At 29.7% G+C, this 46,257-nt stretch carries 50 protein-coding genes and 1 rRNA gene (1 of these 51 only partly in view); 49 read left to right on the forward strand and 2 right to left on the reverse strand.

Going from position 1 to position 46,257, the window contains the following annotated elements; all coding sequences use genetic code 11:
• The 26 genes from C7N44_RS06850 to trxA all read left to right on the forward strand — a co-directional run.
• Positions 1-551: the 3' portion of an amino acid ABC transporter permease gene (locus tag C7N44_RS06850; RefSeq protein ID WP_105957169.1), read on the forward strand. 88 nt of this gene lie to the left of the window's left edge; 551 of the gene's 639 nt are visible here — the last part of the coding sequence; its start codon lies beyond the left edge, outside the window; the stop codon is at positions 549-551.
• A gap of 12 nt (positions 552-563) precedes the next feature.
• Positions 564-1,190: an amino acid ABC transporter ATP-binding protein gene (locus tag C7N44_RS06855; RefSeq protein WP_105957170.1), complete on the forward strand. Its 627-nt coding sequence runs from the start codon at positions 564-566 to the stop codon at positions 1,188-1,190.
• A 15-nt stretch (positions 1,191-1,205) separates the two neighbouring features.
• Complete coding sequence (locus C7N44_RS06860) at positions 1,206-2,078, forward strand: amino acid ABC transporter substrate-binding protein (protein ID WP_105957171.1); 873 nt, start codon at positions 1,206-1,208, stop codon at positions 2,076-2,078.
• A gap of 3 nt (positions 2,079-2,081) precedes the next feature.
• On the forward strand, positions 2,082-3,341 hold the full coding sequence (gene yfmF / locus C7N44_RS06865; RefSeq protein WP_105957172.1) for an EF-P 5-aminopentanol modification-associated protein YfmF: 1,260 nt from the start codon (positions 2,082-2,084) through the stop codon (positions 3,339-3,341).
• 2 nt (positions 3,342-3,343) lie between these two features.
• Entirely contained in the window at positions 3,344-4,621 is a 1,278-nt protein-coding gene (gene yfmH / locus C7N44_RS06870; protein WP_105957173.1) for an EF-P 5-aminopentanol modification-associated protein YfmH, read from the forward strand.
• A 77-nt stretch (positions 4,622-4,698) separates the two neighbouring features.
• A complete protein-coding gene (locus C7N44_RS06875; RefSeq protein ID WP_105957174.1) occupies positions 4,699-5,562 on the forward strand; it encodes a helix-turn-helix domain-containing protein in 864 nt (287 codons plus the stop codon).
• Positions 5,563-5,617: 55 nt separating this feature from the next.
• On the forward strand, positions 5,618-6,199 hold the full coding sequence (gene pgsA / locus C7N44_RS06880) for a CDP-diacylglycerol--glycerol-3-phosphate 3-phosphatidyltransferase (RefSeq protein WP_105957175.1): 582 nt from the start codon (positions 5,618-5,620) through the stop codon (positions 6,197-6,199).
• 50 nt (positions 6,200-6,249) lie between these two features.
• Positions 6,250-6,720 (forward strand): nicotinamide-nucleotide amidohydrolase family protein, encoded by a 471-nt coding sequence (locus C7N44_RS06885; RefSeq protein WP_105957176.1) that lies wholly within the window; start codon positions 6,250-6,252, stop codon positions 6,718-6,720.
• Positions 6,721-6,821: 101 nt separating this feature from the next.
• On the forward strand, positions 6,822-7,877 hold the full coding sequence (gene recA, locus C7N44_RS06890; RefSeq protein ID WP_105957177.1) for a recombinase RecA: 1,056 nt from the start codon (positions 6,822-6,824) through the stop codon (positions 7,875-7,877).
• Positions 7,878-8,072: 195 nt separating this feature from the next.
• Positions 8,073-9,638 (forward strand): ribonuclease Y, encoded by a 1,566-nt coding sequence (gene rny / locus C7N44_RS06895; RefSeq protein WP_105957178.1) that lies wholly within the window; start codon positions 8,073-8,075, stop codon positions 9,636-9,638.
• A 79-nt stretch (positions 9,639-9,717) separates the two neighbouring features.
• On the forward strand, positions 9,718-10,521 hold the full coding sequence (locus tag C7N44_RS06900; RefSeq protein WP_105957179.1) for a TIGR00282 family metallophosphoesterase: 804 nt from the start codon (positions 9,718-9,720) through the stop codon (positions 10,519-10,521).
• 24 nt (positions 10,522-10,545) lie between these two features.
• Positions 10,546-13,161, forward strand: a complete 2,616-nt coding sequence (mutS, locus tag C7N44_RS06905; protein ID WP_105957180.1) for a DNA mismatch repair protein MutS — start codon at positions 10,546-10,548, stop codon at positions 13,159-13,161.
• 17 nt (positions 13,162-13,178) lie between these two features.
• Positions 13,179-15,119 (forward strand): DNA mismatch repair endonuclease MutL, encoded by a 1,941-nt coding sequence (mutL, locus tag C7N44_RS06910; RefSeq protein ID WP_105957181.1) that lies wholly within the window; start codon positions 13,179-13,181, stop codon positions 15,117-15,119.
• A gap of 23 nt (positions 15,120-15,142) precedes the next feature.
• Entirely contained in the window at positions 15,143-15,757 is a 615-nt protein-coding gene (gene ruvA / locus C7N44_RS06915) for a Holliday junction branch migration protein RuvA (protein WP_105957182.1), read from the forward strand.
• A gap of 16 nt (positions 15,758-15,773) precedes the next feature.
• Entirely contained in the window at positions 15,774-16,781 is a 1,008-nt protein-coding gene (ruvB, locus tag C7N44_RS06920; RefSeq protein ID WP_105957183.1) for a Holliday junction branch migration DNA helicase RuvB, read from the forward strand.
• Between the two features lie 78 nt (positions 16,782-16,859).
• The gene (yajC, locus tag C7N44_RS06925) at positions 16,860-17,195 is read left to right on the forward strand and encodes a preprotein translocase subunit YajC (protein WP_105957184.1); all 336 of its coding nucleotides are present in this window, start codon (positions 16,860-16,862) and stop codon (positions 17,193-17,195) included.
• A gap of 135 nt (positions 17,196-17,330) precedes the next feature.
• Complete coding sequence (locus C7N44_RS06930; RefSeq protein ID WP_105957185.1) at positions 17,331-18,311, forward strand: DHH family phosphoesterase; 981 nt, start codon at positions 17,331-17,333, stop codon at positions 18,309-18,311.
• Positions 18,311-19,672: a DEAD/DEAH box helicase gene (locus C7N44_RS06935; protein ID WP_105957186.1), complete on the forward strand. Its 1,362-nt coding sequence runs from the start codon at positions 18,311-18,313 to the stop codon at positions 19,670-19,672. The genes C7N44_RS06930 and C7N44_RS06935 overlap by 1 nt, the downstream gene beginning before the upstream one ends.
• A 267-nt stretch (positions 19,673-19,939) precedes the next feature.
• The gene (gene alaS, locus C7N44_RS06940; protein WP_105957187.1) at positions 19,940-22,582 is read left to right on the forward strand and encodes an alanine--tRNA ligase; all 2,643 of its coding nucleotides are present in this window, start codon (positions 19,940-19,942) and stop codon (positions 22,580-22,582) included.
• Between the two features lie 66 nt (positions 22,583-22,648).
• The gene (locus C7N44_RS06945; protein WP_105957188.1) at positions 22,649-22,918 is read left to right on the forward strand and encodes an IreB family regulatory phosphoprotein; all 270 of its coding nucleotides are present in this window, start codon (positions 22,649-22,651) and stop codon (positions 22,916-22,918) included.
• Positions 22,919-22,921: 3 nt separating this feature from the next.
• Positions 22,922-23,356, forward strand: a complete 435-nt coding sequence (gene ruvX / locus C7N44_RS06950; protein WP_105957189.1) for a Holliday junction resolvase RuvX — start codon at positions 22,922-22,924, stop codon at positions 23,354-23,356.
• A 15-nt stretch (positions 23,357-23,371) separates the two neighbouring features.
• Complete coding sequence (locus tag C7N44_RS06955; protein WP_105957190.1) at positions 23,372-23,674, forward strand: DUF1292 domain-containing protein; 303 nt, start codon at positions 23,372-23,374, stop codon at positions 23,672-23,674.
• 112 nt (positions 23,675-23,786) lie between these two features.
• Positions 23,787-24,038, forward strand: coding sequence for a cell division protein ZapA (locus C7N44_RS06960; protein WP_105957191.1), 252 nt, complete (start codon positions 23,787-23,789; stop codon positions 24,036-24,038).
• The gene (locus C7N44_RS06965) at positions 24,038-24,523 is read left to right on the forward strand and encodes a CvpA family protein (protein ID WP_105957192.1); all 486 of its coding nucleotides are present in this window, start codon (positions 24,038-24,040) and stop codon (positions 24,521-24,523) included. Before C7N44_RS06960 ends, C7N44_RS06965 begins: the two co-directional genes overlap by 1 nt.
• A gap of 17 nt (positions 24,524-24,540) precedes the next feature.
• Complete coding sequence (locus C7N44_RS06970) at positions 24,541-26,895, forward strand: endonuclease MutS2 (protein ID WP_105957193.1); 2,355 nt, start codon at positions 24,541-24,543, stop codon at positions 26,893-26,895.
• 82 nt (positions 26,896-26,977) lie between these two features.
• Entirely contained in the window at positions 26,978-27,289 is a 312-nt protein-coding gene (gene trxA / locus C7N44_RS06975) for a thioredoxin (RefSeq protein WP_105957194.1), read from the forward strand.
• A gap of 42 nt (positions 27,290-27,331) precedes the next feature.
• On the opposite strand, the gene C7N44_RS06980 is transcribed toward trxA, so the two are convergent.
• On the reverse strand, positions 27,332-27,820 hold the full coding sequence (locus tag C7N44_RS06980; RefSeq protein ID WP_105957195.1) for a YslB family protein: 489 nt from the start codon (positions 27,818-27,820) through the stop codon (positions 27,332-27,334).
• Positions 27,821-27,996: 176 nt separating this feature from the next.
• Here C7N44_RS06980 and racE point away from each other — a divergent pair, with 176 nt between their 5' ends.
• The 21 genes from racE to C7N44_RS08190 all read left to right on the forward strand — a co-directional run bounded on the left by racE (position 27,997) and on the right by C7N44_RS08190 (position 43,638).
• Entirely contained in the window at positions 27,997-28,806 is an 810-nt protein-coding gene (gene racE, locus C7N44_RS06985) for a glutamate racemase (protein ID WP_225362963.1), read from the forward strand.
• A complete protein-coding gene (locus C7N44_RS06990) occupies positions 28,803-29,402 on the forward strand; it encodes an XTP/dITP diphosphatase (RefSeq protein ID WP_404799044.1) in 600 nt (199 codons plus the stop codon). The genes racE and C7N44_RS06990 overlap by 4 nt, the downstream gene beginning before the upstream one ends.
• Positions 29,403-29,475: 73 nt before the next feature.
• Positions 29,476-29,853: a DUF948 domain-containing protein gene (locus C7N44_RS06995; RefSeq protein WP_105957197.1), complete on the forward strand. Its 378-nt coding sequence runs from the start codon at positions 29,476-29,478 to the stop codon at positions 29,851-29,853.
• A gap of 14 nt (positions 29,854-29,867) precedes the next feature.
• Positions 29,868-30,296, forward strand: coding sequence for a hypothetical protein (locus tag C7N44_RS07000; protein WP_105957198.1), 429 nt, complete (start codon positions 29,868-29,870; stop codon positions 30,294-30,296).
• Between the two features lie 147 nt (positions 30,297-30,443).
• Complete coding sequence (gene ccpA / locus C7N44_RS07005) at positions 30,444-31,445, forward strand: catabolite control protein A (protein ID WP_105957199.1); 1,002 nt, start codon at positions 30,444-30,446, stop codon at positions 31,443-31,445.
• A gap of 90 nt (positions 31,446-31,535) precedes the next feature.
• On the forward strand, positions 31,536-32,270 hold the full coding sequence (locus C7N44_RS07010) for a YebC/PmpR family DNA-binding transcriptional regulator (protein WP_105957200.1): 735 nt from the start codon (positions 31,536-31,538) through the stop codon (positions 32,268-32,270).
• A 103-nt stretch (positions 32,271-32,373) separates the two neighbouring features.
• Entirely contained in the window at positions 32,374-33,234 is an 861-nt protein-coding gene (comGA, locus tag C7N44_RS07015; protein WP_157945064.1) for a competence type IV pilus ATPase ComGA, read from the forward strand.
• Positions 33,235-33,238: 4 nt separating this feature from the next.
• Entirely contained in the window at positions 33,239-34,216 is a 978-nt protein-coding gene (locus C7N44_RS07020; RefSeq protein ID WP_167387296.1) for a type II secretion system F family protein, read from the forward strand.
• Positions 34,217-34,218: 2 nt separating this feature from the next.
• On the forward strand, positions 34,219-34,530 hold the full coding sequence (comGC, locus tag C7N44_RS07025) for a competence type IV pilus major pilin ComGC (RefSeq protein WP_105957203.1): 312 nt from the start codon (positions 34,219-34,221) through the stop codon (positions 34,528-34,530).
• Entirely contained in the window at positions 34,499-34,957 is a 459-nt protein-coding gene (locus tag C7N44_RS07030; RefSeq protein WP_105957204.1) for a prepilin-type N-terminal cleavage/methylation domain-containing protein, read from the forward strand. Before comGC ends, C7N44_RS07030 begins: the two co-directional genes overlap by 32 nt.
• Positions 34,950-35,123: a type II secretion system protein gene (locus tag C7N44_RS08035; protein ID WP_157945065.1), complete on the forward strand. Its 174-nt coding sequence runs from the start codon at positions 34,950-34,952 to the stop codon at positions 35,121-35,123. The genes C7N44_RS07030 and C7N44_RS08035 overlap by 8 nt, the downstream gene beginning before the upstream one ends.
• A complete protein-coding gene (locus C7N44_RS07035; protein WP_105957220.1) occupies positions 35,104-35,535 on the forward strand; it encodes a ComGF family competence protein in 432 nt (143 codons plus the stop codon). The genes C7N44_RS08035 and C7N44_RS07035 overlap by 20 nt, the downstream gene beginning before the upstream one ends.
• Positions 35,522-35,662: a hypothetical protein gene (locus C7N44_RS08040; protein WP_157945066.1), complete on the forward strand. Its 141-nt coding sequence runs from the start codon at positions 35,522-35,524 to the stop codon at positions 35,660-35,662. Before C7N44_RS07035 ends, C7N44_RS08040 begins: the two co-directional genes overlap by 14 nt.
• A 114-nt stretch (positions 35,663-35,776) precedes the next feature.
• Entirely contained in the window at positions 35,777-36,772 is a 996-nt protein-coding gene (locus C7N44_RS07040) for a class I SAM-dependent methyltransferase (RefSeq protein ID WP_191983102.1), read from the forward strand.
• 21 nt (positions 36,773-36,793) lie between these two features.
• On the forward strand, positions 36,794-37,984 hold the full coding sequence (locus tag C7N44_RS07045; protein ID WP_105957205.1) for an acetate/propionate family kinase: 1,191 nt from the start codon (positions 36,794-36,796) through the stop codon (positions 37,982-37,984).
• Between the two features lie 198 nt (positions 37,985-38,182).
• A complete protein-coding gene (locus C7N44_RS07050; RefSeq protein ID WP_105957206.1) occupies positions 38,183-39,565 on the forward strand; it encodes an amino acid permease in 1,383 nt (460 codons plus the stop codon).
• Between the two features lie 95 nt (positions 39,566-39,660).
• Positions 39,661-40,269: a metallophosphoesterase family protein gene (locus C7N44_RS07055; RefSeq protein ID WP_105957207.1), complete on the forward strand. Its 609-nt coding sequence runs from the start codon at positions 39,661-39,663 to the stop codon at positions 40,267-40,269.
• Between the two features lie 16 nt (positions 40,270-40,285).
• The gene (locus C7N44_RS07060) at positions 40,286-41,677 is read left to right on the forward strand and encodes a bifunctional metallophosphatase/5'-nucleotidase (protein ID WP_105957208.1); all 1,392 of its coding nucleotides are present in this window, start codon (positions 40,286-40,288) and stop codon (positions 41,675-41,677) included.
• Between the two features lie 11 nt (positions 41,678-41,688).
• Complete coding sequence (locus C7N44_RS07065) at positions 41,689-42,237, forward strand: YutD family protein (RefSeq protein WP_105957209.1); 549 nt, start codon at positions 41,689-41,691, stop codon at positions 42,235-42,237.
• 2 nt (positions 42,238-42,239) lie between these two features.
• Positions 42,240-43,013 (forward strand): TIGR01457 family HAD-type hydrolase, encoded by a 774-nt coding sequence (locus C7N44_RS07070; protein ID WP_105957210.1) that lies wholly within the window; start codon positions 42,240-42,242, stop codon positions 43,011-43,013.
• A 1-nt stretch (position 43,014) separates the two neighbouring features.
• Positions 43,015-43,638 carry a TIGR01906 family membrane protein gene (locus tag C7N44_RS08190; RefSeq protein WP_157945067.1) on the forward strand — a complete coding sequence of 208 codons (624 nt, stop codon included), beginning with the start codon at positions 43,015-43,017 and terminating at the stop codon, positions 43,636-43,638.
• Positions 43,639-43,673: 35 nt separating this feature from the next.
• On the opposite strand, the gene C7N44_RS07080 is transcribed toward C7N44_RS08190, so the two are convergent.
• Positions 43,674-44,312 (reverse strand): VTT domain-containing protein, encoded by a 639-nt coding sequence (locus C7N44_RS07080; RefSeq protein WP_105957212.1) that lies wholly within the window; start codon positions 44,310-44,312, stop codon positions 43,674-43,676.
• A gap of 156 nt (positions 44,313-44,468) precedes the next feature.
• Here C7N44_RS07080 and C7N44_RS07085 point away from each other — a divergent pair, with 156 nt between their 5' ends.
• Together C7N44_RS07085 and C7N44_RS07090 are read left to right on the forward strand one after the other, a co-directional pair.
• Positions 44,469-45,056, forward strand: a complete 588-nt coding sequence (locus C7N44_RS07085) for a peptidylprolyl isomerase (RefSeq protein WP_105957222.1) — start codon at positions 44,469-44,471, stop codon at positions 45,054-45,056.
• A gap of 479 nt (positions 45,057-45,535) precedes the next feature.
• Positions 45,536-46,257: ribosomal RNA gene (locus C7N44_RS07090) — 16S ribosomal RNA — on the forward strand; the annotation flags it as partial.

The raw sequence follows: 46,257 nt of genomic DNA on the forward strand, positions 1-46,257 counted from the left end.
TTCCACTTGGAATTTTAGTCTCTTTAGCTTTAACAGGAAAACATTTTATAAAAGCTATTTTTGAATTTTATGTATGGATAATGAGGGGAACGCCATTATTATTACAATTAATTTTTATTTTTTATGGTCTACCTATTATAGGAATTGTTTTTCCACGTTTTGAAGCAGCATTAATTGCATTTTCATTAAATTATGCAGCATATTTTGCTGAAATATTTCGCGGTGGTTTTCAATCAATTCCTCAAAATCAATTTGAAAGTGCAAAAATGTTGCGCTTATCTAATTGGCAAACATTACGTAAAATTATAATTCCACAAGTTTTTAAAATTGTTTTACCATCAATTGGAAATGAAGTTATTAACTTAGTTAAAGATTCTTCTTTAGTTTATGTAATTGGAATTGGTGACCTACTTCAAGCTGGTAATATTGCTACTGCAAGGGATGTAACCTTATTACCGCTAATCTTAGTAGCTGTATTTTACTTAATTTTAACTGCATTGTTAACTTTAATTTTAAAAAAATTAGAAAAACGTTTTAATTACTGGAAATAGGGGGCGATTTTAATGTTTAAAATAGAGAATTTAAATAAAAGCTTTCAAAATAAACAAATAATTAAAAATATGAATTTGTCGGTTAATAGTAATGAAATCTTAGGAATAGTTGGACCTTCAGGAGCTGGTAAAACCACATTACTAAGATGCATTACAGGTTTAGAACCTTTTGACTCAGGTGATTTTTATATTGATGATAAAAAAATCGATCCTAGTGATAGTTCTGAAGCACTTATTGGGGTTGTTTTCCAAGATTATGGACTATTTCCAAATTTAACGGTTATCGATAATATAACTTTAGCTCCACAATTGGTTTTAAAAAAATCAAAAGAAGCTGCAGAAAGTGAAGCTCATAAATTAATTGATCAATTAAATTTGGGTGGTAAAGAAACACTATATCCATATCAATTATCAGGCGGTCAAAAGCAACGTGTGGCAATTGTTAGAACTTTGGCAATGCATCCTAAAATTATTTGCTATGATGAACCAACTTCGGCCTTAGATCCTAAGTTAAGCAAGGAAGTTGGAAATATCATTTTAAGCTTGAAAAAGAAAAATATTACTCAATTAGTTGTGACTCATGATATTCAATTTGCTAATCAAATTTCTGACAAAATAAAAGAAGTAAAACCAATTTAAGAGGTGAAAGCACTTATGAATAAAAAGGTTTATAGCATTCTAATATTTTTTTTATCTTTTTTATGTATTATGACACTAACAGGATGTCAGTCTTTAACTCAAAGGGCAAATAATCAAGACAATTGGTCTAAAATAAAGAAAGATAAGAAAGTTACAATTGGACTTGATGTGACATTTGTTCCAATGGGTTATGAAAACAAAAGTGGTCAAATTACAGGCTTTGATGTTGACTTGGCTAAAGCGGTGTTTAAAAAATATGATATTAAGCCTATTTTTCAACAAATTGATTGGTCAATGAATGTTACTGAATTGCGCAATGGAACTATTGATTTAATTTGGAATGGATTTTCTGAGAATCCAGAAAGAAAGAAAAACGTTGCATTTACTAAGCCATATTTATCTAATGAACAAGAATTAGTTACCTTAAAGTCTTCACATATCAATAATTTTAATGATATGCATGGTAAAATATTAGGTGCTCAAAGTGGATCTTCAGGGTTAAACGATATAAATAACAACCCTAAGGTTTTAAAAAATAAAATTAAAAATAAATATCCTATTTTATATAATTCCTTTACTAATGCTTTTATAGATTTAACCCATGGAAGAATTGATGGGTTGTTAATAGACAGTAATTATGCGAATTATTACATTGCTCATCAACATGATCCTTCAATGTATAAAATATCTACTGGAAAATTTCCAGATGAAGAATTTTCTGTTGGATTACGTAAAGGTGATAAAACAATGAAAAATAAAATTAATAAGGGTCTTAGTGAACTAGCAAAAAATGGTGAATTGGAAAAAATTTGTCGTAAGTGGTTTGGCAAAAAATATAAATCACCATTGTTAAAATTAGAACAACAATCACGACAAAAGGAAGGTTAAATATTGCAAAAATATATTTCAAATGGATTTAGTTTAAATACTATTCATGAAGATAAATTTAAAACAATCACAATTACTTGTGATTTAATCGAGCCCTTGAATATCAATGATTTTGCAAAAAGGGCATTGTTAGCTGAGCTTTTTGAAACTAACAATGCAGATTATCCAACGCAGACTAAATTGGCTCGTCAATTATCTAAAATGTATGGTGCTAGCTTTGGTACTAATCTATTAAGATATGGGAATCTATCAATTATTAGAATAAATTTGAGCATTCCTAACCCTAAATTTATTCCTGGAAATCATGCCTTATTACTAAGGGATGCAATTAATTTTTTGAATTCAATATTAATGCGTCCTTTAGTATCTAATAATGCTTTTGATAATGATACTTTTAATTTGCAAAAATCAAATATGCAAAAATATATTTCTTCTATTACTGACGATAAACAATATTATTCATCAGTTAAACTTAAAGAATATTATTATCAAAATGATAATCGAGGAAAGTTTTTATTTGGTGATGTTAGTCAATACGATAAAATTAACTCTTCCGATGAATATCAATATTATAAAAGTGTTATAAAACAAGATAATCTTAGAATTTCAGTATTAGGTGATTTTGATGATGAAACATTAATGTCTTACATTAATCAGATTAATATATCCAATCGTGATAAGATTTACAAAATAGATTATTATAAACATGCTGAATCTGAAGTGAAATGTATTACTGAAGATACAAATGCTACGCAAAGTAATCTTAATATGGCATATAATTTTCCAGTTTACTATGATTCTGATGATTTTTTTGCTGCATTATTATTTAATGCTATATTTGGTGGTAGTTCTCAATCTAAACTTTTTAAAAATGTTAGGGAAAAATACAGCTTAGCATATTACGCTAACAGCATGTTTAACTCTTTAAACGGTGTTATGATGATTAATTCTGGCATTGATGCTAGTAATGCTAAAAAGGTTCAATCCATAATTAACGAACAATTAAAGGCTATTCAAAATAAAAATATTAATGTTGACATTTTAAAAAGCGTTAAAGCCGAAATGATCAGTTCTAAAAAAGCTATTTTAGATAATCCTAGACAAAGCTTAGAACAAGAATTTGCTAACTCATTGTTAAATAGAAAACTTAGTTTTGAACAGTGGTGTGAAAATATTGATTCAGTTAGTATTGATGAAATTGCTAAGGTTGCCCAAAAAGTTGATTTACAAACTGTTTTCTTATTGAAGGGAGATAATAAATAAAAATGATAGAATTTAAATATCCTCAATATAATGAAAATGTTTATAAAGAACAATTAAAAAATGGCCTTACAGTCGTTATTGAACCTAAAAAAGGTTTTCAAAAAACTTATGCTTCTTTAACTGTAAAATATGGTTCAATTGATAATACTTTTATTAGTTATGATGATGAAAAGAAAGAGATGCCAGCTGGAATTGCCCATTTTTTAGAACATAAAATGTTTGATAAAGATGGCTATGATGCGATGGATATTTTTTCTAAATATGGTGCTAGCTCTAATGCTTTCACTAGTTTTAATCGTACTAGCTATTTGTTTTCTTGTACCAATTACATTAAGGAAAATTTGAATACATTGCTTGATTTTGTTCAAGAGCCTTATTTTAATGATAAAAAAGTTGATAAAGAAAAAGGTATTATTGCTCAAGAAATAAAAATGTATAATAATGATCCCAATGCGTCGTTATATTTCAATACAATTCAAAATATGTATCCTGATAGCCATTTGAATGTTGACATTGCTGGGACTGTAAAATCTATCAAAAAAATTACCTCTGATGATTTATATACTGCTCATAAGACTTTTTATCAACCGTCTAATATGCAGTTAAATATTGTTGGTAATGTTAATCCTGAAAAAGTGTTGAAAATAGTTATGGAAAATCAGAAAAAACATAATTTTTTACCTGCACAAAAAATTAAAAGAATTCAACCTTTATCTAAAAGAATTAATTATTTTAATCAAAGAAAAATGGATGTCTTTGGTACTAAAGTTGCTGTTGGTATTAAAGGTGATTCAGAATTGGGGAAAGATATTAAGTATGAGTTATCAATTTCATTACTTTTAGAAATATTGTTTTCTGAAGATTCTGATAATTACGCTTATTTATATAATAATGGTATTATTGATGACTCGTTTGGCTTTGACTTTGATTGTAATAAAAATTTTAATTTTGCTATTATTGCTGGAGATACTGAATATCCAAATGATTTTATAATGAATATCAAAAAGATTTTAATAAATGCAATTAGTAACTTAGATAACTATATTGACGAATTAGAACTAATAAAACGTGAAGAAATTGGTCAACATATTTTGATTATGAATTCTATTGAAGCAACGGCCAATAATTTAGGCGATAGTGATAATAATTTTGTGAATTTATTTGATGAAGTAAATTTGATTAATAATATTACGATTGATAATTTAAAAGAATATGGTTCTAAATTTATATTAGATGAGAATATTATTTCTAATGTAATTTTTCCATATTCTGACAAATAATTATTTTAATGCCTAATTATTGGTTATGTTATGATATACTAAAATTATGAAAAATATATTTAAGTGGAGTAATTTCTATGGCAAAAGATGAAAACAAAGAAGTAGAAATCGGTAAATCACTACATGATGCACGTGTTGCAAAAGGTATGTCATTAGACGATGTGCAAAAGATTACCAAAATTCAGGCTCATTATTTAGAAGCAATTGAAAATGAAGAATTTTCAGAATTACCAGGAGACTTTTATGTTAGAGCTTTCATTAAACAATATGCTGATACTGTAGGTATTGATGGAATGGAATTACTTAGTGAACATGATGATAGTTTACCTGATACTCAGACTGAAGAATATAGTCAGAAAGTTTCAGAGGATACTTTATCCAAACGTTCTAATCGTCAAAATAAAGAAGAAAGAATAAATTCTTTTAGAAAATTCATTCCAATCATCGGAACTATTATTATTGTATTAATTGTTGTTTTTGTTATATGGGGGATTGTTGCTAAAACTAACAAATCTTCTGATACTAATATTAATAATAATAGTTCTGTATCAGTTAGTGGTTCTTCTGAAAACGTTAAATCATCAAATGATAACCATAATAAAAAACACAGTAAAAAAGTTACTTCTAAAAAGGATGTTAACAATACTACTATTAAAAAATTAAACTCAACTGAATATGAAGTTAGTGGAAGTAAAAACAATACGATTAAATTAGATGCAAGCAATCGTGCTTGGTCATCTATTTCAACTAATGGTAAGTCACTATTTTCAGGATCTCAAGAAGCTGGTAATAGAAAGGCTGTGAAATTACCTAATGGTACAAAAGATGTTTCTATGTCATTAGGGAATGTACCATCAACTAAGATTTTTATTAACAATAAGTTACTAAATCTTGATAAAAGTGTACCTATGACTACTGTTTTAACTATAAAATTTAAATAAAAAGGGCTTAATAGCCCTTTTTTTAATCTTACATATTAAAAAGGAGATTTATATTTTGAATTTACCGAATAAATTAACATTGATTAGAATTATCATGATTCCTATTTTTATTTTATTATTGGCATTTCCCTTAAACTTAGGAACTACTATTTTACTTGGTACAACAGTTCCTGTCGTTAGGATTATGGGTGCAATTATATTTGCAGTGGCATGTATTACTGACTTTTTGGATGGTCAAATTGCTCGTAAAAATCATTTAGTTACTAATTTTGGAAAATTTGCTGATCCTCTAGCTGATAAAATGATTGTAATGTCAGCTTTTATTATTTTAGTATCATATGGTTTAGTTCCTTCATGGGTAGCTGCAATCATCGTATGTCGTGAGTTGGCAGTTACTGGATTAAGGCTAATAGCTGTTGAAAATGATGGGAAAGTAATTTCTGCAGCTTGGCCTGGTAAGATTAAAACCGCAAGTCAAATGATTTCAATTATTCTTCTATTAATGAATGACTTCATTGTATTACCATTTAATCTTGGTTTAGGAACAATCATATTGTATATCTGCTTGTTCTTCACAGTTTATTCGGGAATTGAATATTTTGTAAGAAGTAAAGACTTATTTGCTGATTCTTTTTAAACAAATATATTACTATATTACGTATTTTAATATTGAAAGGTCGAATAATAATGAATATTGATGCTTCAATTATTAAGAACTTTATTAACGATGATATATCTATTACTGCTGCAGAGAGTTTAACTGCAGGCCTGTTTCAATCTACTTTAGGTAATATTTCAGGGGTCTCTGCAATTTTTCCTGGTGGCTTTGTAACTTATTCAAATTCTGCTAAAGAGTTACTATTAGATATTCCAGAAAATATTATCAGCGATAATGGAGTTGTTTCTGAGCAAACTGCAATTTTGATGGCTAAGCAAGCTAAGAAAAAAATGATTACTAATGTCGGAGTTTCTTTTACAGGAGTAGCAGGTCCAGACTCTTTAGAAAACAATCCGGCTGGTACGGTTTTTATAGGAATGGATTACTTAAATCGTTTACCTTATTCTAAAGAGTTTCATTTCAATGGAAATCGTAATGATGTAAGGGCTAAGTCAGTTATTGCTGCTCTTAAAATGCTTGCCGATGAGTATAATAAATAGTGCGAACATTTGTTCATTTTTACTTGCTTTTTGTATTATAGATTAGTATAGTGTAAATATTGAATATTTAGGAATAAAGTATTTTTAAAGGAGGTCATTGAATGGCTGATGAACGTAAAGCCGCTCTAGATGGTGCCTTAAAGCGAATTGAAAAGGAATTCGGTAAAGGTTCTATTATGAGAATGGGAGATCGTGGTGACACTAGAATTTCAACAATTCCAACTGGTTCGCTTGCATTGGACAATGCACTTGGAGTAGGTGGATTTCCTCGTGGAAGAATTGTTGAGATTTATGGACCTGAAAGTTCTGGTAAAACAACACTTGCGTTACAAGCGGTTGCTGAAGTGCAAAAGCAAGGCGGAACTGCTGCTTATATTGATGCTGAAAACGCATTAGATCCAGTTTATGCTACTAATTTAGGCGTTAATATTGATGAATTGTTGTTATCACAACCTGATACTGGTGAACAAGGACTTCAAATTTGTGATGCCCTAGTTTCTAGTGGTGCTGTTGATATAGTAGTAGTTGATTCTGTTGCTGCATTAGTACCACGTGCAGAAATTGAAGGTGAAATGGGTGATGCCCATGTTGGATTGCAAGCTCGTTTAATGTCACAAGCTCTTAGGAAACTATCTGGATCTATTAATAAAACTAAAACTATTGCTCTATTTATTAATCAAATTAGAGAAAAAGTTGGAGTTATGTTTGGTAATCCTGAAACAACTCCTGGTGGTCGTGCTTTGAAATTTTATTCAACGATTCGATTAGATATCAGAAGAGCAGAACAAATTAAAAATGGTACTGATGTTATAGGTAATCGTACCAAAATTAAGGTTGCTAAAAACAAGGTAGCTCCTCCATTCAAACGTGTTGAAGTTGATATTATGTATGGGGAAGGTATTTCTCAAACTGGTGAATTAGTAGATATGGCCGTTGACCAAGATATTATTAATAAATCAGGTTCTTGGTATTCATACGGAGATGAACGTATTGGACAAGGTAGAGAAAATGCTAAGCAATACTTAGTTGATAATCCTGACAAAATGAGTGAAATTAACAAAAAAGTTCGTGTTGCTTATGGTATGGATGAAGATGACTCCAAAGAAGAATCTGATGACAATAAATCCAAAGATAGTAAGCAAACTGAAAATAAATAGTTAATAAAAATAGAGTTATTTAGTTATTAATGCTAAATAACTCTATTTTTTAGCTTAATATCGATGTTTATTAAAGTAGATATATTGACACTTTTATCAGTAAAATTTAAAATATAGTAGTACTTAAATAATTTAATTACACTTAAAATATAGTTTAATTCATTTTTTGATGGTTTGGAGGTGTAACTTAATTCTATGAATTATATATTAATTGATATAATCCTCGTAATCATCGCTGTTGTTTTGGGTACCTTTATTGGTATGTTTTTACACAAAAACATAGTTGAGAAAAAGTTGGCTATTGCTCATAAAAGTGCTAAAGACATCTTAGATAATGCTGAAAGACAAGCAAAAACATCTTCTAAAGAAAAAATTCTTGAAGCTAAAGAAAAAAGTAATCAGTATCGTTCTAATATTGAAAAAGAAATTAAGCAAAGACGTTTAGAAGTACAAAGACAAGAAAATCGCTTAATTCAACGAGAAGATGCTTTGGATAGAAAAGATGATGCTTTCGATAAAAGGGAAGATTCTCTCAATAAAAGAGATGAAAAACTTAACGCTAATCAAAAGAAGTTGGAGCAAAGACAGCAGGAAGCCAATAACTTGGTTGAACAACGTCAAACTGAATTGGAAAAAATATCTGCACTTTCTCAAGATGAAGCCAAGGGCTTAATTATTAAAGAAACTAGCGACAAATTAGCAGATGAGAGGGCTAAGATGGTTAAAGATAGTTATAATGAAGCCCAAAAAGAAGCAACTACCAATGCTAAAAATCTTGTGATTGAAGCAATACAACAAAGTGCTGCTGATATTGTGTCTGAGACTACTGTTTCAGTAGTTACTCTACCAAGTGATGATATGAAAGGTCGTATTATTGGTAGAGAAGGTCGTAATATTCGTACTTTTGAAACCCTTACGGGGATCGATTTAGTAATTGATGATACTCCAGAAGCTGTTGTATTAAGTGGATTTGATCCAATTAGACGTGAAGTTGCTAAAATGGCATTAGAAAAATTAATTAAAGATGGTCGTATTCATCCAGCTCGTATTGAAGAAATGGTTGATAAAAGTCGCCGTGAACTTGATGAAAAGATTCAGGAAATTGGTGAAGAAACTGTCTTTGACTTAGGAATTCATTCTATGAATCCTGAAATGATTGGAATGATTGGTAAATTGAAATTCAAGATTTACTATGGTAGAAATGTATTAAGTCATTCAATCGAAGTCGCAAAATTATCTGGTGTATTAGCATCTGAACTTGGTGAAGATGTTGTTTTAGCAAAACGTGCAGGATTATTACATGAAATTGGTCGCTCTGTTAATAATGAAACTGAAGGTTCTCATATTGATATCGGAATTGATTTAGCTAAAAAATATCATGAAAGTCCAGCTATTATTGATTCAATCGCCAGCGATGACGAAAATAGGAAACCTAAGTATATTATTTCAGAATTAGTAAGTATTGCTAATAAAATTGCAATTTCGAGACCTGGTGCTAAAAGTAAGTCATTAGAAAGCTTTGTTCATCGTCTTGAAAGTCTTGAAAAAATTGGAGATAGCTTTGATCAAGTTAAAAAAAGCTATGCTATTCAGGCAGGTCGAGAAATTCGCATAATTGTTAAACCAGATAAATTATCTGATACGCAAGCAATTGTTTTAGCAAGAGACATAAAAAATAAAATTGAATCTGATATGGAATATCCAGGACATATTAAGGTGACAATTATTAGAGAAGTAAGATCAATTGAATATGCAAAATAAAAAAGGCCAAATGGCCTTTTTTATTTTTGCTAAATCGGTGTAAAATTGACATTATATAAATAATGAATTGAGGATAAATATGAAAATTTTGTTTCTTGGTGATGTTGTTGGAAATATTGGAATGAAAATGATAAAACAATATCTGCCAATCCTAAAGAGAGATTATAAACCACAATTAACAGTTGTTAATGGGGAAAATGCGACTTCCTTTGGTCGTGGAATTAATCGAAAAGTTTATAAAGAAATTATGGATGCTGGAGCTGATGTAATTACTCTAGGTAATCATGCATGGAATAATGAAGAAATATTTGATTTTATAGATAAAACTAAGAAATTAGTTCGTCCTTTGAATTTTCCAGGAAATGATGTTCCAGGTAATGGTTATACCATTGTCAATATAAATGGTAGAAAAGTTGCTGTTATTAATTTGCAAGGTCGAATTTTTATGGATCCAATTGACGATCCATTTAGAATGATTGATGAATTAATAAATAAATTAAAATCACAGGTAGATAATATTTTTATTGATTTTCATGCTGAAACAACTAGTGAGAAGCAAGTTATGTCTATGTATTTGGATGGAAGGATTAGTGCAATTGTAGGAACTCATACCCATGTTCAGACTAATGATAATCGTATTTTAAAGAATGGAACTGCTTTTATGACTGATGCAGGAATGTGTGGCCCTACTGACGGCGTTTTAGGTATGAAATATGAAAATATTATTCATCGCTTTTTAACCCAACGCCCGACTAGATTTGAAGTAGAAGAAAGTGGTGGCGGGATTGTTTCTGGTTGCATTATTGATATGGAAAATAATAGTATGAAAGCTAAATCTATAAATAAAATATTAATTAGTCCAGATCATCCTTATCAAGGATAAGATTTTTAGTAAGGTAGGTATCTAATGGTAAAATCAGCTAAATTAACCCCAATGATGGAACAATATCAAAAAGTTAAAGATCAATATAAAGATGCTTTTTTATTTTATCGTTTAGGTGACTTTTATGAAATGTTTGATGATGATGCTATAAAAGGTGCACAAATATTGGAATTAACTTTAACTGCTAGAAATAAAAATTCTAGTAATCCAATACCAATGTGTGGAATTCCGCATAAAGCAGTTGAATCCTACATTAACACTTTGGTAGATAAAGGTTATAAAGTAGCCATTTGTGAACAAATGGAAGATCCTAGGTCTGCAAAAGGAATGGTTAAACGTGCAGTTACACAATTATTAACACCTGGAACAAGGACTGAAACGGGTGCTGCAAATGCAAAAAATAATAACTATTTAACGGCTTTAGAATATGATAAAAATAGTGAAAAATATGGTTTTGCTTATGCTGAATTATCTACAGGTGAACTAAAAACTAGTGTTTTAAGTAATATTGATACTTTAATTAATGAAATTATGAATTTACAAACTAAAGAAATTATTGTTGGTGATAATGTATCAAAAGATGATATTAATACCTTTAAAAAATTAGGTGTTTTAGTTTCGCATCAATCTGATATTGATGTTAACGATAGTATGAGTGACTTAACTAATAATTTGCTTAATACTTTAGAAAAAAAGACAACTGAACTTTTGATTACTTATGTTATCAAGACTCAAAAGCGTAGTTTATCTCATATGAAAGCCGCAGATTCGTATCGCCCTGCAGAGTTTTTAAAATTAGATCATAATTCACAATATAATTTAGAATTAACCAAGAATATTCGTACTAATAAAAAGTCTGGAAGCTTATTGTGGTTATTGGATGAAACCAAAACTGCAATGGGCGGTCGTAAACTTAAAACATGGCTGGATCGTCCATTAATAGTTAAAAATCAAATTATTAAACGTCAAAATGCGGTTCAAGAGCTACTGGATCATTATTATGAACGTAATGAAATTAGTGATATTTTGGTTAAAGTTTATGATTTAGAAAGACTAGCCGGTAAGGTTTCTTTTGGATCTGTTAATGGCCGTGATTTGATTCAATTGCGATCTTCTTTGGAACAAATACCTAAGCTGAGGTATGAAATAACATCAATTGATTCTGATTCTTTTAATAATATTTATGATTTATTGGATCCAGTTGATGATGTTGCTCAAATGATTCATGAATCTATTACTGAAGAACCACCAATTTCAGTTACTGATGGTGATTTGATTAAAGATGGATATAATAAAACTTTAGATGATTATCGTGATGCGATGAATAACGGTAAAAAATGGATTGCTGAGTTGGAGAATAAAGAACGTAAGACAACTGGCATTAACAATCTTAAAATTGGATATAATCATGTTTTTGGCTACTATATTGAAGTTTCTAAAGCTAATTTAAATAAGTTACCGGAAGATCGTTACGAGCGAAAACAAACATTAACTAACGCTGAAAGATTTTCCACTCCAGAATTAAAAGAAAAAGAAAAACTAATTATTGAAGCACAAGAGAAATCCAAAACCTTAGAATATGACATATTTAGCAAAGTACGTGAAAATGTAAAAAAATCAATTAAAAGGTTACAAAAATTAGCAAATGCAGTTTCGACAATTGATGTTTTACAAAGTTTTGCAGTCATATCCGAGAATTATCGTTTAGTTAAACCATCTTTGAATGATAATCATGATTTAGAAATTGTCGATGGTCGTCACCCAGTAGTTGAAAAAGTGATGGGGCACCAATCTTACGTTCCTAATAATGTTAAGATGAATCCTGATACGAACGTATTGCTAATTACTGGTCCCAATATGTCTGGTAAAAGTACTTATATGCGTCAACTAGCATTAGCAGTCATTATGACTCAGATTGGATGCTTTGTGGCTGCTAAATCAGCTCAAATGCCAGTTTTTGATCAAATATTTACTAGAATTGGTGCTGCTGACGATTTAATTTCTGGTGAAAGTACATTTATGGTTGAAATGAAAGAATCAAATGAAGCCATTCAAAATGCCACAGATAATAGTTTAATATTATTTGATGAAATTGGTCGTGGAACTGCTACTTATGATGGGATGGCATTAGCCCAATCAATCATTGAATATGTTCACAATAATATTCATGCTAAAACTTTGTTTTCCACTCATTATCATGAGTTAACTGATTTAGAAAATACTTTACAGCATTTAACTAATGTTCATGTTGGGGCTATTGAGAAAAATGGTGAACTTGTATTTTTGCATAAGGTTAAACAAGGAGCTGCTGATAAGTCTTATGGTATTCATGTTGCCAAACTAGCAGGTTTGCCTGATAATTTATTATCACGTGCAGATAATATCTTAGAGCAACTTGAGAATGATAAAAATGATGATAAGGTTATGAATATTGAAGCCTCACCAATTTCCGAAGATAATATTAAAAATGATGAAGAGCAACAATTATCATTGTTCAATGATAATAGTGCGAAGAATAAGAAATACAACACTTCAAATGTTAAAATTATTAATGACATTAAGAACATGGATTTAATGTCCAAAACACCAATGGAAATTATGAATGCTGTTTATAAATGGAAACAAAAAATTGAAAAATAATGAATGGAGGGGATTATTTGTCAAAAATTCATGAATTAACACCGATATTAGCGGATCAGATTGCTGCTGGTGAAGTTGTCGAAAGACCTGCTTCAGTAATTAAAGAATTAGTAGAAAATTCTATCGATGCCAAAAGTACGCAGATTGATATCAATGTTGAAGATTCTGGATTAAAAAGCATGCAAGTGGTTGATGATGGTATAGGAATTGAAAGTGATGATATTAAATTGGCTTTTAAACGTCATGCTACTAGCAAGATTAATAATCCTCAGGATTTATTTAAAGTCCATTCATTAGGATTTCGAGGTGAAGCATTGCCTTCTATTGCATCTGTTTCTGATGTTCAATTAAAAACTTCTACTGGAGATGAAGGGACTAAAATTCATATTAGAGGAAGTAAGATTGAATCCATTATGCCTTCTGAATCCAGAAGGGGGACATCAATTACAGTTAGTGATCTATTTTATAATACACCAGCAAGATTGAAATATATGAAATCATTGCAAACTGAGTTAGCTAAGATTACTAATATTGTTGATAGATTAGCAATTGGTCATCCTGATATTGCTTTTTCGCTTGTTCATAATAATCGAGAATTAATTCGTACTTCTGGTCGTAACAATCTCCAACAAGTGATTGGAGATATTTATGGTGCTAGAAATTTAAAACGGATTATTAAAATTGATAATCAAGATGATGATTTTAAGATTAATGGCTATATTAGTTTGCCAGAATTAACCAGGGCATCTAGAAATTACGTTACTATTATTTTAAATGGTCGTTATGTAAAAAATTATAATATTTTTAAAGCTCTAACTGATGGATATGGTTCTAAACTAATGGTTGGACGCTATCCTATTGTTACTTTAAATATCAATTTAGATCCTACTTTAATTGATGTTAATGTTCATCCAACTAAACAAACAGTTCGTATTAGTAAGGAAGAACAATTATGTAATTTGATTTCTAAAACTGTTTATGATGCCATTTTTCCAAAAAACTTGATTCCTGATGTGATGAATCGAGATCGAGCGGTTAAGCCTCATTATGAAACTAGTCAAATGCAAATGGATCTAAATAAAGCATCAACTCACTATTCTACAAATAATATTGAAAAGTTAAAAGATAGCAATACACCATCCGATTTAGATAATATAATTGATAATTCAGTTAAATCAGATGTTGAATCTAGTGACGTTGAAAATTCGATCATTGTCAAAAATAGGTCTGATTTAAGTAATCCTTCAGTAAAAAAGTTTGCAGAAAAATATGATAATGAATCTGATATTTTACCATTTGATAAAAACAAAGAGCAGTTAATGTCAGATGATGATAATCCTACTGATGAAAAAGAAGGCCGTTTTCCTAATCTACGTTATATTGGGCAATTACATGGAACTTATTTGATTACTGAGTCAGATAATGGAATGTATATATTAGATCAACATGCTGCCCAAGAAAGAATTAATTATGAAAAGTTTAGGACTGAAATTGGGGATGTTTCAGATGATCAACAAAATTTGTTAGTTCCAATAGTTCTTGATTATCCAGCACCAGATGCAATTATTATTAAACAAAAGATTGATGTTTTGCATAGTGTTGGGATTAACATTGAGATTTTTGGTAAAAATAGCTTTGTAGTTAAACAACATCCAACTTGGATTAAGGGTTCTGACGAAGAAGAAACAATTCGATCAATGATTGATTGGGTTATTGCAAATAAAAAGATATCAATTGCAGCTTTTCGTGCTAAAACTGCAATTATGATGAGTTGCAAACGTGCAATAAAAGCTAATCATCATCTAGATCGAAAACAAGCAATTAATTTAATTGATAATCTATCAAGGGTTAATAATCCATTTAATTGTCCGCATGGGAGACCAGTATTAGTTTCATTTTCTAATGCTGATATGGAGAGAATGTTTAAACGCATTCAAGATCCACATAAAAGTGAATAATTATTTAAAAGGATGTAAAAAATATGTATGAATATTTAAAAGGAATTATAGCTGATGTAAAACCTGGATACGTTGTCGTTGATGTTTCAGGAGTAGGATACTTAGTTCACACTTCTGATCCTTATCGTTTTTCTACTGATGAAAATAAAATCGTTAAAATTTTCATTTATCAAGCAGTAAGTGATTCAGCACAAACGCTATATGGTTTTTACACTAGAGAAGAAAAGAGTATTTTTGAAAAATTACTAAGCGTTTCTGGTATTGGACCTAAGAATGCATTAGCAATTTTGGCTGGAAATGATCCTAAATCTTTAGTCAAAGCAATCAATGAAGAAAATGTTACTTATTTAACTAAGTTTCCTGGTGTTGGTAAGAAAACAGCTAAACAAATTATTCTAGACTTAAAAGGTAAAATTGATGATATTGCACCATCGTTATTTGATAATGTTGATGAAATAAAATCAAATAATCTTAACGAATCTGATAGTAAAGAATTAAGCGATGCATTACAAGCCTTGGAAGCTTTAGGATACACACATCGTGATGTAGAAAAGATTAAGAAACAATTATCTAAAACAGCGCCAATGACTACTGATGAATATCTAAGTAATGGCCTTAAATTATTAACCCAATACTAAAAGGAGGAATCTTAATATGGACGATAATCGAATTGTTTCTGGTGACAGTGCTAGTGATAATGAGGAATCAGTTGAAAAATCTCTTCGCCCACAACATTTATCCGAATATATTGGTCAAGATGATTTAAAATCAGAACTATCGGTTTATATTAAAGCGGCTAAACAAAGAGAAGAATCATTAGATCATGTTTTGCTTTATGGTCCACCTGGATTAGGTAAAACGACGTTAGCAATGATCATTGCTAACGAAATGGATGTGGGCATTAAAACGACCAGTGGTCCTGCGATTGAAAAATCAGGTGATTTGGTAGCTTTACTTAACGAATTACAGCCAGGTGATATTTTATTTATTGATGAAATTCATCGCTTACCTAAAATGGTTGAAGAAATGTTATATTCTGCAATGGAAGACTTTTATGTTGATATTGTGGTTGGACAAGGACCAACAGCGCATCCAGTTCATTTTCCTTTGCCACCATTTACTTTAGTTGGTGCCACAACTAGAGCTGGAATTCTTTCGGCACCATTTCGTGATCGATTTGGTATAGTTGAACATATGAAATATTATGAAACTAAAGATTTAGAAGAAATTGTAAAACGTTCAGCTGATATTTTTAATGCTGAAATTGTTACCAAAGGAGCACATGAAATTGCTCGTCGCTCTAGAGGAACTCCTAGAATAGCTAATCGCTTATTAAAAAGAGTACGTGATTTTGCACAAGTATCTGATAAAGAAAACATCGATGCTGAAATTGTTGACCATTCCTTGAATATGTTAGGTGTTGATGATGAAGGACTAGATAACACTGATATTAAATTATTAAAAACAATGATTGTATATTATAATGGTGGGCCAGTGGGTTTAAATACATTGGCTGCTAATATTGGTGAAGAGACTGATACAATTGCTGAAATGTATGAACCATATTTGTTGCAGATTGGCTATTTAAAAAGGACAGCTCGTGGAAGAATGGTTACTGAAACTGCATATAAACATCTAGATTATCCAATTAATAATAATTAATTTATGGTAGACTATTATTAGTAGTTCTGATAACCTATTATATAGATATGTTATGAGTTGAAAGAGTAGGTGAAAATAATGGGTAATTTCGCAGGATTTGCAATTATGATCGTCCTTTTTGCTGTTATGTATTTCTTGATTATTAGACCACAAAAGAAACAACAACAAAAACATGCCGAAACTTTAAAGCAACTACAAAAGGGTGATCACGTTGTTACAATTGGTCGCCTTCATGGTGTAGTTGATGATATCGATACTGAAAATAAGACTATTACATTAGATTGTGACGGGATTTATTTAGTATTTGATATGAACGCAGTTGCTAAGGTAACTGAACGTGTTGGTGAAGCAACTTCAAATGATGATAAAAGTTCAGAAAATGAAACTGAAGAAAAATCAGAAAAAGAAGACTAGTTAAAAAAGCGATTTTCAATACAATGAAAGTTGCTTTTTTTATTTCTAATAATTTTATTTAAACGTTATAGGCGTGTGATATAATTGTTAGATATATTAAGATAAGAAATAGATTGAAGGTCATTAATTATAATTATGCAAAATATTTTAAACACGTTTAATTTATCAACTGAAAAGAAAATTATTAAAGCCATTTGTGATTTTGATACGATTATCATTCATCGTCATCAACGACCAGACCCAGATGCTTATGGATCTCAAATGGGCTTAGCAAATATTATTAAAACATCTTTTCCCAATAAAAATGTTTACTGTGTAGGTAAACAATATCATGGGTTTGATTGGTTGGGTAAAACCGATAATATTGATGATGATGTTTACAAAAATGCATTGGTAATTGTTTGTGATACTGCTAATCAGCCTCGTGTTGATGATTCTCGTTATACTAAAGGTAAAATGATGATTAAGATTGACCATCATCCTAATGATGATCAATTTGGAGATATTATGTGGGTTAAACCAGAAGCATCAAGTACATCTGAACTTATTTATGATTTATATAATGCTTCTAAAAAACTAAAAATTAATGATGAGGCTGGTAGACTTTTGTATGCAGGAATTGTTGGAGATACTGGTCGATTTAAATATCCATCAACATCTGCAAATACTTTTAGAGTTGCTTCCGAATTAGCTAAATTAAATTTTTCTACTACTGAAGTTAATAACATTGAGTCTGAAATTGATGTTCCATTAGCACGTTTATCAGCTTATGTATATGAACATCTAAATATTAAAGAAAGCGGAGCAGCTTATCTAGTTTTAAGTGATAAAGTTCTAGAACCATTTAATTTAGGTGATGAAAGTACTTCTGCTGTTGTTCCATTGCCAGGGAATATTAAACAGGTTAGTTCATGGGCTATTTTTGTTCAACAAAAAGATGGTAGCTATCGCATTAGACTACGTTCTAAGGGACCATCAATTAATGAACTAGCTAAGAAATTTGGCGGCGGTGGTCATCCACTAGCAAGTGGTGCAGTTGCTAATGATGATGAAGAAATTAAGCAAGTCATTGAACAATTAGATACACTAGTTGCTGATTATAAAGGAGATAAATAATGACAACTACTTTTAAGCAATATAATTTTAAACCGTTCATTATGAATGCTTTAGATGAATTAAAATTTAAAGAACCAACAAAAATACAAGAAAATATAATTCCCGAAATTATGAAAGGGAGAAGTGTAGTTGGTCAATCTGCTACTGGTAGTGGTAAGACCCATGCCTTTTTATTACCTATTTTTGAAAAAGTTAATCCTGATGAAAACAGTGTTCAAGCAGTAATTACTACGCCAAGTCGTGAATTGGCTTATCAAATTTATGAAAATGCTAAGCAATTAGCTAAACATGGTGATAAAGTAATTCACTTAGCCAATTATGTTGGTGGTACTGATAAAAAACGTCAAATTGAAAAATTAAAAAATGAACAACCACAAATTGTAATTGGTACTCCTGGAAGAGTTGCTGATTTAATTAAAGGTCAACATTTAGATGTTCATACTGCTAAAAAATTAGTAATTGATGAAGCTGATATGACAATGGATTTAGGCTTTTTAAATGAAGTTGATACTATTGCTGCTAGTTTTGGTAAAGATGTTCAAATGATGGTATTTTCAGCCACAATTCCACAAAAATTACGTACATTTTTGAAGAAATACATGACCAATCCATATATTGAAAATATTCCCAATGCTTCTGTAATCAATCCTAATATTGATAATTTATTGATATCAACCAAGGGTGAAAATCGCAATGATTTAATTTACAAGCTAATTACTATGGGTGAACCATACTTAGTATTGATTTTTGCTAATACTAAGAAAAGAGTTGAAGAACTGTATGAATACTTACGTAATCAGGGACTAAAAGTTGGAATGGTCTCTGGTGCTCTAACACCTCGCGAACGAAAACGTATGATGAAACAAATTCAAAATCTTGATTTCCAATTTGTAGTGGCTACGGATTTAGCTGCTCGTGGTATTGATATTGAAGGGGTATCTGATGTTATCAATGATGATATTCCAGAAGACTTAGAATACTTTATTCATCGTGTTGGTAGAACAGGTAGAAATAACATGTCTGGAACTGCTATTACTTTGTATGATCCGGATGAAGAAGATGAAATTGATGCCTTAGAAAAAATGGGTATCTCATTTAAACCCAAGGCTATCAAAGGCGGTCGTATTGTAGATACTTATGATCGTAATCGTCGTAAAGCTCATCGTCGTGGCCATGATAAGCTTCAACCTAATATGATTGGTATGATTAAGAAGAAAAAACGTAATATTAAACCTGGTTATAAACGCAAAATTAAAAATGAATTAAGACGTAATGATGAAATTAATCGTCGAGTCGAACAACGAGAAGAAGGACGTCGTAAGCGTAAATCCAGAAAGAATAGTTCTCAACGCTATAGATAATTATTGACACCATTTTTAACAAATTCTATAATCATATATGAGAGTAACAAAGAGAATATATTTATATTAAATAACTGTTTAAGAGACATCTTGGTTGGTGCAAAAGATGAGTTTTTGGTATAAATGCTGTCTTTTTATGATGAATTAAATCGCTACTCGGCGTTATTGAGAATAAAGAGGTAAACGAAAACATCGTTGCAAGTAAAGTGGTACCGCGTGTAAGCGTCTTTACTGCAACGGTGTTTTTGTGCTTTTTGGAGGAAAATTATGAAAAACTTAAGTAGTAGTCAAATTAGAGCTATGTATTTAGACTTTTTTAAGCAACATGGTCATACTATTGAGCCTAGTGCTTCATTAGTACCTAAGGATGATCCATCATTATTGTGGATTAATTCTGGAGTTGCTACTATGAAAAAATATTTTGATGGAAGTGTAGTTCCTAAAAATCATCGTTTAACTAGTTCACAAAAGAGTATCAGAACTAACGATATTGAAAACGTAGGTAAAACTGCTCGTCATCATACTTTATTTGAAATGTTAGGGAATTTTTCAGTCGGTGATTATTTTAAAAAAGAAGCCATTATCTGGGCTTTTGAATTATTAACTTCACCAGACTGGTTTGGATGGGATAAAGAAAAATTATATATGACTGTTTATCCTAAAGATACGGATGCTAAAAAATATTGGGAAGCTGCTGGTGTTGCTCCAGATCATTTAATTGATATGGATGATAACTTTTGGGATATTGGTCAAGGTCCTTCAGGTCCTGATACTGAAGTTTTTTATGATCGAGGGCCTGAACATGATGATTTGAAACCAGATGATCCTGAAAATTATCCTGGTGGAGAAAATGAACGTTATTTGGAAGTTTGGAATATCGTATTTTCACAATTTAATCACAAACCAGATGACACTTATGAACCACTACCAAGAAAAAACATTGATACTGGAATGGGATTAGAACGTGTAACTTCTATTTTCCAAAATGCACCAACTAACTTTGAAACTGATTTATTTTTACCAATTATTCATAAAACTGAAGAATTTAGTAATAATAAGAAATATGGTGTCAATGATCAAGATGACGTTGACTTCAAAATTATTGCTGATCATGCTCGTGCAATTACGTTTGCTATTGGTGATGGTGCACTTCCATCTAACGTTGGTCGTGGCTACGTTATTAGAAGATTAATCAGAAGAGCAATTGTTTCAGGTCATCGTTTAGGAATTGAAAAAGATTTCTTATACAAATTAGTTCCAGTCGTTGGTGAAATAATGAAATCCTATTATCCAGAAGTGTTAGAACAAAAGGATTACTTAGCAAAAGTTATTCATTCTGAAGAAAAACGTTTTAATGAAACATTATCCGATGGTTTAGATCTATTAAACAATCTTTTAGACGCTTTAAAGGAATCCGACGATAAAGTCATTAGTGGTAAAGATGCATTTAAGTTATATGATACTTATGGTTTCCCATTAGAAATGACTAGAGAATATCTAAATGACGAGGGTTACTCTGTTGATGAAGATGGCTTTAAAGCTGAAATGAAAAAGCAAAAAGACCGTGCTCGTAATGCGCGTGGAGATAAAAAATCAATGGGAGTTCAACGAGACTTATTACTTGAAATTAAAACTCCAAGTAAATATGTTGGTTATAATCAATTAAGTGTTGACCATGCTAAATTATTAGATATCATTGTTAATGAAAAATTAGTTGATTCAGTGGATAAGGGTATTGCTGAATTTATATTTGACAAAACTCCATTTTATGCTGAAATGGGTGGTCAAGTTGCTGATCAGGGTATAATCAAAAATTCTAATGGTGATATTTGTGCTAAGATTACTGATGTACAAAATGCACCTAATGGTCAAAATTTGCACACTGTTGAAGTTATAAAGCCTATGAATAAAAATGATAATTATTCATTAGATGTTGATCGTCATTTCCATAGTAAAGTTGAAAAGAATCATACTGCTACTCACTTGTTAGATCAATCATTAAGAAATGTGTTAGGTGAACATACTCAACAAGCTGGTTCTTTAGTTGAACCTAATTATTTAAGATTTGATTTTACTCATTTTGGTTCGGTTACTGAAGATGATTTAAATAAAGTTGAAAAATTAGTTAATGAACAAATCTTTAAAGAACTACCTGTTAATACCGTAGAAACTGATCAAGAAACTGGTAAAAAAATGGGAGCCATTGCTTTATTTGATAATAAATATGGTGATAAAGTAAGGGTTGTTAGTGCTGGTGATTTTTCTGTAGAATTTTGCGGTGGTAATCATGTTAAAAATACTAACGAGCTAGGTCTATTTAAGATTACTTCTGAATCAGGAGTTGGCGCTGGAGTAAGAAGAATTGAAGCTGTAACTTCTGGTGATGCATTTGAATATTTAAATAATGAAGAAAGTATTTTGAAGCAAATCGCTATTAAAACTAAAACCAATAAGTTAGAAGAAGTACCAAACAGAATAAGTCAATTACAAGATGAAATTAAAGAATTACACCAAAAACAAGAAAGCTTGGAAACCAAAGTTGCTAACCAACAAGCAGATTCTGTATTTGAAAATATTCAAAAAGTTGGTAACCTAAAAGCTATTACAGGTGTATTAAAAGTTTCTGGAATAGGACAATTAAGACAATTAGCGGATACTTGGCGTAATAAAAATCTTTCAGATGTGTTAGTATTAGGTACAAGCATTAAAGGAAAAGCTAATTTAATTGTTGCCGTTAGTGATGATCAAGTTAAAGCTGGTGTTAAAGCTGGCGATTTAATTAAAGCTATTTCTAAAGAAATTAATGGTGGCGGTGGAGGTCGCCCTAACATGGCACAAGCTGGTGGATCTAATCCAGATGGTTTGCCTAAAGCTATGGATGCTGCCATTGAATGGTTACAAAAATTATAATTTTTTATAGTTAGTGCTTTATTAAAATTATGTTATCTTACATCATAGATATAGAGGTGTTTTGGAATGAGTGCTTCAGATAAAACAATGTATTTTGATTTAAATAATAATGCTCCTAAAGATGTCCATGATACTTTATTGTTAGTATATAAATCTTTGGAAGAAAAGGGGTATGATCCATATAATCAAATTGTAGGATATCTTATTTCAGGAGATCCTGCATATATTCCTCGTTTTAATGATGCAAGGAATCTAATTCGTCGTTATGAAAGAGACGAAATTATTGAAGAATTAGTTCGTTTCTACTTGGTTAAGAATAACAGTGAGGATAAATAATTTATGAGATTAATGGGGATGGACGTTGGTTCTAGAACCGTTGGAATTTCTGTTAGTGATTTATTGGGATGGACCGCTCAAGGCGTTGAAATTATTCCAATTAAAGAAGAAGAAGAGAAATTTGGTTTAGATCGCGTTAGTCAATTAGTTGAAAAATATGGAGTTCAAGGATTTGTGCTTGGACTACCGAAAAATATGAATAATACTTCTGGACCTAGAGTTGATGCATCAAAGCATTATGGTGAACTTTTAAAAGAAAAATTTGGTTTACCAGTGGATTTTGAAGATGAAAGATTAACTACCGTTGAAGCGGAACGTATGTTGATTGAAAAGGCAGATACATCTAGAAGAGGTCGTAAAAAGGTAATTGATAAGATTGCTTCTGAACTAATTTTGCAAACTTATTTAGATCGTAAAGGAAAATTAACAAATATATAGAAAGAAGGCTTATTAATGAGTAACGAAGAACAAACACAACAAATTACAATGGTCGATGAAAATGGAAATGAAGAATTATATGATGTTTTATTTACTTTCCAATCAGAGGATTATGGCAAATCATACATTTTACTTTACCCAGTTGGTAAATCAGATGATGATGAAGTGAATATTGAAGCTTATGTATTACCAGATGATGATGATCCTACTGATCCTCAAGGTGGAAATTTGAAGAATATTGATTCTGATGAAGAATGGGATATGGTTGAGTCTGTTTTGAATACATTTTTAGATAAAAATGACGATAAAAAAGACTAATTATTAATTATTAAGTGGAGTGTCTTATAAGACGCTCTTTTTTTGTGCATAACTGTTTTAAATCTATTTTTATGCTAAAATAGTGATTGAATAATCAGGAGGTTTGTGTAACATGACTAGTGCAAATCAGCGCTTTAAAGCAAAAATAGGAAACAAAACATATACATTTGTAGGAAAAAGTTCGGTCGAACATATGAAAACAGTTACTGAATTAATGAATGAACAATTAAATCAATTAAAAGAATTATCACCTGATATAGAGAAATCTGATGCTTCAATATTATTGGCATTCAATGCTTTTTCAGAACAGGTAAAACTACAAAATAAAATTAATCAATTAGAAAAAAAGGACTATAAAGAATAATGTTATTTACAGTTATTATATCTTTAATACTTTTAATTAGTATTTATAGTGGATATAAAAAAGGATTAGCGCAAGAAATAATGCGCATTATTGGTTTTTTAGCGACTTTGTTATTGTCATTACTTTATTCGAGAAATTTGAGTGATATTTTATTTTCTCACACTAATATTATTAGTAATCATCTCTTGTGTAATAGTATTAGTTTTTTAATTATATTTATTATTCTTTCTATAATAGTTAGATTTATTATGAGAATTATAAATAGTGCGACTTCTATTCCCGTTATTCATGAACTAAATTCTTTTGGTGGAGCGCTTATTAGTTTTATAATTTCATACTTTATGATTTTTTTAATTCTGAATATTATTTTGGTTCTTCCTAATAATAATATAAAAAAACAATATTATGACTCTAAGGTAGCTACTTTCATTGTTAATAAAACGCCGTTATTATCACATGATTTATATAAAAAATGGTTAAGATAAGGAGGGATTGTTTTAATATGGATACTAAAGTTTTGGATACTTTAGAATATAATAAAATAAAGAATACAATTTATAAGTATTTAACTACTAACAATGGTAAAAATGAATTGTCCTCATTAGTTCCAACTAACAATGGTAAGTCTATTAATCTTTGGCTAGATGAAACTGATGATGGAATGCATGTTTTACGTTTAGATAAAGAAATATCAATTCCTAAATTAGATGATATAACTCCATATATAAAGCGACTAAAAATTGATGCAACTTTAAATGGTAGTGAACTTTCCAAGATTAATAAAGTTTTAAAATCTGCTAACGCTTTGGTAAAATTTTTTGACAAAATGCATGAAGAACACATTTCATTTAAAAGACTTTATAAAATTGTTGATGAATTTCAAACCATTCCCACTATTTCAAAACAATTATCTTTTTCAATTGATGATGAAGGTAACATATTAAATTCAGCTTCAAAAGAATTAAGTAGTATTCGTAAACGTATTGATAAAGTAAAAACAGATATTCGTAATATTATGAATGGTTATACCCAAAAACAATCTAAATATTTAACCGAACCAATAGTAACTATTCGTGAAGATCGAATGGTTATTCCAGTTAAAGCGGAGTATAAGAATAAATTTGGTGGAATTGTTCATGATCGTAGTTCTTCTGGTCAAACTTTATATGTAGAACCTAGTTCTGTAATTGGTTTAAATAACGAACTTAGACAGAATCAAATTGCTGAAAGACAAGAAGAAAGACGTATTCTAATTGATTTATCGGACCTAATTAGACCATATCAATGGGAAATTATTAATAATTCTAAAATTTTGGGGCATCTAGATTTAATTAACGCTAAAGCTAAGTATGCTCGTAAAATGAAAGCAACTAAACCTTTAGTTTCTGTTGACAATAAAGTTAATTTAAAACAAGCTAGACATCCATTAATTGATCAAGCTAAAGTTGTTGCGAATGATTTAGAAATTGGTAAAGATAACCGTGCAGTTGTTATCACTGGTCCTAATACTGGTGGTAAGACTATTACTATCAAAACTTTAGGATTATTACAATTAATGGGACAATCAGGATTATTCATTACTGCTAATGAGGAATCAACAATTGGTATTTTTGATAATGTTTTTGCCGATATTGGTGATGAACAATCTATTGAACAAAACTTAAGTACTTTCTCATCACATATGGATAATATTGTCGATATTTTAAAGAATATTACTAGTAAAAGTCTAGTTTTACTCGATGAGTTAGGTGCGGGTACTGATCCTAAAGAAGGTGCGGCGCTTGCTATGTCTATTCTAGATAAAATTGGTGAAACTAATTCTGAAGTTGTTGCAACTACTCATTATCCTGAATTAAAGGTTTATGCTTATAATCGTATAAAAACTACTAATGCTTCAATGGAATTTGATGTGGAAACTCTAAAACCAACTTATCATCTATTAATGGGCATTCCTGGTCAAAGTAATGGTCTTAACATTGCAGAACGTTTGGGACTATCAGACCAAATTATTAATGAAGCCCGCTCGTTAGACGATCAAGATAGTCAAGATTTGAATAATATGATTGTTGAACTAACTAATCAAACGAAACAAGCTCGTGAAAATGCTGAATATTTAAAAGCACAGCTAGAAGATGCTACTAAATTGCATGCAGAGTTGAGCGATAAATTTAATAAATATCAAAATCAGAGAGAACGTCTTGTTACTGAAGCTAAAGAACAAGCTAATGAAATTGCCAAAAAAGCTAAAAATAAAGCAGATCGGATTATTTCAGAATTACACAAGAAGCAGGATCAAATTGGCAAAGTTTCAGTTAAAGAAAATGAATTAATTAATGCTAAGGGTGAATTAAATTCATTGAGACAAGACATTAGTTTGTCTAACAATAAAGTATTAAAGAAAGAAAAGGCTAAACATGATTTTCATAAGGGAGATGATGTACTAGTTAAATCTTATGGTCAACGGGGTGTATTAATGAGCAAGATGGGTAATCATAGTTGGGAAGTGCAACTTGGAATCCTAAAGATGAAAATTGATGAAACCGATTTAGAAAAGGTTAAACCAGAAAAAGAAAATAATTTTACAACTCGTGTAAAGAGGTCTGGTTCATCTGGATTATCAACTACTTTGGACTTAAGAGGACATCGTTATGAAAATGCAATGCATGAAGTAGACCAATATCTGGATTCAGCTGTATTAGCTGGTTATCCTTCGATTACTATTATTCATGGAAAAGGAACTGGTGCATTGCGTAAGGGAGTTACTAACTTACTAAAACGTGATCGTAGGGTTTCTGATTTTGGATATTCTGCTCCTAATGCTGGGGGAGACGGATCTACAGTGGTAAAATTAAGATAATATATCGTATAAGACATATTATTTGCAATCCTATTTTAAAATGCTAAACTTACTTTTAGTAAATACTAAGGAGGTTATTAAGATGGTTTCTGAAACTACAGATAAGACTTTTGAAAAAGATACTTCTGCTGGTGTAACTTTGACTGACTTTTGGGCAACTTGGTGTGGACCTTGTCGCATGCAATCACCTGTTGTCGAACAATTATCAGAAGATATGGGAGATAAAGTTACTTTTAATAAGATGGATGTTGATCAAAATCCTGAAACTCCTCAAAAGTTTGGTATTATGAGTATTCCTACTTTATTAGTTAAAAAAGATGGTAAAGTTGTTGATAACATTGTTGGCTATCACAGTAAAGAACAGTTAGCTAAAGTTTTAAATCAATATCTATAAAAATAATAAAAAGACAACTTGTTTAAATACAAGTTGTCTTTTTTAATTTGAATATAAATCAAAATTTTGAATATCATCAGAATCATTTGTAGGACTTTTTGGATCCATATGTACTCTTATTGTTACTTTATTATTTTTTTCTTCTTTAGGATTCATTTCAGCTTCTGCAATGACACCCATTTGTTGTTGTGCTATTTGAGCTAAAATACCAGCTTCAAACATAAAATCAGCATTAGCTGAAGATTCAAGTCTAGCTTTAACTATTTCTCCACTTAAAATCCATTTTATTTCATACTTGTTCTCTGAAATAATTGATAGTTCACCTAAACCAGATTGCTTGAAAAATAAGCTAACATCTAAAGCATCTCTAAGTGGAAATCTTCTCGCAATTTTTTTACCAGCCCAATAAAGGATGCTATGATCATCAGTACCTAATAAATCTTTTATCAATATATCTCTTAATAATTCTTGTCCCCAATATTGACTAGTAGATTTATTGCCCATGATTTTTTTATAAAGATTATTATTCATACTTACTAACCTCAATTCCTTTTGTCATTTTTCATTATATTATAATTTCTAATTGATTTGTATATTTTATCAAATAAAATTTGATTATATTACTAAAATGTCATTGCTAGGTTGCTGAAAATTAGAAAAAGGAAGATAATATATACTTAAACACTTTTTGAAAGAAGGTTAAGTAATTGGATAAACGTGCAATTGGTTTTATGGACTCAGGTGTTGGGGGACTCACTGTTGCTAAAGAAGCTATTAAACAATTTCCCAATGAAAATATTATTTACTTTGGGGATGAGGCTAGGTTGCCATATGGTGAAAAAAGTCCTGAAGAAATAAAAAAATTTGCTCAACAAATTTCTGATTTCTTGATTGATAAGGGAATTAAAATTTTAGTTATTGCATGTAATACTGCTACTGCTCATGCACTATCTTTATTAAAAAAGACTTTGGATATTCCAGTTATAGGTGTCATATATCCTGGTAGTTTAGCGGCAGTTAATATTTCTAAAGAACATCGTGTCGGTGTAATTGCAACTAATGGAACTATAAAAAGCAAAGCTTATGAAAAAACCATCAATGCAATCAATAGTGATATTCACATTTTTAGCCTCGGTTGTCCTAGATTCATTCCGATGGTTGAAGATGGACATTATAATAGCAAAGAAGATCAAAAATTAGTAACCAAAGATTTAAATCCTATTATAAGGGATAATGTTGATACTTTAGTAATGGGATGCACACATTATCCAATTATGCGTAAATTGATTCAAAATGCTATGGGAAAGAATGTTAAATTAGTAGATCCAGGCATTGCTGTAATTAAGGATATAAAGAAAACCATTGATGAATTAAACTTAAACAATAATTTGTCACATACTAGAAAACTTTGTTTTTACACAACAGGTTCTGTTAAAAAATTTCGTTTTGTTGCAGAAGAATGGTTAAATAGAGATATTGATATTAAAAAAGTACCTTTAAAGATGTTGGAGGAATAGTAATGTTAAATACAATTGTAATTGCTACTAATAATGAAAATAAGGCTATTGAATTTAGAAATATGTTTTCGTCCAAAAATATTCACTTTAAAACTTTAAAAGATTTTCCAAAAATAGGTAATATTAAAGAAGATGGTAATTCTTTTGAAGAAAATGCGACCATTAAAGCAACAGCCGTCCATAAAATGACTAACCTAGCAGTGCTCGCTGATGATTCAGGATTACAAGTGCATTCAATTAATAATGAACCTGGTATTTATTCCGCTAGGTATGCCGGTGATCATGATGATTCCGCTAATAATAAAAAACTATTAAAAAAATTATCTGATAAAAATGATCGAAGTGCTACATTCTTTACATGTCTTGTATTAATTAAACATGATGGTAAAAAATTAGTTGTTAACGGTGAGCTAAATGGTAATATTTTAGAAGAATATAGAGGAGACAATGGATTTGGATATGATCCTTTGTTTTATGTACCTAGCATGAAAAAAACTTTGGCACAAATGACAAATACAGAAAAAAATAAGATTAGCCATCGTGGAAAAGCAATAAAAAAATTATTTGATGAATTTGATAATTGGTGGATTAACTAAATGTTAACTAATTGTAAATTTTTTACGAAAATGCTATTCTAAAAGCATAGTATAAATAAGGGGGAGGAGTTGTATGACAATAGGAGCTTTAGCTGGTTTAATTGCTGCAATTGCATTTCTAATATTAGCTGTAAGTGCTGCGTTTGTTTTAATTAAACTTTCAAAAACCGTTGACGAGGTTAATAAGAATATTAGCTCAATTTCTCAAGATGTTAATGTTTTGTCTAAGCAAACAGAAGAAATTATGATTAGCTCTAATTCTATGATTAAAGATTTAAACGAAAAAGTTAATACATTAGATCCTGTATATCAAGCCGCTGCTGATGTTGGTCAAAGTGTTTCTGATTTGAATAATGCTACTCAAAGCTTAACAAAGAAATTTCAAGAAAGAAATAAACCTTCTTTTCTTGAAAAAATAGCAGGTATAGGCTTTAAATTATTTAGAAAATAAGGAGAGTGTTTTTTATGAAAAAAGCAGGATTATTTTTTATGGGACTAACTGCAGGAGCTGCAACTGCAGCTTATGTTGCTTATCGTAAATTAGATGACGATAAAGCCAAAAAATTGGTAGATACTACTAAGAATGCTGCTAATAGTTTTAAAGACCGTGCATTAGATTATGCATTCTATGCAATGGATTCTGTAGATGATGCTAAGCAATCATTACAATCTAAAACTTCTGATGCAACTTCTAAAATTAAAGATGCAGCATGCAAAGCTAATGATAATGTTATGAACAAAGCTCAATATTATTATGATGAAGGAAGCACTCAATTTCATAAAGCTGCTAACAATTTAAGAGAAAAATCTAAGGATGTTGATAATAAAAATGACGATGATAATGAAGATGTTGTCGTAGATCCTGATTTTTTAAAAAAAGACAGTGAAAAATAATTGAACAAGAAAGACTTGGAATTAATTAAAACGATTAGTTCCAAGTCTTTCTTGTTTACTTGTTATTTTTATTTTAATCTGCTATATTTATACAATAAATGAAAGCGCTATAAAACTTTCTATTATTTACTTAGAAAGGGTTAAAATATGAATAAGCAAAATATAACTATTTATGATGTTGCTAGAGAATCTAATGTTTCGATGGCAACAGTTTCCAGAGTTTTAAATGGCAATTCCAATGTTAGGCCTGCTACTAAAAGTAAAGTAATGAATGTAATTAATAAAATGGAATATCGTCCCAATGCTGTTGCTAGAGGCCTAGCTAGCAAAAAAACTACTACTGTTGGAGTTATTATTCCGGATGTTACTGATGAATATTTTGCATCTTTAGCAAGAGGTATAGATGATATCGCTTCTATGTACAAGTATAATATTATCTTAGCTAATTCTGATGACGATTCATCAAAGCAAATTAATGTTTTAAATAATCTATTAAGTAAACAAGTTGACGGTATTATTTTTATGGGAAATGAAATTAATGATAAGTTACGTCAAGAATTTAAAAATTCAAATGTACCAATCGTCTTAGCTGGATCTGTAGACGAAAGTAATTCAGTTCCTAGTGTTAATATTGATTATATCTCCGCTGTTAAAACTGAAACTAATATATTGATTAAAAATGGTAATAAACGAATAGCTTTTATTTCTGGATCCTTAAATCAACCTATAAATTTAGACTATCGATTGGTTGGATATAAAAGGGCTTTGCAAGAAAATAAATATACATTTGATGACTCGTTGGTATTTTCTACTAATGGTAATTATCGAGCAAGTTATAATTTAGTCGACAGTATCCTATCTAAAAAGATAACAGCAGCGGTTGTTACTAATGATGAATTAGCGGCAGGTTTGCTAAATGGTTTAACTGATTTTAATATTAAAGTTCCAGATGACTTCGAAATTTTTACCAGTAATGATACTAAAATATCAAAGCTTGTAAGACCTCAATTATCATCAATAACTCATCCACTATATGATGTTGGTGCTGTTGCAATGAGACTACTTACTAAAATAATGAATAATGAAGATATTGATAATAAACATGTTTTGTTGAATTATGATATTGTTGAAAGACAATCAACAAAATAGTAATGTACTTGATTAATGGTATTTGCATTGATATAATTAATATGTTTGTAAATTGAAGAATTTGAATTAAACGAGAGGAGTGCTGAGATCATGTCAGGACATTCAAAATGGCATAATATACAAGGTCGTAAAGGTGCCCAAGATAAAAAACGTGGTAAAATTTTCCAAAAAATTTCACGTGATTTATACCAAGCAGCTAAAGCAGGGGGTGCAGAAATAGATGGTAACCCTCAATTACGTTTAGTTATTGATAAAGCTCATGCTGCTAATATGCCTAAGGATAATATCCAACGTGCACTAGATAAAGCTACTGGTGTTGGTGGAGCTAATTATGAAGAAATAACTTATGAAGGTTACGGACCAGCTGGTACAGCTGTTATGGTTTCTTGCTTAACAGATAATAAAAACCGTACTGCTGCAGCAATTCGTTCTGCATTTACTCATCATGGTGGTTCTTTAGGATCTAATGGTTCTGTTTCATATATGTTTGACCGTAAAGGATACATTGTCATTTTACGTGATGGTTTAGATGTCGACGAAGATGATATGTTAATGGATGCATTGGATGCTGGAGCTGATGATATGAAGGCTAGTGATGAAAAATTTGAAATTTTTGTTACACCTTCAGATTTGAATGATGTTCGTGATGAATTACAAAAGAAATATACATTAGATACTGCTGAAGTAACAATGTTCCCACAAACTGTTACTGAAGTTCCTAGTGATAAGGCATCACAATATACTGGATTAATTGATGAATTGGACGAAAATGATGATGTCCAAGATGTTTATGAAGCTGCTAAATTACCAGAAGATGCTGAATAAAATAATTTAATATTTTTTTAAGATGTGTAGTTTATTCTACACATCTTTTTTTATAAAAAAATACATATACCTTTTTGCGAATATATTACTGGAGGATATTTATATGAAAATGAGAAATTACTTTAATAATTTAATTAATGATGCCATTAATATTCATGCTAGCGATATTTATATATTTCCTGAAGGTGATAATTTTAATATTAAAATGCATACGAATTTAAAAATATTAAAATATTCAGTAATAGATAGTTCTTTTTCTAAAGCTTTACTTAACTATTTTAAGTATATTTCTAATATGTCTATTAGTGAAAACAGGAGGCCACAAATAGGTTCATTCGTCTATAGACTAGATAATCAAAATTATTATTTAAGATTTTCTTCGGTTAGTAACTTTGATAATAAGGAATCTATGGTAGTCAGAATTATTTATGGTATAGAAGATAAGAATTTGAATTATATTGATTATAATAAGCTAATATCTTTAAAGAAAAGGTTTTGTAGGGGAGGGATGATTTTATTTGCTGGTCCCACTGGTTCTGGAAAAACTACATCAGCTTATAAACTAGCCAAAAGTATTAGTTCCCAAAAAATTATAATGACTATCGAAGATCCAGTAGAAATAATTGAGGATAATTTTTTACAACTGCAAGTAAATGATTCAGCTGATATGGGATATGATGAATTAATCAAAGTTGGACTACGTCATCGACCTGATGTATTTATTATTGGTGAAATCAGAGATTCTAGAACAGCTAATGCTGCAATTCGTGCTTCACTTTCGGGACATTTAGTTATAAGTACAATTCATGCTAATAGTGCTAAGGGTGTAATTAATAGGTTAAAACAATTAAATGTTGATTCATCAGATATAAATCATGCTATTAATACAGTTGTCTATCAAAAATTAGTTAATGATGAAAATGAAAATATGTCTGTATATATGGATATAAATGAGGAGCAATGAAATTTTGTTTAATATAAAACTAAAAAGTTCAGAACAACAGATACTATTTAAAACTTTAAGTGAGTTATTGGAATCAGGATTTAATCTAAAAGAATCATTAATCTTTATAAAACAAACAATAATTAAAGAAAGTATTATTGATGATATCTTAACCAAATTAGAACAAGGGTATCATCTTAGCTATAGCATTAGAAAATATATAGATGGTGAGTTTTATAATCAAATATATATTAGTGAAAAGAATGGTAATTTAATTAATTGCTTAAAAGAAATTAATAAATATATTTCTATCAAAAATAGACAGAATAAAAAAATTCAAGAAGTTTTAATTTATCCGATATTTTTAATCATAATGCTTTCAATGGCGTTGATAGGAATAAATAAAGTAATTGTTCCTCAGATGAGCTCAATTGGTACAGTTGAAAATTACAATTTAAGCTATTTCTATCTTTGTATTTTCTCTATTCTTATATTGATATCATTGATATTTGTTTATTATAAAAATTTATCATTCTTAAAAAGAAAGGAATTTTTAATTAAAGTACCTTTCATAGGAAAAATATACCAATACTATATGGGATATTATTTGTCTTACAATTTATACTTAATGTTAAATAACGGTATTGATATCAAAAACATCTTATTCATTATGAATAGTTTTGAAAAATCAACAATAATTTATTCATTAAGCAACGAAATAAAATCTGATTTAGAAAAAGGTATGGATTATACAAGGCTAATACAAAAATATAATTTTATACCTAAAGAATTTGTTTTATTTTTATCACAAGGCAATTCTAAAGAAAAAATAATGAATAATTTGTTTATATTTTCAAGACTTCAATTTGAAGAAATGATTAATAAAAGTAATCGTTTAATTAACTTAGTGCAACCAATTTTATTTTTACTAATAGGTATTGGAATTATATTAGGATATTTATCAATTCTAATGCCTATCTATAATTCATTAAGGGGAATATAAAAATGAAAAAACACAAAAGAAGAGCAGGATTTACTTTAATTGAAATGACAATCGTATTATTTATTATCTCGTTATTAATTTTGATAATTGTACCTAATTTAAACGGACAAAGGAAAAAAGCAGAATCTGTTCATAGTAATGCAATGATATCTTTAGTACAAAGTCAAATTGATGCTTATTTAATCGATAAGGGTGATTCTAATGTTACGTATCAATCTTTGAAAGAAAATGATTATTTGAATTCAACACAAATAGCTAGGGCGGAAAAACAAGGGATTAGTATTGATAATAATAAGGCAATTAAAAAAGAATAAGTTTGGTTTTACTAATATTGAAATGATCATTGTATTAATAATTGCATCTTTATTTATAGGTATTACCATTTTTATTTATCCTAATATTAAAAATTATCAGCGTAATGATGAACAAAAATTTTGGAATTCGTTTAAGTATCAATGGGATAGTATTATTATGTCTACTAAAACTAATAAAAACGATAAATTAAAAATTTCAAGTACAATTATTGTAAATAAAAACAACGTTAAGTTTATTTATTGGAATGGAGTAACTAAAAATATTAAAGTTCCTAGTACTATAAGCATATATGGTAATTCATATATAATTGATATTAAAAATGGTGGCTATGTTGCTCCTGCAACTTATCGTTGGTATTCAAATACTTTAAAAAGAGATTATGTACAAACATTTCAGCTTGGGTGGGGTGTGTATCATATTGAATAAAAAATTAGATGGATTTGTTATTATTGATAGTTTAATATCAATAATTTTAATTACTGTAGGTATATTATTTTATATAGAATGTGATCAAGCTATTAATAATAGTATAAAAAATGCTGAAAATAATTTGATTGAAAGTAGAAACAAATATGAAACCACCTTTAAGTAGAAACGGTTTCACAATTATAGAAAGTATTATCGGTTTATTAATATTAAGTTTATTGGCTATTTTAATTAATACTTCATTTTTTTATATTAATGATGATGATAGACATCAAAAAAGTGAAACCGTTAATTATCATGTCTTTCTAAGTACAATTGAATCCAAAAAATTAAATTTAAAAGTTGTTAGGCTTGGCGATAATAATATCACTTTAACTAATCCATTAATTAATAAAGAGTATCGAATTCAGGTTTATAAAAATATGTTGAGACTTTCTGGAAATAAAAATGGACATGTGCCAATATTAGAACATGTTGAGTCAACTAAATTTAGTATTCATAAAAATCATCTATTTATTAAAATAATGTTTACTAATCAACAAAAATTTGAAAGTGAGACTTCTATTGAAAAAAACTAATCATAATGGTTCTGCTACAATGATTGCACTAATATTCTTAACAGTTTTATCTATTATTTTATCAATTAAATTTTTAAATTATAATGCTGAGATCACTACAATTAATGAATTAATTAAAAATTATTAATACTAAGTATTTCTTGGGTTTATCTTGAATTAATTAATACTAATCTGGTAATATTGAACTTGTATTAAATCTTTTAAGGGAGTGAGAATACTGGCTGAGAAAGATACAGAAACTTTGTTTAATGTATTAGATAAATCTACTGAAATATTGAAAAAAGAATTAGATGTTTCATATTTAGATGCCTTTATTGAAAACGGTGATAATATGATTAACAATAATACTGTTCATGTTGAAGATAGTAAGCCTAATGATGATATAGTTTCTAAGTTAGAAAAGCTGTATAATGAAGTAGATTATAATTCTATGAATGCTGAGTCAATTAGAAGGTCTATTCAAATGGCTATGATTAAAGCAACTAAAGAAGATGCTGTTCAAGCAAATCATCAAATAACTCCTGATACAATTGCTTCAATTATGGGATATTTAATTATTAGACTATATAAAAACAAGTCTAATTTAAGCGTTCTTGACTTGGCAGTGGGTACTGGTAACTTATTAAGTACTGTTATGAATCAGCTATCAGATGCACTTAAAACAAATATACATGGTGTCGGTGTAGATAATGATGATTCTATGTTAGCAATCGCTAGTTTAAACTTTCAGATGCAAAATAAAATTGACGATGTTGAATTAATTCATCAAGATGCGGTTGATAACTTATTGGTTGATGATTCAGATTTAGTTATTTCTGATTTACCTGTTGGTTATTATCCAATTGATGAAAATACCAAGAATTATAAGACTAGATCTATTGATGGTCATTCATATGCTCATCATTTGTTAATTGAGCAAGGGATGAATCATGTTAAGCCAGGTGGCTTTGGTGTATTTTTAGTGCCAAGTAATATTTTTAATACTCCTGCAGCTAAGGAATTATTAAAATGGAATCAAGATAATGCATATATGCAAGGTTTATTAAACTTACCTAAAGAATTATTTACTAATGTTAAAGCTCAAAAGGCTATTTTAATTTTACAAAAGCATGGTAATAATGCTAAACAAGTTGATAAAATAATGTTAGGGGAATTTCCTTCTTTCAAAAATCCATCAGCTTTCCAAAAATACTTAGCTGAAATTGTTGAATGGGAAGAAAATAACTTACTAAAATAAAACAAATTAAGGAGAACTATTATGGGAAAGTCTATTGCTATTAATGCTGGAAGCTCCACATTAAAATTCAAATTATTTGAAATGCCTTCTGAAAAACTAATTTCAAGCGGGGCTATTGATCGTATTGGTTTAACTAAATCTGATGTTGCCATTAAATATGGTGATGGTAAAAAATTCCATAAGACTATGGACATTGAAAATCATGAAGAAGCTATTAAATTAGTTTTGGATAAACTACTAAGCTTAGACATTATTGATGACTATAATGAAATTACAGGTGTTGGTCATCGTGTTGTTGCTGGTGGTGAATTTTTTACTGATTCTGTTGTTATCACTGATGATGTTTTGAAAAAGCTTGAAGAATTATCAGAACTAGCTCCATTGCATGAACCTGCAAATATTCTGGGAATTAAAGCATTTAAGAAAATTTTGCCTAACGTAATTAGTGTGGCCGTTTTTGATACTTCATTCCACACTTCAATGCCAGAAGAAAATTATATGTATGCTTTACCATATAAATATTATCGTGAACATAAAGCGCGTAAATATGGAGCACATGGTACTAGTTATCGTTATGTTTCAGGCCGTGCTGCTGACATGCTTGGTAAACCATTAAAAGATTTAAAATTAGTTGTAATGCATTTAGGTGCAGGAGCATCTATTTGTGCTATTGATCATGGCAAATCACTTGATACATCAATGGGCTTTACTCCAGTAACTGGTGTCATGATGGCTACTCGTTCAGGAGACGTTGATCCTTCATTACTTGCATATATTATGGAAAAAGAAGGTATCACTGATGTTAATGAAATGATTAATGTTCTAAACAAAAAATCTGGATTATTAGGTGTATCTGAAGTTTCAGCTGATATGCGTGACTTGGAAGCTGTAAAAGCTGATAATCATCAAGCTGAATTAGCTCGTAATATGTACATGAATCGTATTATTAGATATGTTGGTCAATATGTTGCTGAAATGAATGGTGTGGATGCAATTGTATTTACTGCTGGTGTTGGTGAAAATGATATTGGTATTAGACAAGAAGTAGCTGATAAATTAAGTTACTTTGGTGTCGGTGTCGATCCAGAAAAGAATCATATTCGTGCTGTAGAAAGAGATATCAGTTCAGATGATTCATCAATCAAGACTTTATTAATTCCAACTAATGAAGAATTAATGATTGTTAAAGATATTGAAAGACTACGTAAATAGTTAACAAAAAAGAACTCTTTTGAGTTCTTTTTTTGTTTCATTTATAGATGAAACAAATTCATTTAAAATTTTTAATCATGAATAAATATTGATAAAGCAATGTTTATAAAGTAAGATCATCCTTAAAATAATTATAATACAATATCTTATAATAAATTATTATGTATAATTAAAATAGTAAAGGGAGTGCATAAGATTATGAAAAATACGCCCAATGAAGATAATGGACAATTATCTAAGGGATTAAAGAATCGCCATGTTCAATTAATAGCTCTTGGAGGAACAATCGGAACAGGTTTATTTTTAGGTGCTGGAGAATCTATCCAGTTTGCCGGCCCATCGATTATTTTTGCTTATTTGATAGCCGGAATAGCTGGATTCTTCATTATGAGATCTCTTGGTGAACTATTATTATCTGATGTTAATTGTCATTCATATATTGAATTTGTCGATAAATATTTAGGTAACAGAATAGGTTTTGTTGCAGGATGGACTTACTGGGCATGTTGGATTTCAATTGCAATGGCTGAAATTACTGCTGCAGGTTTATATATTCATTTTTGGTTTCCAGGGATACCGCAATGGGTAACAGGACTATTTTTACTTATTGTATTATTCTTAGCTAATTCAATTAATGTTTCTGCTTTTGGTGAAACTGAATTTTGGTTTGCTTTAATTAAAGTTGTAGCTATCTTAGCTTTAATAGCTACAGGTGTAGTATTAGTTGTAATTAACTATAAAACTCCAGTCGGGCATGCTAGTTTAAGCAATTTATTTGGGAATTCAATGTTTTCTCATGGATTTAGTGGATTCCTTTTAAGCTTTCAAATGGTAATATTCAGTTTTGCAGGAATTGAGATGATTGGAATGACTGCTTCTGAAACTAATGATCCAGAAAAAGTTATTCCTAAAGCAATTAATGAGGTACCTTCTAGAATACTTATATTCTATATTGGATCATTAGTAGCTTTAATGTGTATCTATCCATGGAATCATATTAATGCTAGCTCTAGTCCTTTTGTACAGGTTTTTCAAAATATAGGAGTAAATTCTGCTGCTGCAATTATTAATTTTGTTGTATTGACTGCTGCAGTTTCTGCTTGTAATTCTGCTATTTTTACAACTGGAAGAATGATTTACTCATTAACCTATGGATCAAAAAAGCCATTTGGTAAGCAATTAGGGTCCTTAAATAAGCATAAAATTCCTTCTAAGGGAATTCTATTTTCTATTTTAATAATTACATTATCATTAATTTTGAATGCTTATATGCCTGATGGTGTATTCCAACTAGTTTCTAGTATTGCTACTACATGTTTCTTATTTATTTGGGGATTGATTGTTTTAGCGCATTTAAAATATCGTAAGTTAGTTGCAAGTAAAAATGAAAATAATAAACTAACATTTAAAATGCCATTTTTTCCTTATTCTAACTATTTTGTTTTAGTATTTTTGATTTTTGTAGCAATTGTAATGTTGTTTAGGATGAATACATTATTTGCACTTATTGGATCAATAATTTGGATCATAGCATTATATATTATAAAATTATTAGCGGACGAAGTTCATGAAAAGAGATAATTCCAATTTTGGAGTTATCTTTTTATTTTGTAATTTATATTTTTGCGTTTATTGTTGTAATATATAGTTAGTTAATATGGAAAGGGAGTAATTGTATTCAGTACTTTATTTCTGATACGCATTTTTTCGATAAACATATGTTAGGTATTGATGACTTTGCTCCACGACCTTTTTTCTTTGTTGATGATATGAATAATAAAATTATCGATAACTGGAATAACAAAGTTAAAAGTAGTGATACGGTATATCATTTAGGCGATATTGCTGTATATCATATTAAACCAGCAAAAAAATCATATGAGGCAGTTTTTAATATTTTAAAGAAATTAAATGGACATTTAGTTTTAATTAAAGGAAATCATGACAGCCGTGATCTATTTAAATTTTTGAGTAATCATAATTATTATATTAATAGTAAACCTAAGTTTGAATTTCATGATGTAGGTGTATTAATAAAAATGAATCATTGTCAGTATTACATGACCCATTATCCAATGATGATGGGAAAAGTTGAAAAAATTATTAATCTTCATGGGCATATTCATCATTACTCTGTTCCAATAAAAGATAATTTAAACGTAGGTGTGGATTCTCCTGAACTAGATTATTTAAAAATAAAACCATCCTTTGGATCTCCATTGTCTGAATCTGAAGTGCAAAACATGGTTTCAGGTAAAAATATTGATTTCGCTAAGAGACATTAATTAGGGGGTAAGTTAATTGTTAGATAAAATTGCTATTTTGCATACAAATGATTTACATTCTCATTTTGAAAATTGGCCTAAAATTGTTAGATATTTGGCCTCAGAAAAACATAAACTTGAAAATCAAGGCTATTTCGTAATAACTGTTGATTTAGGTGATGCAATTGATCGTGCTCATCCATTAACTGAAGCAACCAATGGTAAAGCAAATGTAGAGTTATTAAATCAGGTTCATTATGATGCAGTTACTATTGGTAATAATGAAGGACTAACTAATAGTAAAGATGAATTAAATCATTTGTATGACGATGCCAATTTTGATGTTATTTTAGATAATTTATTTGATTTAAAAACTGGAAAACAACCAGCTTGGGCAAAACGAAAAAAGATTATTAAAAGTACAAATGGTACTAAAATAAAATTATTGGGATTAACAGCGCCTTATCATTCTACTTATGAGTTGGAGGGATGGAATCCTATTAATGACCAAAAAATGATTCCTGAGCTTATAAAAAATGATAATGATGATTATAATGTAATGGTTTTATTATCACATTTAGGGGTTACTCAAGACCGTTTAATTGCTAGTAAGTTCCCTCAGTTTAATATAATTATTGGGAGCCATACACACCATTTATTTAAAAATGGTGAATATGACAATAATTCATTATTAGCTGCAGCCGGTAAATATGGACATTATATTGGAGAAATAAAAATATCTTTAGAAGATGGTAAAATTACAGATAAATCTGCTTCAGTAGTTAAGACTTCAGACTTACCAGAACAAATTGATGACAAAGAATATATAGATGGGCTAGAGGAACATGGAGAGCACATATTATCTAAGTCTAAAGTTGCTGATATTCCTTATACTATGAATACATCATTGAGAGGAGAACCTTCTATCGTGAAAGAAGGGCTTGAAGCCATGAAAGAAAAGGCTAAAACTGATGTTGCAATTATAAATGATGGGCTGTTCTTAGATGATTTACCTAAAGGGATAGTTGATAAGAATCAATTGCATAAAATATTGCCTCATTCTATGCATGTAATGAAAACCACTTTAAGGGGTTATGATTTATGGCGTATGATTATGGAGATGGAAAAAAATCGTAAGTTTTTAATTCAATTTGAACAAAAGGGAATGGGATTTCGTGGTAAATATTTTGGTGAATTAAATTATTCTGGCATTGATGTTGACATGAAGAATCGTAATGTTTTATATAATGGTAAAGTTATTAAGGATAATGATAGTTATGATATTGCTTTATTGGATCATTATCTATTTATTCCATTTTTCCCAACTATCGCGATTGTTGGCGATAATCATATTTTGTATAATCAAACATTGCGAGATGTATTCGCCAGTTATTTATCGAAAAAATATCCTTTAAATAAAAAAGATTAGGAGAGTTTTATTTGGATCGTAAAACTATTGAAGAAACAGTAGAAGAAAATAGAGCTTCTAAAAGACCATTAGCCAAAATATCTCAGGAAAGTAATAATAAATTACTTATTAATGGACATGATTATGAGATAATTAAGAATGTTGAAGATTGTTTTGATCTTGAAATTTTTAAGCAACAATATAATCCTATTTTTAGTAAATATAATTATATTGTAGGTGATTATGGGTATGGTGTTTTAAGACTAAAGGGATTTCTTAAGGATGATGATAAAGTACCTCCTCAGTATCAATTTAGTTCAATTGAAGATTATATTTATGAATATGCTAATGTAGGCGCTAAATATTTTGTTATTAATAATATAGAAGCTAAAAACAGTTTTAGAAATAATTATTTTAGTAAAAATCATCGTAATAATCATAAAAAGCATAAAAATAGACGCCATAACTTTGAGGAAAAAGTAACAAAACATAAACGGCCTATTAATAAACGTAAAAACATGCATATTACTAAAAGCGATGGTAAAGGTAAGCGCCATTTTACGATTAAACAGGGAGAATAGTTATGAAAAAATATAACGGATATTTCATTGATTTAGATGGAACAATTTATGCTGGTAGTAAGAGAATTCCAGCCGCTAAAAGGTTTATTGAAAGATTGCAAAAGAAAAATGTTTCTTTTATGTTCGTTACCAATAACACTACTAAAATGCCTATTGACGTTGTTAATAATTTATCTAAAAATCATGATATCCATGTAAATGAAGATAATGTTTATACTGCTGGCTTAGCAACTGCTGACTATATGGACAAAGTTGCTGGAACTAAACGTAAAGTCTATGTAGTTGGTGAAAAAGGTCTAGTAACTGCTTTAGAAAACAAAGAATTTAAAGTTGTATATAATGAAAAGCCTGACTATGTGGTTGTGGGGTTAGATTCTCATACTGATTACGATAAATTAAGTAAAGCTGTTTTATATATTAGATCTGGTGCAAAATTTATTGGTACCAATCCTGATAGTAATATTCCAAATGAAAAAGGGATGCTTCCAGGTGCCGGTTCTTTAGTTGAATTGGTTAGATATGCAACACAGGTTAATCCAATATTTATTGGAAAACCTAAAAGTATTATCTTGGAAAATGCACTAGAAAAAATTAAACTAAATAAGAATGAGGTTGTAATGGTTGGCGATAATTATATGACAGATATTTCTGCAGGAATTAATTTTGGAATTGATACTTTATTAGTTTATTCAGGACTATCCACTAGAAATCAAGTATCTAAGATGAATATAAAACCAACTAATGAAATTGATTCATTGGATGATTGGACAATTTAGAATGCTTAAATTTAAACTGCTTAATATATTGGGTATTATAATAATACTTTTATCTGTGATAAGTTTAGGTATATTTATAATTATAAATATACCTTTTTTATATTATCTATCTATATTGATATTTCACATTGATATTAATTCTCACAAGACGATAAGTGAATTAATGAATAATTATTATAATATTGTGACTTATTTACAGTCCCCATTTATTAACCATTTTAGCTCTAGCTTTATTATAGATAGAAAGGGATTTCATCATTTTTTTAATGTAAAACAATTAATTATTTTTAATAATCTCTTTATGTTTTTTTCTTTACCTATTGCTTTAAAGGTTTATTATAATTATGTATCTAGGAAATTTATTATTTTATGGATGAATTTTCTGAAATTAACTATTTATACGTTTATTTTTATGTTAATTTTACTTGCTATTGATTTTAATGGAGTTTTTATAAAGTTTCATCAAATATTTTTTAAAAATAATGATTGGATATTTAACGTTAAGCAAAATTCTGTTATTTTGGCTTTTCCTGATGGATATTTCTTCTTATGTTCTTTGACTTTATTTTGTTTATTTATATTTTTGTGTATTTTTCTTTTGAGAAAAGGGAAAAAAGAAATCTAATAAAAAGAGTGGAATCATAAATATTCCACTCTTTTTTATTTTTGCCTCTTTTCCTTAATAAAAGCTATTATTCCGGGAATTAAAGTGATTAATATGATGCTAATTATTACAACTGAGAAATGCTCTTGAACAAATGGAATGTTACCAAAGAAGTGACCAGCACCGCAACATAGTAATACCCAAACTACACATGCTGATAAATTATACTTTATAAATTTATCGTATTTATATCCACTTGTAGCAGCAATGAAAGGAGCTATTGTTCTAATTATTGGCATAAATCTTGCGATGAATATTGCTAATATTCCATATTTATCAAAAAAAGATCTAGCCTTATCTAATTGTTCAGGTTTGATAACTTTTGCGACCCATTTTTGTTTTGTAATTTTGTAACCTATTTTGTCTCCTAAATAAAAGTTCAAAGTATCACCTAAAAAAGATGCCAAGAGGAACACAACTATAAATACCCAAGTATTTAAATGATACTGTGGATTTGCTGAAATTGCGGATGCTGCGAATAATAAAGAGTCACCTGGTAGAAACGGCATAATTACTACTCCCGTTTCTACAAAGATAACAGCAAAAAGCATAATATATGTCCAATTTCCAAAATAAGTAACTAAATTAATAATGTGATTATCTATATGAAGTATAAAGTCTATTAAAGTATTCATATTTTTCTCCTTAATTAAATATATATCGTAATTTTACCAAATTTAGAATAATAAGTGCATAATAATAAAATAAATTATGAAAAAACACTTATCATTTCTCCAATTTTATTTTATTATATTATATGTTTACTAAATAATTATTTGGAGGAATTTATTATTAATTATCCGCAGTTAAATTTAGATGAAGAAAATGGCCCACTAGCTATTATAAAGACTAATTATGGTGATATTGAAATTAGATTATTTCCTGAACAAGCACCAATGGCAGTAGAAAACTTTACTAAACTTGCTGAAGTAGGTTATTATGATCAAATTAATTTTCATAGAGTTATTAAGGACTTTATGATTCAATCTGGTGATCCTACAGATACAGGTGCAGGTGGTGAAAGTATTTGGAATCAACCATTTGATGATGAATTTTCTGATGATTTATATAACTTTAGAGGTGCATTGTCTATGGCAAATGCAGGCCCTAATACTAATGGCAGTCAATTTTTTATTGTTCAAAATAAAAATTTAGCAGATAATTTAATAGAACCTATGAAGAGATCTAAATTTTCTAATGAAGTTATTGACGCATATAAGAAAAATGGAGGAGCCCCATGGTTAGATTTTAGACATACGGTTTTTGGTCAAACAATTAAGGGAATTGATGTGGTTGATAAAATAGCTAATGTTGATGTTGATAACAATGATCGACCTGTTTCAGATGTACTGATAAATAAAATAGAAATTTTCAAATAATTATTGACTATAATGTATATTGTTGTTATTATTATTTTCGTTGTCATTTTTTGAATTTAAATTTTTATAATTTTGTTTAAAAATTTTATTGACTTGTATTCAAAAATTTGATAGTATTTTTATTGTTGATTTGTGAGGCTAAAGCGATATATGTTTTTTATGAAAAAGATATTGACTTTCACTTCTCAAAATGGCATAATAATTAATGTTGCGTTGTTGATATAGCAAATAGCAACATATCAATTAAAAATTTAATTATAAAAAAAGTTGTTGACGTTGAATTGTTAATATGATATAATTAAAAAGCTGCTTGTTTTAAGTGGCTAACTGATAAGTAGATCTTTGAAAACTGAACAAGATTGATAATCAATGATGTGTAAGGAACTTACGATTTTAGATCGTAAGTAATTAAACACAGCGAAGTCAATTCGCTTTTAAAAACAATTAATTTGATGAGCTAGTTAAAAGCTTTTTATCTATAAGATGAGAGTTTGATCCTGGCTCAGGACGAACGCTGGCGGCGTGCCTAATACATGCAAGTCGAACGAGTCCTCCCAATTTGATTTTATGCTTGCATAAATGATTTTTGGATTCGGGACGAGTGGCGAACTGGTGAGTAACACGTGGGTAACCTGCCCTAAAGCAGGGGATAACATTTGGAAACAAGTGCTAATACCGTATAATTAGTTGGAACCACATGGTTCCAACTTGAAAGATGGCTCTGCTATCACTTTAGGATGGACCCGCGGCGTATTAGCTAGTTGGTGAGRTAATGGCTCACCAAGGCGATGATACGTAGCCGACCTGAGAGGGTAATCGGCCACATTGGGACTGAGACACGGCCCAGACTCCTACGGGAGGCAGCAGTAGGGAATCTTCCACAATGGACGCAAGTCTGATGGAGCAACGCCGCGTGAGTGAAGAAGGGTTTCGGCTCGTAAAACTCTGTTGTTAAAGAAGAACAAGTGTAAGAGTAACTGTTTACGCTTTGACGGTATTTAACCAGAAAGCCACGGCTAACTACGTGCCAGCAGCCGCGGTAATACGTAGGTGGCAAGCGTTGTCCGGATTTATTGGGCGTAAAGCGAGCGCAGGTGGTTTTCTAAGTCTGTTGTGAAAGCCCTCAGCTCAACTGAGGAAGTGCAGCGGAAACTAGAAGACTTGAGTACAGAAGAGGATAGTGGAACTCCATGTGTAGCGG

The sequence above is a fragment of the Apilactobacillus quenuiae genome (genome assembly GCF_002994005.1).
Lineage (GTDB): Bacteria > Bacillota > Bacilli > Lactobacillales > Lactobacillaceae > Apilactobacillus > Apilactobacillus quenuiae.

Bases quoted from the DNA above. Each gene is read 5' to 3' on its own strand.
- C7N44_RS06860 (WP_105957171.1), top strand. From the start codon at position 1,206: ATGAATAAAAAGGTTTATAGCATTCTAATATTTTTTTTATCTTTTTTA.
- C7N44_RS06960 (WP_105957191.1), top strand. From the start codon at position 23,787: ATGACTAGTGCAAATCAGCGCTTTAAAGCAAAAATAGGAAACAAAACA.
- C7N44_RS06970 (WP_105957193.1), top strand. From the start codon at position 24,541: ATGGATACTAAAGTTTTGGATACTTTAGAATATAATAAAATAAAGAAT.
- C7N44_RS08190 (WP_157945067.1), top strand. From the start codon at position 43,015: ATGCTTAAATTTAAACTGCTTAATATATTGGGTATTATAATAATACTT.
- C7N44_RS06885 (WP_105957176.1), top strand. From the start codon at position 6,250: ATGAATATTGATGCTTCAATTATTAAGAACTTTATTAACGATGATATA.
- C7N44_RS06935 (WP_105957186.1), top strand. From the start codon at position 18,311: ATGACAACTACTTTTAAGCAATATAATTTTAAACCGTTCATTATGAAT.
- yajC (WP_105957184.1), top strand. From the start codon at position 16,860: ATGGGTAATTTCGCAGGATTTGCAATTATGATCGTCCTTTTTGCTGTT.
- C7N44_RS06900 (WP_105957179.1), top strand. From the start codon at position 9,718: ATGAAAATTTTGTTTCTTGGTGATGTTGTTGGAAATATTGGAATGAAA.
- comGA (WP_157945064.1), top strand. From the start codon at position 32,374: ATGAAAATGAGAAATTACTTTAATAATTTAATTAATGATGCCATTAAT.
- alaS (WP_105957187.1), top strand. From the start codon at position 19,940: ATGAAAAACTTAAGTAGTAGTCAAATTAGAGCTATGTATTTAGACTTT.
- ccpA (WP_105957199.1), top strand. From the start codon at position 30,444: ATGAATAAGCAAAATATAACTATTTATGATGTTGCTAGAGAATCTAAT.
- C7N44_RS06995 (WP_105957197.1), top strand. From the start codon at position 29,476: ATGACAATAGGAGCTTTAGCTGGTTTAATTGCTGCAATTGCATTTCTA.
- C7N44_RS06980 (WP_105957195.1), bottom strand. From the start codon at position 27,820: ATGAATAATAATCTTTATAAAAAAATCATGGGCAATAAATCTACTAGT.
- C7N44_RS06955 (WP_105957190.1), top strand. From the start codon at position 23,372: ATGAGTAACGAAGAACAAACACAACAAATTACAATGGTCGATGAAAAT.
- C7N44_RS07050 (WP_105957206.1), top strand. From the start codon at position 38,183: ATGAAAAATACGCCCAATGAAGATAATGGACAATTATCTAAGGGATTA.
- rny (WP_105957178.1), top strand. From the start codon at position 8,073: ATGAATTATATATTAATTGATATAATCCTCGTAATCATCGCTGTTGTT.
- C7N44_RS07035 (WP_105957220.1), top strand. From the start codon at position 35,104: ATGAAACCACCTTTAAGTAGAAACGGTTTCACAATTATAGAAAGTATT.
- C7N44_RS06965 (WP_105957192.1), top strand. From the start codon at position 24,038: ATGTTATTTACAGTTATTATATCTTTAATACTTTTAATTAGTATTTAT.
- ruvA (WP_105957182.1), top strand. From the start codon at position 15,143: ATGTATGAATATTTAAAAGGAATTATAGCTGATGTAAAACCTGGATAC.
- C7N44_RS07045 (WP_105957205.1), top strand. From the start codon at position 36,794: ATGGGAAAGTCTATTGCTATTAATGCTGGAAGCTCCACATTAAAATTC.
- yfmH (WP_105957173.1), top strand. From the start codon at position 3,344: ATGATAGAATTTAAATATCCTCAATATAATGAAAATGTTTATAAAGAA.
- C7N44_RS06855 (WP_105957170.1), top strand. From the start codon at position 564: ATGTTTAAAATAGAGAATTTAAATAAAAGCTTTCAAAATAAACAAATA.
- mutS (WP_105957180.1), top strand. From the start codon at position 10,546: ATGGTAAAATCAGCTAAATTAACCCCAATGATGGAACAATATCAAAAA.
- C7N44_RS06875 (WP_105957174.1), top strand. From the start codon at position 4,699: ATGGCAAAAGATGAAAACAAAGAAGTAGAAATCGGTAAATCACTACAT.
- C7N44_RS06945 (WP_105957188.1), top strand. From the start codon at position 22,649: ATGAGTGCTTCAGATAAAACAATGTATTTTGATTTAAATAATAATGCT.
- comGC (WP_105957203.1), top strand. From the start codon at position 34,219: ATGAAAAAACACAAAAGAAGAGCAGGATTTACTTTAATTGAAATGACA.
- trxA (WP_105957194.1), top strand. From the start codon at position 26,978: ATGGTTTCTGAAACTACAGATAAGACTTTTGAAAAAGATACTTCTGCT.
- C7N44_RS07000 (WP_105957198.1), top strand. From the start codon at position 29,868: ATGAAAAAAGCAGGATTATTTTTTATGGGACTAACTGCAGGAGCTGCA.
- ruvX (WP_105957189.1), top strand. From the start codon at position 22,922: ATGAGATTAATGGGGATGGACGTTGGTTCTAGAACCGTTGGAATTTCT.
- C7N44_RS06930 (WP_105957185.1), top strand. From the start codon at position 17,331: ATGCAAAATATTTTAAACACGTTTAATTTATCAACTGAAAAGAAAATT.
- C7N44_RS07070 (WP_105957210.1), top strand. From the start codon at position 42,240: ATGAAAAAATATAACGGATATTTCATTGATTTAGATGGAACAATTTAT.
- ruvB (WP_105957183.1), top strand. From the start codon at position 15,774: ATGGACGATAATCGAATTGTTTCTGGTGACAGTGCTAGTGATAATGAG.
- C7N44_RS07080 (WP_105957212.1), bottom strand. From the start codon at position 44,312: ATGAATACTTTAATAGACTTTATACTTCATATAGATAATCACATTATT.
- recA (WP_105957177.1), top strand. From the start codon at position 6,822: ATGGCTGATGAACGTAAAGCCGCTCTAGATGGTGCCTTAAAGCGAATT.
- C7N44_RS07010 (WP_105957200.1), top strand. From the start codon at position 31,536: ATGTCAGGACATTCAAAATGGCATAATATACAAGGTCGTAAAGGTGCC.